Below are 40,884 nucleotides of genomic sequence, written 5' to 3' on the forward strand. Positions count from 1 at the left end.
GGGGCGCCGCCGCGGACGGCCGGGACCGCCGCGCCCGCGCCGAACACGACCTCGTCCTGGCTGTGCGCGGTGAATTCGCCCGGCGGCAGGGTTTCGGGGACGCCGTTGCGCCGCACGGTGGTCGGCTCGCGGATCTCCATGGTGACGTCGACTTCGAAGCGCACCGGTGTTTCGCGGGCGAAGTGGGTGAACTCGACGGGGTTGAGCGCGTCGGTCCGGTTGACCGCGCCCGCCTGGAGGACGAGCCAGATCGCCGGGACGAGGAACAGCAGCAGCTTGAGGACGAACTGGAACGCCTGGACGTACGTCGCCGCGCGCATCCCGCCGAGCGCGAGCGTGACGCTGACCGCGGCGCCGGCGAGGACGACCCCGACCCAGTACGGCGTCTGGCCGACGGCGGTGAGCACCAGCCCGGCGGTGCGGAACTGCGGGACGACGTAGATGGTGCCGATCACCAGGACCACGACGGCGGTGAGGCGGCGCAGCGCGGGGGAGTTGAGCCGCGCCTCGGCGAAGTCCGGCACGGTCAGCGCGCCCGAGCGCCGCATCGGGGCGGCGACGAGCACGAGCATCGCGATGTAGCCGGCGGTGAAGCCGACCGGGTACCAGAGGGCGCCGATGCCGTCCTTGACGACGAGGCCCGCGACCCCCAGGAACGACGCCGCGCTCAGGTATTCGCCGGAGACGGCGGCCGAGTTGACCAGCGGCGAGATCCGGCGGGACGCGACCAGGAAGTCGGACGTCGTGCGCATCGCGGCGACCCCACGCACGCCGATGAGGAGCGTCACGAGCACGACGGGGGCGACGGCGAGCGCGATGCCCACTAGTCGTCCTCGATGCGCTCGGCGCGGCGCAGCTGCCAGCGGGCGAGCAGCGCCATCGCCGGGTAGGGGAGGACGGCGAGCATCAGCCAGGAGACGGGGATTCCCAGCAGCCGCACGGTGTCGAGGCCCGGGAAGAGCGCGAAGACGCCGGGGAGGCCGAGCAGGAGCGCGAACATCAGGACCAGCGCGGGGATGCCGCGGCGGCGTTGCGCGGTGTAGAGGGCGGTGGCGCGCTGGGTGTCGGAGACGGGGAGGCGGGTCTGGCGCCAGCGGTGCCGCGAACGGCGGCGGGCGTGGGCGAGGCGGGTTTGCGGGCTGGTGACGGCGACCCGGCGGATCTTGCTCATCGCGGGCCCGGCCGGAGTCGGGTGATGGGGCGACCCGGGCTGAGCCTGGTGGCTGCGGGCCATGGCCGGCGCTGGGTGCTCGGGCGCGGCTGTGGCTGGAGCCGGGCGGCTGCGGGCCGCGGCTTGAGCTGGGTGCTTGGGCGGAACCGGGCGGTGGTTGCAGGCCGCGGCCGGTGCTGGGTTCCAGGGTGTGCGCCAGGGCGGAGCCGGATGGTCGCGAGCCGCGGCTTGTGCTGGGTGCTTGGGCGAACCGGGGCGGTGGCTGCGGGCCGTGGCCGGCGTTGGGTGCTTGCGCGTGGCCCGGGGCGAAGCCGGGTGGCTGGGCGGCTCATCGCGGGCCCGGCCCGAGTTGCCCTCGCTGGGCCGCCTCCAGCAGACGGTCCCGGAGATCCCGTGCGTGCCGCCGGCTCACCGGTACGTCGCCGGCCTCCGTGTGGGCCAGCAGGCCGCCCGCGCTGTCGCTTCGCAGCTCCAGCACCGCTCCCACCGCGAGCAGGAACCCGCGGTGGACCCGGCTGAACCCTGTTCCCTCCCAATACTCCTCGAGCCGCGAAATCGGCATCCGCACCAGGTGCACGCCACCGCGCGTGTGCAGCCGGACGTAGTCGCCGTGGGCCTCCACGAACAGCACGTCGTCGCGGCGGACGTAGCGGGTTCGGCCGCCGGACTCGACCGGGAGCGCGGCCATCGCGTCCGGTGTCGAGCGCGACGCCGGCGTCGCCATCCGCAGGACCTTCGCCAGCGCTGCCGAAAGGCGTTCCGCCCGGACCGGCTTCAGGAGGTAGTCCACCGCGCCGATGCCGTACGCCGTCACCGCGTGGCCGTCGTGGGCCGTGACGAACACGATCACCGGGGGCTCGTTCAGCCGGGCCAGCAGCGACGCCAGTTCGAGGCCGTCGAGGCCCGGCATCGAGATGTCGAGGAACACCGCGTCGAACCTGTCCGCCTGAAGCAGCTTCAACGCCTTCAGCGCGTCGCCCGCTCCGACGACTTCGCCGACTTCGGGGGCTTCGCCCAGCATGCGGCACAACTCGTCCAGCGCGGGCGGCAAGTCGTCGACGGCGAGTACGCGCAGCGGAGTCACGGCAGCACCCCCGGCTGGAACCGCGGCACCCGCACGATCACGCGGGTGCCGGCGCCGACCTCGGTCTCCACCGTCAAGCCGTACCAAGCGCCGTAGACGTCCCGCAGCCGGCGGTCCACATTGGCCAGGCCGAGGCCGGCCGGGTCGTCGTCGCCGGTGCGGCCGGCCAGGATGTCCGCCGCGCGCTTCGGGTCCATGCCGACGCCGTCGTCCTCGACGAAGATCACGCAGTCGTTCCCTTCCGCCTGGCCGTGCACCTGGACCAGCCCGGTGCCCGACCGCGGCTCGATGCCGTGCCGGATCGCGTTCTCCACCAACGGTTCCAGCACCAGGTACGGCACGGCGACGGCGAGGACCTCCGGGGCCACCCGCACCTGGACGCGCAGCCGTTCGCCGAGCACCGCCCGCTGCAGCGCCAGGTACGTCTCGATCGCGCGGAACTCCTCGGCCACCACCGTGTACTCGCCGTGGCGGGCCAGGCTGTAACGCGTGTAGTCGGCGAAGTCGAGCATGAGGTCGCGGGCGCGGTCGGGATCCGAGCGCACGAGCGACGCGATGACCGTCAGCGCGTTGTAGACGAAGTGCGGGGACATCTCCGCTCGCAGCGCCCGCAGTTCGGCCTGCGCCGCCTGTTCCGCCGACGCCTCCAGCCGCCCGCGTTCCAGCGCCTGGACGACCAGGTCCGCCGCCTGGGCCGCGACCGCGTCCCGGACGTCGCCGACCACCAGCAGCGCGCCGGCGAGCTCGTCGCGGACGTGCAGCGGGAGCGCCAGGACGTCCGGCGCCGAACCGGGTTCCTCGGTGTGCAGGACGCCGTCGAGCACCGTCGCGACGACCGCGTCCGGCCCGGGCCGTCCCGACCAGAGCAGCGAACCGGACAGGTCGGTGAGGCCGAGGCCGGGGAAGCCGAAGAGCCGGCGCAGGCCGTGCGCGGCGCGGCGCGCGCGGGTGCCGGCGAGGCCGTCGCGCAGGTCGCCGGTGATCCGGCGGGCGGCGGCCAGCACCGGCAGCGGGTCGGCGCGGGACGCCGGGCGCAGGTGCACGGTCATCGGGCCTCCCCTCGGCGGCGGTGTCCAGGGGAACAGATCCTACGGCTATCCGGGTTCCTCGCGATCGGCCAGCACCTGGGCGTGGCGGCGGAACCGGCGCCAGCTCCGGTAGTCGTCGAGCCCGGTGACCTTGGCGGGTTCCGGCAGCCGTACCAGCAGGCTCGCGTCGGCCGGGTAGGGCCGGTCGGGCAGCGAGATCCAGCCCGTCGTGCGGGTCTCCTTCACCGCCACCCGCACCGGCCGGAACGTCGCCGGGTCGAGCCCCTCGCTGTGCCGGACGACCTCCTCGAAGAACCACGCCGACGTGATCAGCCCGAGCACGCCGGGCGACGCCTTGAGCGCCTCCTTCAGCGGCGCCGCGTCCAGAAGCCGGAACGCGTGGTTGATCGCCGGCGCCGTGACGCCGTGGTCGTCGTAGGCCACCTCGCCCGCGTGCAGCGCCATCCGGAGCCGGATCCGGGCGCCGGCGTGGTGGGTCAGGTTGTGCCGGTGCAGCGCCACGGCGAGCGCGTTGGGCAAGAACTCGACGAAGAGTCCTTTCGGGATCTGCGGCGGGGCGAGGACGAAGACGCCGTCGCCGCAGTCCTCGCTCCGGCAGGCCGTCCACGGGACGCCCGCGTCGTCGAACGCCCGGCCGAGCGCGCGGTACAGGCCGTCGCGCAGCGCCAGGCGGTGTGGTGTGGTCCTGCTCCGGTCGCCGTAGCCCTCGACGTCCACGGCGAAGATCGTCCGGTGCACGGCCGATCGTTCGTAGTTCATCGCACCCTCCCTGCGATCATGCATGTGTAGATGCATGTGCAGATGAGTGTGACGGGGGACACCCGTCCGGGGGAACGGGTCGTGCGGTGAGCGGTTGCCTCGCGGCGGTGACCGGCAGTGACTGATCACCAGCGGTGAACCCGCTGGTCAGAGCCCTGCGATGGGCAGCACGCACCGCTCACAGGGCCCTGACGGACGGATCAGCAGGACTGCTTGTAGAAGTACTGGGAGTTGGCTTCCATGTCCGCCTTGGTGATCGAGTGCAGCTGCGCGGTGAGGTTCCGCGTCACCGGCTTGCCCTCGATCGCCGCCACGGCCTGCTGCACGCCCTGGGTGCCGATCGACGCCGGGTCCTGGGCGATCAGGGCCTGGTACTGGCCGTTCTTCAGGCCCTCGACCTCGGACGGGCTGGCGTCGAAGCCGATCAGGTTCACCGCGCCGACCTTGCCCGCGTTGCGGAGACCGGTGGCCGCGCCTTCGCCGGTGTTGAGGTTGGTCGCGAAGACGCCAATGAGGTCCGGGTTGGCGGCCAGCGCCGCGGTCACCTTCGACGCGGCCTGGTCCGGCTCGTTCTGGGTGAACTGGACACCGATGGACTTGAGGTTCGGGGTGTTCTTCAGTTCGTCCTCGAAGCCCTTGGCGCGCGCGGCGGTCGTCGACGTGCCCGCGATCGTGTCGAGGACCAGGACGGAGCCGGGCTTGCCGGCCGCCAGCTTCGCCATCGTCTGCGCGGCGAGCTTGCCGCCCGCGGCGTTGTCGGACGAGATCGACGAGGCGGCCACGGTGGTGTCCTTGAGCGCGGTGTCGACCTCGACGATCTTCGCGCCGCGCGACTTCACCTGCTGGATCGGCCCGAGCATCGCGGTGTCGTCGGTCGGTGCGATGAGCAGCGCGGCCGGCGGGTTCGCGCCGAGCGCGTTGACCAGCTGGGTCTGCAGCGGCGCGTCGAACTTCTGGGGCGCCTGCGTGGTCAGCTCGTAGCCGAGCTTCTTCGCCTCGGCCTCGGCGCCGCACTGCAGTGAGATGTAGAACGGCTCGGCCTGCACACCCGGGACCAGCGCCAGCTTCTTGGAGCCGGCCTGGCTGCCGCCGCCCGAGTCGCCGACCGTGCCGGAGCACGCGGTGAGCAGCGCGACGGCCGAAGCGAGCGCCCCGGCGGCGACGAGCGTCTTGGTCAAGTTCATCGGAAGCACCTCTTTGTACTCGGGGGAGAACTCAGCGGGAGTTGCGTTGCCGGCGCCGTCGCTGGTCGAACCAGACGGCCGCGATCAGCACCGCCCCGACGGCGATCATCTGCCAGAAGTCGGGGACCTGGACGATGTTGAAGCCCTTCTTGAGCACGGCCGGGATGAACACGCCGATCACCGTGCCCAGCACCGTGCCGACGCCGCCGAAGAGGCTCGTCCCGCCCATCACGGTGGCCGCGATGGCGTTGAGGTTGTCGCTGGTGTGCCCGGTGATGGTGGTCGAGTTGTAGTACGCCAGCGAAAGGAACCCGGCCAGCCCGGCCAGGAAACCGGTCAGCGTGTAGATCTTCATCAGGTGCGCGGTGACGCCGATGCCCGCCCGCCGCGCCGCCTCGGCGTTCGAGCCGATGGCGTAGGTGTAGCGGCCGAACTTCGTGGTGTGCAGCAGCCACGCCCCGGCCAGGGTGACCACCACGGCGATCAGCACCAGGTTCGGCACGATGCCGAGCGACGTGCCGGCGCCGAGCTGCTTGTTCAGGATCACCGGGACCGTGCGCACGTCGCTGCCGTTGTTGAGCAGCAGTGCCGCGCCGAGGGCCGCGCCCATCGTGCCGAGCGTGACGATCAGCGGCGGGATGCCCGCCACGGCGATGAGGAAGCCGTTGATCAGGCCCCACACCGTCCCGGCCAGGATGGCGACGACGAGCCCGACGGCGATGACGCCCCAGCCGGCCTGCCCCGCGTTCCCGCCGGACATCGCCTCCATCGTCCGGCCGCCGACCATGCCGGCGAAGATGAGCACCGAGCCCACGGACAGGTCGATGCCGGACGTGATGATCACGAACGTCATGCCGACCGAGAGCACCAGCAGCACGGACGTCTCGATGAACAGCAGCTGGAAGTTGTACAGCGTCGGGAACGCGTCCGGCGCGAGCACGCTGAAGACGATGATCAGCGCCAGCAGCACCAGCGCGATCCAGAACGTGTTGGCGCCGACCAGCCGCTTGCCCAGCGGACGCTTGCCGAAGCCCGCTTCCGGCGTCTCCTGGATGTCCTTCGCGGGCGCGCTCACGCGGCCTCCTCTTGGACGAGCGCGCCGGTCATGGCCGCGACGAGGTCTTCGAGCTTCGTGTCCGCGCCGGTGAACCGGGCGACGCGCTTGCCCAGCCGCAGCACCTCGACGCGGTCGGCCACCGACAGCACCTCGGGCATGTTGTGGCTGATCAGCACGACGGCGATGCCCTTGTCGCGCACCTTTTTGATGACGTCGAGCACGCGCTCGCGCTGCACGACGCCGAGCGCGGCGGTCGGCTCGTCCATGAACACGACCTTCGACGCCCACACGACCGACCGCGCGACCGCGACGCTCTGCCGCTGCCCACCCGACAGCGAGCCGATGGGGACGTCGGTGCTCTGCAGCGTCACGCCGAGGCGCTGGAACTCCTCGATCGCCTGCCGCCGCATCTCGGCCTTGTCGAGCATCCCGAGCTTGCCGAGGATGCCCTTGCGGTGGATTTCGCGGCCCAGGAACAGGTTGGCCGCCGGGTCCAGCTCGGGCGCGACCGCCAGGTCCTGGTACACGGTCTCGATGCCCATCCGCCGCGCCGTGGTCGGCGAGTCGAAGTGGACCTCGGACCCGTCGAGCAGGATCTTCCCCGACGTCGGCTGCTCCGCGCCGGAGAGGCACTTGACCAAAGTGGACTTGCCGGCGCCGTTGTCGCCGATCAGCGCGGTCACTTCGCCCGCGCGGGCCTGGAAGGACGCGCCGCGCAGGGCTTCGACGGAGCCGTAGTGCTTGGTCAGGTCGACCGCTTCCAGGAGGATTTCGCTCATCCGTTCCTCTCTTCCGGGGCCGGCGGGCGGCAGCGGATCGCCGTCACCGTGCCGGACAGCTCGGTCTGGCCGGCGTCGAACGGGACGACGTAGGTGTCGCCCTTCGCCAGCGGGTACTCGCCGCCGTGCTCGGTGCGGAGGGTCCCTTCGCCGTCGAGAACGACCAGGACCGCGAACGACGGGTCGGATGACAACGTTGTCAGCTTGTCGGTGCGCAGCTGTTCGGCTCGGAAGAACCGCTCCGATCCGGCGGCCAGCAGGTCGACCGTGGCCGAAGCGTCGCCTGCGGTGCGCTTGATGATGGTGTCGAGGCGGTCGGCGTCCCACCCCGAGGTGTCCAGCGCCTCGATGGCGGTGTCGAAGCCCAGGCCGAGGTGGCCCTTTTCGGGCGAGGCGAGGAAGTCACGCCACTCGATGGTCAGCGAGAAGTCCGTCGGCTGCTGCAGTTCGACGACGAACACGCCCTCGCCGATCGCGTGCGGCAGGCCCGCCGGGATGTACACGGTGTCGCCGGCGGTGACCGGGACGCTGTTCAGCGCGCCCAGCATCGACGGCACGTCCTGCTCGCGCGTCCACTCGGACACGGTGGCCTTCGGCAGCGTCTCCTTGAACCCGGGGTAGACGCGCGGGTCGTCGCCGTAGGTGCCGACCACGATCCACGCCTCGGTCTTGCCGAAGTGCGAATCGAAGTGCCGCTTCGCGAAGGCGTCGTCCGGGTGGAAGTGCACGGGCAGCCGCTGGCCCGCGTCGAGCAGCTTGACCAGCAGGCCGGTCGACGTCCCGAGCGCCTCGACGTGCTTGGCGCCGAGCCAGCCGTTCGGGTTCGCGAGAACGGCGTCGCGCAGCCAGGCGCCGTCCGGGAGGCGGGTGAGGCCGTTGGTGTCCTGGCCGAACATGGTGCTCACCGACGCGACCCAGTCCTCCGGGCCGAACTTCTTGCCGGACGACGCGCCGCGCAGCGCCGCGATGGCGTCGCCGCCGCGGTAGAACTGCGGCGGCTGGTTGGCCGGGAGGCGGATCGGTTCGAGGGTCACGGGGCGACCTCACCGGAACCACGGGCGACGAGATGCACGGGCAGGACTACCTTTCTGGGCGGGGACTGGTCTCCTTGGACGCGGGCGAAGAGCAGCTCGGCCGCGGCGTGGCCGAGCGCGCTCACGTCGTGCGCGATCACGGTGACCGGCGGGTCGAGCAGGTCCGCCAGCTCGAAGTCGTCGAACCCGACCATCGCCGGCCGGTGCTCGGCGTAGGCCAGCGCGCGCAGCACGTGCACGGCGACCCGGTTGTTGCCCGCGATCACCGCGGTGGCCGCGTCCGGCCCGTGCAGCAGCCGCTTCACCACGTCGCCGATGTACTCCGGCGTCGGCGTGCGCATGGAGACGAGCGACTCGTCGTAGGAGATGCCGTTGCGGACGCAGCCCTCGCGGAACCCGCGCAGGCGCTCGGCCGCGGTGAAGATGTCCGGGCTGTCGCCGAGGAACGCGATCCGCCGGTGACCGTGCTTCGCCAGGTGGGTGACGGCTTCGATGGTGCCGCCGAGGTTGTCGACCAGCACCGTGTCGGCCACGATGTCGCCCGCCGGGCGGTCGATGAACACCACCGGCGTGCCCGCGCGCATCTCCGGCACCAGGTAGCCGTGCTGCAGGCCGGCCGGGACGACGAGGATGCCGTCCACCCGCCGCGCGCAGAACTCGAGGACGAGCTCGCGCTCGCGGTCGGAGTTCTCCTCGGACGAGCCGGTGAGCACCTGGCGCCCGAACGACGTCGCGATGCGCTCGACCGCGCGGTTCAGCTCGGAGTAGAAGGGGTTGCCGACGTCCTCGACGATCAGCCCGATGGTGCCGGTCGTCGACCCGCGGCGCAGGTTGCGCGCGCCCAGGTTGCGCCGGAACCCCAGCTGCTCGATGGCCGCCATGACCCGCTCGGCGGTGTCCGGGTGCACCGCCGGTTCGTCGTTGACCACGCGCGAGACGGTCTTGATGCTGACGCCCGCCAGCCGGGCCACGTCGCTCATCGTGGCTCGCCTGCTCGCGGTGCGCGTGGCGCCGTCCCGGTCCCGGCCGGGTGGAGACAACGTTGTCATAGTGACCGGGATTGAACGCCACGACCCGGTGACTTGTCAACGCCTGCCGCGTGGATTGTGCCGATTCGGCTGGATCACGCTGTCCCGAAGTGGACAGGTCTTGACGAGACCCCTTGACGACCTGGTGAGCCGCTGCCCAAGGTGACCCGGTTCGACCGACTGCGCGACAAGGTTGTCACCACAGGCGTTTCCGGTCGCGCTGACGAGGTGAAAGGCGATGGCCATGGCGCGATTGCGCTTGAGAGCCGGTTTGACCTTTTTGACACTGGCGGTGACGGCAGCGGTGGCTCCCGCTGTCCCCGCCGCGGCGGCCACGACGACCGATTTCGCGAAGTGGGTCAACCCCTTCGTCGGCACCCGCCCCGGCGGCGCCGACCACGGCACCGGCGGCGGTGCCGGCAACACGTTCCCGGGCGCGGTCGCGCCGTTCGGCATGGTCCAGTGGAGCCCGGACACGGTGAAGTCCCAGCCGGGCGGCTACTTCTACGACGACAACGCCCTCACGGGGTTCAGCCTCACGCACCTTTCCGGCGCCGGCTGTTCGACCTATGAGGACATCCCGTTCATCCCTTATGTCGGCGAGGTGACGACTTCCCCGGCGACCGACCCGTCCCACTACACGTCGAAGTTCTCGCACACCAACGAACACGCGACGGCGGGCGCCTACGACGTCACCCTCGACAGCGGCGCGAAGGTCGAGCTGAGCGCGACGCAGCGCACCGGCTCCGCGCGGCTGACCTACCCGGCGGGCGCGTCCTCGACGCTGCTGGTCAACACCTCCGGCTCGGTCAACGGCACCGACGACGCGTCGATCAGCATCGGCAAGGACACCATCAGCGGCTGGGCCACGAGCGGCCGCTTCTGCGGCGCGCAGAACAGCTACCGCGTCTACTTCTCGGCCAAGTTCGACACGCCGTTCGCGTCCATCGGCACCTGGAAGAACGGCGCCGTGACGCCCAACAAGGCTGCGGAAACCGGTGGCGCCCAAGCGAAGGTCGCACAGCCCAACGGCGTGAACGCGTCGATCGCGCGGACCACCACCGCCAAGCAGCAGGACACCACCGTGTCCGGCCCGGGCAGCGGCGGGTACGTCACCTTCGCCAACCTCAACGGCGCCCAGGTGAACGTCCAGGTCGGACTGTCCTTTGTGTCCGTCGACGGCGCGAAGGCCAACCTGAAGGCGGAGAACACCGGCAAGTCCTTCGACACCGTCGCGGCGGGCGCGCGCAACGCGTGGAACGCGCAGCTCGGCAAGATCGCCGTCACCGGCGGCTCCGACGCCGACCTGACGACGTTCTACACCTCGCTGTACCACTCGCTGATCCAGCCGAACGTGTTCTCCGACGTCAACGGGCAGTACATCGGCTTCGACGGCCGGATCCACACGGCCGACAAGGGCCACGCGATGTACACGAACTTCTCCGGCTGGGACATCTACCGCTCGGAGATCCCGCTGCTGGCGACGATCGCGCCGCACGAGACGTCCGACATCGTCCGGTCGATGATGGCCTACGCCGAGCAGGGCGGCTCGTGGGACCGCTGGACGGTGGCCAACGACTACACCGGCGTGATGAACGGCGACCCGTACCACATCATCGTTTCCAGCGCCTATGCGTTCGGGGCGCGGGACTTCGACGCCCAGAAGGCGTTGCTGCTCATGATCAAGGGCGCCACCCAGCCGACGCAGGGCTACACCGAGCGGCCGGGCTTCGAGGACTACCAGAAGCTCGGGTACGTGCCGGGCGCCGGCGCGGACACCCTCGAATACACCAGCGCCGACTTCTCCATCGCCCAGTTCGCGAAGCGGCTCGGCGACAGCGCGACGTACACGACGTTCATGAAGCGCGCGCAGAACTGGCAGAACCTCTACAACCCCGGTACCGGGCACCTGCAGCCGCGCAACGCGGACGGCTCGTTCTCCGGCACCTACGACCCCGCCAGCTCGCAGGGCTGGGTCGAGGGCAACGGCGCGCAGTACGAGTGGATGGTGCCCTACGACCTCGGCGGCGTCGTGACGGCGTTCGGCGGCGACACCGCGACGCAGTCCCGTTTGGACACTTTCTTCACCCAGCTGAACGCGGGCACGCAGGAGCCGTACGCCTTCATGGGCAACGAGCCGAACTCCAACGCGCCGTACGTGTATTCGTACGCGGGGGCCCCGGCCAAGACCCAGGGGATCGTGCACCGCTCGATGGACGAGCTGTACAACCCGCGTCCCGAAGGCCTGATCGGCAACGACGACCTCGGCCAGATGTCGGCCTGGTACGTCTGGTCCGCGCTCGGCGTCTACCCGGAGATCCCGGGCCGCGCCGAGACGCTGCTCGTCACCCCGCGCTTCGAGCACGCGGTGCTCACCACCGGCGCGGGCAAGAAGGTCACGATCAACGCGCCGGGCGCCGGCGACTACGTGGGCAGCCTCAAGGTCAACGGCGGCGCGGCCGCGAAGGCGTGGCTGCCGGAAGCGCTGATCTCCAGCGGCGGCACGCTCGACTACACGCGGTCCGCCACCGCGACCTCGTGGGGCAGCGCGACGGCCGACGCGCCGCCGTCCTTCCGCGAGCAGGAGAAGCCGAGCCTGTCCTTTGTGGACCCGGCCCGCGCGGTGACACCCGCGGGGTCGACGTCCAAGGCGTCCGTGGGTGTCCAGGACCTTTCGGGGGTCGCCCGGACCTGGACCTACAGCGCGGGCAGCGTCGACGGGATCACGCTGACCCCGGCGACGGGCAGCATCGCGGTGCCCGCCGCGGGCAAGGCCCAGGCGGAGCTGACGGTCAGCGTCCCGGCGGCCCTGGCCGACGGTGCTCGCCGCATCCCGGTGACGTTCTCCGCGCCGGGAGTCGCTTCCTCGCAAGCGGTCCTGACGGTGCTGGTGGCCCAGCCGAACAGCTGGCTGGCCACGGTGAACAACGCCGGCATCTCCCCGGACGCCAACTCGGGCGCGGCCAACTTCGACGGCGGCGGCTGGAGCTACTCGGCCGACGCCCTCGCGGCGGCAGGTGCGGCTCCGGGCAGCACGGTCACCAGTGACGGCATCAAGTTCACCTGGCCGTCGTTCCCGGCGGGCGACCCGGACAACGTGGTCGCCGGCGGCCAGACGGTGAACGTCACCGGCTCCGGACGGCTCGCGCTGCTCGGCTCGGCGTCCAACGGCAACGCCTCCGGCACGCTGACGGTGACCTACACCGACGGCAGCAAGTCCACCGCCACCATCGGGTTCTCCGACTGGACCCTCGGCGGCGGCGGAGCGCAACCGGCGTTCGGCAACCGGATCGTGCTCTCGACGCCGTACCGCAACGCTTCGGGCGGCGACCCGCAGCAGATCCGCACGATGGTGTTCGGCACCAACCCGATCACCCTCGACGCGGGCAAGACGGTGGCGAGCGTGACGCTGCCGGACAACGTCAGCGGTGGCGCGCTGCACGTGTTCGCCATCGGCATCGGCGCGTAGCCCGCGAAAAGTGACGGCCCCCTCCCCGCGCGGGGAGGGGGCCGTTCCGCTGCCCGTGGCATGGCCGGATCCGGCCAGTGTCTTCCCCCGTTCGGCCGCTTGCGGGCGATCAGCTCTGCGTTACCTTGGTCACACCCCAAGGGGAGTGGGGAGGTGGGGGGAAATCGTGCCGATCGCCCAGGAACCACTGGTGTTCCCGGATGTCGAGCAGGCCGTCGCGGACTTCGTGCGCGCGCGGCCGGAGCTGTCCGGTGTGCCGGTGGGAACAGCGGTGCCGCCGGGTTTCGACGGGACGCAGCGCGCCGTGGTGCTCACCCGGCTCGGCGGCGTCTACCTCGACGACGACCGGCTCGACAACGCCGAAGTGCGGCTGGATTCCTACGGACCGGACAAGACCGCCGCGCACGCGGTCGCGCTGGCCGTGCGCGGTGTCCTGCCGCTGCTGAACGCGTCCGGCGGCACCGTGTTCCCCGACGTCACCGAGCTCCAGGGGCCGTGCTTCGTGCTCGACCGGAGGCATTCCGACGCGAACCGGTACGTCATGCGGTACCGGTTCGTCGCGCAAGTCGTATCCAGACCGGCCTGAACCGGGCCGGCGGCGCAGTGGGAGGGCTGCTCATGCCAGGACTGAACGCCAGTGAGATCCGGGTGGCGGGGACCGGGGCCATCTACGTGGCGCCGGCGCACACCGCCGCACCGGCCGACTTCACCAAGCCGTGGGCGGCGCCGTGGGTCGACCTCGGCTACACCAGCGCCGACGGCGTCAAGTTCGTCAAGAAGGACAAGCTGGACCCGGTGGACACGTGGCAGTCGGTGGCCGCGATCCGCTACGTCTTCAGCGACCGCGACTTCTCCGCGAAGTTCTCGCTGCTGCAGATCAACAGCGACACCCTGCAGTTCTTCTTCAGCGCGCCCGCCGGGACGAACGGCGTCTACAACATCGCCGCCGCGCCCCGGGTCGACGAACGCGCGCTCGGCATCGAGTTCAGCGACGGCCCGAACGTCAAGCACCGGTTCTACATCCCGCGCGGCGTCGTCACCGAGACCGACGAAACCGCGATCACCCGGACGTCGGCGATCAAGCTCGGCGTCACCTTCACCGCCATGACACCGATCAACAGCACGTCCGAGCCGCTCGCGCAGTGGTCGATCAACCCGGCCGCCGGCGCCGTCGCCGCCGAAGCCGAAGAACAGCCCGCGTGAGCGGGCGAGGGGGAACGCACGAAATGGCGAAGTACAACGTCAACGCCGTCCGCGCGCAGCGCCTGGAAGCGCTGGGGGAGCGCTGGGAGTTCGAGCTGGACGGCGACACCTTCAGCCTGCCGACCGAGCTGCCCCGGGAAGCGGTGGCGCAGTTGTCCGGCCTCGATCCGTCCGATTTGGACGGTCTGCTCGAGGTGCTGCTCGGCGCCGAGCAGTTCGAGCGGCTCGGCAGGCACGCGCTGAGCGTGCAGGACGTCCAGGCGCTGCTGGAGGCCTACGGCCGGGACACCGGTATGGCGCTGGGGGAATCCTCGGCCTCGACGCGCTCCTGAGCGAGCACGGCGAGGCCGTCGAAGCCGACCTGCTCCGGTTCTACCGGGTGGACCTGCTCGACTACTACCGCGGCAAGCTGACGCCGAGGCGGCTGCGGGTGCTGATCCGGCACCTGCCCCGCGAGTCGGCGCTGGTCCGCGCCCTGCACGGCGAAGCGGCCGAGTGGGGCCTGACCGAGCACCTGCTCGCGGGCGCGGTCGACGAGCTCGCGGTGGGCAACTGGCTGTTCGTCGCCGCCAACTCCGCCGAGGGCGCCGACCAGCCGGACCGCCCGCGCCCGGTCCCGCGCCCGGGGCTGGAGCAGGAACCCGACACCGCGGCGACCACCGACGAGATCGCCGCGTTCTTCGGCACCCCAGGGAGGTGAGTTCGTGACGCAGCCGACGTCGGCCATCACCAACGCGGCGCAGGCCCAGGTGACGGCGCTGATCGACGGCATCCGCGAGTCGATCACGAGCGCCGTCTCCGACGCGGCGACGAAGCTGACCGAAGGGTTCACCGAGCACGTCAACAAGGAACTCGGCGAGATGACCGCCAAGTTCAAGGAGACGCACCCGGCCGTAACCGCCGCGGTCACCGACGTGGTGGGCTTCGCCGACGCGATCAACACCGCCTCGACCGCCGTGCAGGACACCGTCGGGCAGGTCAAGGACGCCGCGGCCGCGATGAAGGAGCTGCCGGGCGCCATCAGGGACCTGCGCACCGGGCTGCGGGAAAGCGCGGCCGAGGTGCGGCGGCTCGGCTCGGACCTGAAGTCCATGGTGAAGAACGCCCCGGGCGCGATCCGCGACCTCGGGACGTCGTTGCGCGGCGCGCTCACCCAGGGGCTGAACACCGCCCGCCAGGCCGCGACGAGCGCCGGGCAGGCGATCGGCCGGTTCGCCGCACAGGCCCGGAGCACGGCACTGGCCGCCGCGGGCGCCGTGCGGAACCTGGCGCAGCTCGCCGTCGCCTACGCGAAAACCGCGGTGCAGGCGGTGATCGCGACCGCGCGGACGGTGGCGATGGCCGTCGCGCAACGCGTCGTCGCCGTCGCGACCCGGCTCTGGTCCATCGCACAGGGACTGCTCAACGTCGTGATGCGGCTGAATCCCATCGGCCTGATCATCACCGCGATCACGCTGCTCGTGGCGGCGGTCGTGCTGGCCTACAACCGCAGCACGACGTTCCGGAACATCGTCAACGCCGTGTTCACCGCGGTGAAGAACGTCGTGCTCGGGGCGGTGAACGCGATCCGCGGCGTCGTCGCGGTGGTGTGGCCGTACATCTCGAAGGTCATCCAGGTCGCGGTCACGGTGATCCGCACCTACGTCACCACCTACTTCAGCATCGTCCGGACCGTGGTGACGGCGGTGTTCAACGCGGTCAAGGCGGTGGTCACCGGCGCGATCCACACGGTCGTCGCGACGATCCGCGGCGTCGGCCAGGTGGTCGGCATCGTGCGGAACGCCTTCGACCAGGCCAAATCCGCGGTGAGCAACGCGATCTCCGGGGTCGTCTCGTTCGTGCGCGGGCTGCCCGGCCGGGTCGTCTCCGCGCTCGGCAACATCGGGAAAACGCTCTACGGTGCCGGGAAGTCGCTGATCGAAGGGTTCATCGGCGGGATCCGAGACATGGCGGGCAACATCCTCTCGGCGATCAAGAACTTCATCGTCGACAAGATCCCCGGCCCGATCAAGAGCGTGCTCAAGATCTTCTCGCCGTCGCAGGTGATGGCCGACATCGGCCGCAACATCGGGGCCGGGCTGACGGTCGGCATCGAGGCGAGCGGCGACCAGGTCTCCGGCGCGATGACCCGGCTGGTGCCGCTGCCGGGCTCGTCGACGATCCGGCCGGCGGTGGCGAACCTGACGAAGACGGTCGCGGCCTCCGCCGTGGGACCGGTGGCCCGCTCCGCGCCGGGTGGCTCGGTGACGGTCAACGTGCACCCGCGGGCGGGCCAGTCCGAATACGAGATCGGCCGCGTCGCGGCCCGGGAGGTGGCATGGGCGGCGAAACGCTGAGTGCCGTGTCGCTCGCGCTTCCGGTGTACGAACTGGACGGCTGGGCGGGCAACACGGTGGACGCCGACGGCGTCGAGTGGTGGGTGACCAAGGAGGACGGCTGGTCGACCGGGCCCGGCGTGCGGCTCGAACTGTCCGACCGGCCGCAGCGGGACGGCGCCTTCGACGCGCCGTCGTTCCGCTCGGCGCGGGTGATCACCTTGGAGGGCACCGCCGTCGCGCCCGACGAAGACGCCCACGAGCGGGCGAAGGACCGGATCGCCGCCGTGCTCGCCGACGGTTCGGCGCCGGCGGAGTTCGTCGTGCGGGAGCGCACCGTGACGCGCCGCGCGCTGGTCCGGCTCTCGGCGGGCACGAAGGTCTCCGACACGACACCGGTGAGCTTCGACTGGTCCCTGCAGTTCACCGCGCCCGATCCGCTGCGCTACGGCGAAGACGTCCACGAGCTGTCGTGCGGGCTGCCGGAACCGGGGCAGGGCATCACTTTCCCGCTCCGCTTCCCGCTGGTGTTCGGGCAGGCGCAGGGCGGCACGCTGGCGCTGGTGAACGCCGGCACGGCGACGACGCGTCCGGTGTGGACGATCACCGGGCCGTGCACGCAGCCGGTGATCCGCAACGATTCGACCGGCGAGCGGCTCGCGTTTTCGCTGAGCCTCGCCGAAGGGGACGTGCTGACCGTCGACACGGCCGCGCGGACGGTGTTCCTCGGCACGGCCTCCCGGCGTTCGGTGCTGCAACCGCGGTCGAGCTGGTTCGGGCTCCCGCCGGGCGGCACGGCGATCGGGTTCGAGGCTTTCGACGACGGCGAAGCGGGCACGCTGACCGTCCGCTGGCGCGACGCGTGGATCTGAAGAGCGAGAAGGGGAGCTGGCGATGGCGGAACGGCACGCGGGGTGGGTCGACGGCGTCGACTCGGCCGAAGCGCGGTTGATCACCGGGGCACTGGTGCAGGCGGACGCGACCGGCGACGCGCTCGACCCGCTGCGGGCGCGCCCCGGGATCCGGGACGCGCCGGGCACGCCCGGGTCGGTCGCGATCGCGTCGAACAAGCTGCGGGTCAACCCGTTCCAGGCCGTGCTCGCCGACCGGGCCCGGCCGGGCGACGGTCCCTACATCGTCACGCTGGACGCGGTGAAGGAACTGCCCTTCGGCGCGGCGCACGCGTCACTGTCCAGAGTGGACCTCGTGGTCGCCGAGATCGTCAGCGGCGCCTTCGCGGTCAACGTCTACGTGGGGGAGAACGCCGCCAACCCGGTCCGGCCGACGCCTGCCGGGTCCCCGGTGCTCGTGCTGGCCGAGGTCCAGGTGCCGCCGGCGGGCACCGCGCCCACGGTCGTCGACCGCCGCCAGTTCACCTCCGCCCTCAGCGGGATCCTGCCGGTGCGGGGCGAAACCGACCTCCCGCCCGTCGCGACCACGCACAGCAGCCAGTTCGTCTACCGCCTCGACACCGGCGTGCTGCTGTGCAAGCGCGGCGGCGCGTGGGTGCCCTACCGCCCGCCGCGCGGGGACACCTGGCGCACCCCGTCGCTGCAGAACAGCTGGGTCAACTACGGCAGCGGGTTCACCACCGCCGCCTACACGCTGATGGACGATGGCTGGGTGCGGCTGCGCGGCCTGGTCAAGAGCGGCGTCTTCGACAAGCCGATCTTCACGCTGCCGGTCGGCTACCGGCCGGTCGCGCACTGGCTGCTCGGCGTCTCCACCAACCCGGACGCGCACGGCCGCGTGGACATCCTGCCGACCGGTGAGGTGATGGCGACCACGGGCAACGCCGGCTGGCTCTCCCTCGACGGCCTCACGTTCTCCACCTACTAGGCGCCGCACGTGGCCACGTCGTACACCTACCTGATCGCGGACCTGCGCACCGGCGCGATCCTCGACGAACTCCCGCTGGCCGGCGTGCAGTTCGACAAGAAGCTCAACGACACCGGCACGCTGCGCGGGCGGCTGCGGGTCGACGACCCGGAGATCCGGATCCGCGAACCGCGGCTGCTCGCCGAACCGGGCCGCACCGCGCTCTACGTCGACCGCGACGGCGACCTGGTGTGGGGCGGCATCGTCTGGACCAGCCGGTACAGCGCGGCCGGCGGCGTGCTGGAGCTGACCGCCGCGGACTTCGCGTCCTACTTCGACCACCGGCTGGTCCTCGACCCCACCGACCTGACCCGGCCGGTGTCGTTCACCGCCACCGACCAGCTCGCGATCGTGCGGGGCCTGCTGGACCTCGCGCAGGCGGCCGACGGCGGTGACCTCGGGGTGGCGGTGACCGGCACGGCGAGCTCCGGCGTCCTGCGCACGGTGAGCTACGCGTCGGCGGACCTGAAGTCGGTCGCGGAGGTCCTGCGGGACCTGGCCAACACCGACACCGGCTTCGACTTCGCCTTCGACGTCCGCTACGACGAGAGCGGGCAGCCGGAACGCCTGCTGCGGCTGGGCTACCCGCGCCTGGGCCTGCCGGGCGGGGAACGCGCGTACGTCTGGGAGTACGGCGCGAACCTCGTCGACTTCGTCTGGCCGAGCGATGCTGCGAGCATGGCGACCCGGGTGCTCGGGATGGGTAGCGCCGGCGCCGGCGGGGTCCCGGTGGTGCGGTCGGACCCGGGCGCGACGGCGGGTGGCTGGCCGCTGCTGGAAGCCGCGGCCGCGGCGGTGGACACCACCGACGCCGCGATGCTCGCCGCGCACGTCGCCGGGGAGCTGGCCGCGCGGCGGCGGCCGGTCGTGCTGCCGGAGCTGACCGTGCGCGCCGATCTCGACCCGGTCGTCGGGACGTACTCGGTCGGCGACGACGCGCGGATCGTCGTCGACGACCCGTTCTTCGCCGGGGACCAGCTCGACGTCACCGTCCGGCTGCTCGGGCTGTCGGTCACCCCCGGCGACGACGGCGGGCAGGAAGAGGTCGTGTTGACCGTCGAGCCGTTCTTGGAGCCGTCGTGAGCCGCGTCAACCACCCGGACACCCTCGTCACGCTGCTGCGGGAGATCCAGCGGCGCCTGCGCGTGCTCGAAGGCACCCGCCACACGGCCGCGGCGTTCGCGGCGGCGGCCGCCCCGGCCCCGGTGCTGGCCTTCCAACCGGCCCGCCCCCAGGACTGGCCCGGCACGACCGCGACGGACTGGACCCCGCTCGTCCGGCTGCTCACCCGGCCCGGCGCGTTCGTGGTCGTCCTCGAAGCCGTGGCCGACAGCGGGGGCGAGGTGCGGGTGGTCGTCGACGGCGAAGTCACGGAGACCGTCGCGGTCACCGGCGACGTCGGCCGCCACGAAATCGCCGTCACCGCGAACGCCGAGCTGGTGGTGGCGGCCCGGCGGACCGGCGCGACCGGATCGGTGCGGGTGACGGCGTTCGCGCTCGCCGGCTGAACGCTGTCCGGAACGAGACAGGTATTCACCGCCCTCTTGACCGGTTCGTCGGGCGTTGCCGAAGGTGTCGGTGGGGATGACATCGTTGGCAGGAGGCTCAGTGAAGAGCAAGGTCCTGGCGGGCGCACTGGCGCTCGCCGTGGTGGCGACGGGGGTGAGTCCCGTCGTCGCTTCGGCTGCCGGGGGCGACACCCTGGACGCCGTCAACACGTTCATCGGCACACAGGACGAGGGCAACACCTTCCCGGGTGCCTCGGCGCCGTTCGGGATGACGCAGGTCAGCCCGATCACCTCGCACTACGCCGGCTACCGGTACACCGACACGGCCATCCGCGGGTTCGGGCACTTCTTCCTGTCCGGCGCGGGCTGCTGGGAGCAGGGCGGCCTGGTCTCGACGCTGCCCACGACCGGCGAAGTGGGCCCCGGCAAGGCGTTCGACACGACCCAGCCGTCCACTTTCGACCAGAAGCGGTACGCGGCGCCGTTCACCCACGACGGCGAGGTCGGCAAGCCGGGCTACTACAAGGTCCACCTCACCGGCTACGGCGGCGTCGACGTCGAGACGACCGCGGCGACCCGCGCGGGTGCCGAGCGGTACACGTTCACGAAACCGGGCGACGCCAACGTCTTCGTCAACGTCGGCCAAGCCAACGACAAGGAACCGGTGACCGGCAGCAGCATCCGCGTCGTCGACGACCGGACCGTCGAAGGAACCGTGGAGTCGCAGGCGTTCTGCGGCGGCAAGGCCTACACGACGTACTTCACGACGAAGTTCGACAAGCCGTTCAAGTCCTCGGGCACCTGGTCGCCGACCGGGGGCACGCCGGGCTCGCGTTCCTCCGAAGGGGGCGCCGGCCTGCGCGGCGCGTGGCTGACGTTCGACGGCGGCGGCCAGGTCACCGCGACCACGGCGATCTCCCAGGTGGACGCGCAGGGCGCGCGGGTCAACCTGGCGGCCGAGCGGATCCGGTCGTTCGACGCGGCCAAGGACGCGGTCCAGCGCGCCTGGCGCCAGGAGTTGTCCACAGTGGACATCAAGGGCGGCACGACCGACGACCGCACGGTGTTCTACACCTCGCTCTACCACGCGCTCCTGCAGCCGCTGACCGCGAACGACGCCGACGGCCGCTACTACGGCTTCGACAAGAAGATCCACCGCGCGGTCGGCTGGACGTACTACGACTTCTTCTCGCTGTGGGACACCTACCGCTCGCAGAACCAGCTCCTGGCGCTTCTGCGACCCAGCCGCGCGAAGGACATCGCGAAGAGCATCCTCGCCATCCACGACCAGGGCGGCTGGCTGCCGAGGTGGGCGTACGCGAGCCAGGAGACGAACACGATGACCGGCGACCCGGTCACGCCGTTCCTGGTCGACCTCTGGCGCTTCGGCGCGCTGTCGGGCGAGGAAGCGCACGCGTACCAGGCGCTCCTGCAGAACTCGCGGGAGATCCCGCCCGCGTCGTCGCCCTTCCAGGGCCGCTCGGGCAACGCCAGCTACCAGGCCGACGGGTTCGTCCAGTACGACCCGGACTTCCCGAAGAAGGGACAGGACACCGACCCGAACCACGGCGCGTCGGCCACCCTGGAGTACGCGCTCGGTGACTGTTCGCTGTCGGTCATGGCCGCCGCGCTCGGCAAGAAGGACGACGCCGCCGCGCTGAAGGCGAAGGGCCGGACCTACCGGACGCTGTGGGATTCCACCCAGGCCGATCGGGGCTTCACCGGCTTCTTCCGGCCGAAGGTCCTCGGCGGCGCGTGGTTCTCGCCCGCCGACAAGCCGTACAGCCCGCAGAGCCAGGACGGCTTCCACGAGGGCACGGCCTGGCAGTACCAGTGGCTGGTCCAGCAGGACGTCCCCGGCCTCGTGCAGCGCATGGGCGGGGCGGCGAACGCCGGCAAGCGCCTCGACGACTTCTTCGCCTACGACGAGCTGCTGAAGAACCCGGCGACGGCGGTCCGCGAGAACTGGGTCGTCGGCCCGTACGACTACTACGACCAGTTCCGCTACAACCCGAACAACGAACCCGACCTGCACTCGCCGTGGATGTACGCGCTCACCGGGCAGCCGGCGAAGACGTCGACGGTCGTGCGGGCCGCGCACACGCTGTTCACCAACGCGCCCAACGGCGTCACCGGGAACGACGACCTCGGCACCATGTCGGCCTGGTACGTCTTCAGCGCGCTCGGGCTCTATCCCGCCGTCCCAGGGACTGGGAACTTCGTGCTCAACGCGCCACGGTTCGAGAAGTCCGTGCTGCACCTGGAGAACGGGCGCGACATCACGATCAACGCGCTCGGCGCCGACGGCTCGAAGCTGCAGTACGTTTCGGGCCTGAAGGTCGGTTCGATGCCGAGTGACAAGGTGTACGTCGGCGTCGACCAGCTCAAGCGCGGAACGACGCTGGACTTCTCCCTGACTGCTGATGTTGCCAAGGCGACGTGGGGCACTTCGCCGTCCTCGGCACCGGTTTCCCCATGTTCTGACTAGATAGCGGCGCGCACGGACGTGGTCCCGACCACAGTGGACCACGTTCGTGAGCATCGTCACGGGACCCGGTGTTCCGGTGAGGGCCGTCACGCCTCACACTGGTATCAGCACGTCCGACAGCGCCGTTGACGTCCACAGGCAGTCCGCCGTGGACGGTGCGTCGGGCGTTTTCTGTGTCTAGAACCAACGTGGTGAGACCCCACAGGAGGAAGAAGTGTCCAGCAAGGCCGCTCTAGTTTTCCGCGTGGCCGCAGTAGCCGAAGCCCTTTCCTGGGCGGCTCTGCTTGTCGGGATGTTCCTCAAGTACGTCGTCCACTCCTCCGGCGAAGGCGGCGTGCCCGTCATCGGCATGGTGCACGGCGTGATCTTCGTCCTCTACGTGGTCGTCTCCCTGTCCGTGGCGAAGCCGCTCGGCTGGCGCCCGAAGACGCTGGTCCTCGCCCTGCTCGCGAGCATCCCGCCGCTGTTCACGTGGCTGTTCGAGAAGTGGGCGCTGCGCAACGGCAAGCTCGACGGCCCGCAGCGGCTGTCCCACGGCGGTGTCGGCCTGTTCCAGGTGCAGGAACCCGTCACCGTCTGATCCCACGACGTGAGAAAGGCCCGCGCCATCCGGTGCGGGCCTTTCTTGTCATTCGGTGAAGTCGCCGGCCGCCCGGCGCACCTTCGTCAGCAGGTCGGTCAGCTGCTCGGTCTGCCGCTCGGTGAGCCCGGACAGTCCGAAGTCGATGGTCGTCACGGCCTCGGTCGCGGTCTCGCGGCGCTTGCGGCCCTCGTCGGTGATCTCGACGAGCGTCGTGCGCCGGTCGGTCGGGTGCGGGACGCGCTTGACGAGCCCGTCCTTCTCCAGCCGGTCGACTATGTTGGTGACACTGGTGGGGTGCAGCTGGAGCCGCTCGCCCATCACCCGCATCGGCAGGCTGGCGCTGCGGGCGAAGGTGAGCAGCACCAGTGCTTCGTACCGGGCGAAGGTCAGGCCGTGCGGCTTGAGCGCGCCGTCCACCGCGGACTGGATGATCTGCTGGACCCGCATCACCCCGGTCACCGCGGCCATGGTTCCGGAGGGCCCGATCCGGTCCTCCCAGAGCGCGGCCGCGCGGGCGATCGGGTCGAACGGCAGCGGACGGTTCATGACACGCGAAGTTACCAGCGGGTACCGGCGCGTGTCCTGCGACCGGCGGAAAGAGCACCGAAGAAGGGACTTCCGACCATGATCGTCGCGTTCAGCGTGAGCCCGTCCGGCGGGGAGCCCGACGGCGGAGTCAGCGAAGCCGTGGCCCGCGCCGTCAAGGTGGTCCGCGACTCCGGGCTGCCCAACTCGACCAACGCGATGTTCACGAACATCGAGGGCGAGTGGGACGAGGTGATGGCCGTCGTGAAGCGCGCGGTCGAGGCCGCGGGCGAGGGCTCGGCCCGCGTCGGCCTCGTCCTGAAGGCCGACATCCGGCCGGGCTTCGAGGGCCAGCTGGAGGCCAAGGTGGAACGCGTGGAAGCCCGCCTGCGCGACTCGTGAGTGTTCAGTCGGGTTAGAACCCGACCAAACACTCACGACCGGCTACGGCAGCGGCGGGGTGAAGGCGACCGTCCAGCGGCCGTCTTCGCTCGTCACCGTCAGCGGGTAGCTGAACGGCTGCCCGTCTCCGAGCGTGCCCGTCACCGTGGCGCGCGAGGGCGCGGCGGCGTCCGGCCCGAGCGCCACCCGGACGTCGTGGACGCCGTGGTCGGTCAGCACCGCGACGTAGTCCTTCGCGAAGTCGGCGCCGCCGGAGCCGGGGTAGTCGAGGAGGCCGGCGAAGGCGTCGGCGTCGTGCCCGGAAAGCGCGGTGGCCAGGCGATCGCCCAGCTCGGCGGGCGACGCCGCGCCCGGGTCCGGCTCGTGCACGATGAGCAGCGTCACCGCGCCGATCCACGTGGCGGCGGCGGCGATGGACAGCCCCACCTTCACGTCACGCCGGATGTGCACGCGGCCGAGCCTGCCCCAGCGGCGCCGTCCTGCCAAGCGGACCGGCCGGGGCACCCGGTGAAACTCCGCCGGCGCGCGTGCCAGGATGGAGGGCGTGACACAGCCACGCGGATCTGCAGCGAAGTCAGCGGCCTTGTCCGCCGCCCTGTCCGGCGCGGTCGACCTGTCCGCGCTCAAGGCGCGCGCCGATGCGGCGCAGCGGCAGCCGGCCCCGCAGGCCGGCCCGTCCGGCGGCGACGGGCCGCCCCCGCCCGTCTCGACCGACGCCGTGATCGATGTCACCGAGGCCACCTTCCAGACCGACGTCGTCGAACGGTCGCTGCGCCAGCTGGTGGTCGTCGACCTGTGGGCCGAGTGGTGCGGCCCGTGCAAGCAGCTGTCCCCGGTGCTGGAGCGGCTGGCCGCCGAGTCCGGCGGCGCGTGGGTCGTGGCGAAGGTCGACGTCGACGCCAACCCGAGGATCGCGCAGCTGTTCGGCGCGCAGTCCATCCCGACCATCGTCGCCATCGCCGGCGGCCAGCCGGTCGACGCGTTCTCCGGCGCGCTGCCCGAGCCGGAGATCCGCAAGTGGATCAACGCGCTCCTGGACGCCCTGCGCGACAAGCTGCCGTCGATCGCCGAGGCGGAGGCCAACGGCGGCGGCCCGGCCGAGGAGCCCGAAGACCCCCGCTTCACCGAGGCGGAAGAGGCCTTCGAGCGCGGCGACTTCGCCGCGGCCCAGGCGGCCTACGAGCGCATCCTCGACGTCGAACCGGCCAACGAGCTGGCGAAGAACGCGCTGGCCCAGGTCAAGTTCACCGCCCGCGCGGAGAACGCGGACCCGTCGGCGCGCGAGCGGGCGGACGCGGACCCGTCGGACCTCGCGGCCCAGCTCGACGCGGCCGACCTGGAGATCGCGGCGAACGACGTCGAGGCGGGCTTCAAGCGCCTGATCGACGCGGTCCGCCGCACGGCGGGGGAGGACCGCAACAAGGTCCGCGAGCACCTGGTCGCGCTGTTCGACCTCTTCGACCCGGCCGACGACCGGGTGATGAAGGCCCGCCGAGACCTGGCTTCCGCCCTCTTCTGAGCCGAATGCCGTGAAGGCCTCCTTACCGGCACTTATGACCGGTAAGGAGGCCTTCACGGCATTGGTCAGGCGTACTGCTTCGAGCAGACCGACGAGCCCTCGAGGTAGCCCTTCCGCAGCGACTCGACCCGGTCGAAACCGCTGTCCGGGCGCTTCCCGTTGACGTCCGCCGACACCAGGCTCTCCGGCTGCAGCAGGTCCGCGATGGCCTCGTCGAGGTCGCCCGCGGACAGCCGCAGGTCGCCCGGGCGGTTCGTGAACGCCGCCCACGCGCCCACCAGGCACGCCGTGCGCAGGCCCGCGTTCGCGTTGTCGATCGACGCGCCGACGCCCTTCTGGATGCCGAGCGCGTACCGCGAAGCGACCTCCGAGAACGCCGCGAAGTCGCCCATGCCGCCCGGGTCCTCGCCCTTCATCTCGGCCTCGCGGTCGATCGGCTGGGCCAGCTGCGACAGCTTCGCCAGGTCGATGCTCACCGTGTTGTCGCCGGGGCAGTACGACGCCGGCGGTGTGGTCTGGCAGCTGCCGCCGTCGGTGATCTCCGGTGCGGCGACGCCGGCGCCCTTGAAGGCCTCGTCGAGGCTCTTCTTCAGCAGCTCGACGGCCTGTTCGTTGAACTTCGCGTCGCCCTTGCCCTTGTCGCCCTTGTCGAACGGGCGCTCGGTCAGCCGGGCCTTGACGTTCTCGTTGTTCATCGCCGCGCACTCCTTCGGGCCCTTCTCGAACCCGGCCTGGAACGCGTACGTGCGGTCGAACGCCGTGCCGTGGGCGCCGCGGTCGGCGGCGCTGGTGCCCGCCTGGTCGCGGATCAGGAACATCGACGCCATCACCTGGTTCAGGCCCTCGGACGTCGACACCCGGTAGAACTTGCTCTTGTCCTCGGCGACCCAGCGGAAGTAGCCGCCGGCGAAGCAGTCGGCCTGCTGCTCCTTGACCACGGTCGGGGTGCTCTTGGTGATCCCCGCCTTGTCGCCGAGCCGGTACTGGACGGCGTGGCCGAACTCGTGCGCGAGCACGACGACCACCGACATCGGCCCGAACCGCTGGCGCAGCATCGGCAGCAGCACGCCGCGGTCCCACGCCACCGAGTCGTCGACCGGGCAGTAGAACGCGTTCACGAGCTTCTTGACGCTGCCGCAGCCGGTCTCTTCGGTGTCGGACTGCGCGTCGTAGGACAGCAGCGACTTCACCGGCTCGAACTGCTGCCCGAAGTCGGCCTGCAGGTGCTCGGCCCAGTACGTCTGGACGTCGGCGATGGCGGCGGTGGCGAGCTTGTCGTCCTCGCCGCCGTCGGCGTTGCGGACGTTCAGGTCCGGCGACGGCGCGTCCGGCTTGAGGCCGCTCTCGAAGTGCGTCACCGGCAGCCCGGACACCGAACCGGCGCCGGTGTCCTTGCCGGGGTCGCCGCTCGCCGAGCCGCCCTTGTCGTTGCACCCGGTCACGGCCACGGCCGCGACGGCGAGCAACGCGACCAGCGCGCGCCGTCCTCCCCCTGGGATCATCTTCTTCACTCGCTCTCGTACCCACCCGTACCCGACGGGCAGGACCATACCCAGGGCTTACGCGGAGCGTGCACGTTATCCCCGAACTAATGAGACTTGTTCAGCCGTCGGCCGCCGCAGGACTCTCGCGCCGGCCGCCGGTGTGCGGGCGGGGCGCGGCGGCCTGACCAGAACAAGCCTCACTGCCCGCGCACGGCCGCCCCCGGCCCGATATCGTCGCTTTCCATGCGTGCAGTCCGCCGGTTCACCGTCCGCGCCAGCCTCCCGGAGTCCCTGGCCGGGCTCGGCGCGCTGGCCACCAACCTGCGCTGGACCTGGCACCCGCCGACGCGCGACCTGTTCGCGTCGATGGACGCCGAGCTGTTCAACGCCGTGCGCGACCCGCTGCGGATGCTCACCGCGCTGCCGCCGGCCCGGCTCGACGAGCTCGCCGTCGACGACGACTTCCTCGCGCGGGCCCGGGAAGCGGCCGAAGACCTGGAGAACTACCTGTCCGAGCCGCGCTGGTACCAGCAGCGCGACGACGCGGACCTGCCGCCGGCGGTCGCCTACTTCTCCATGGAGTTCGGCGTCACCGAGGCCCTCCCGAACTACTCCGGCGGCCTCGGCGTGCTGGCCGGCGACCACCTCAAGGCCGCGTCCGACCTGGGCGTGCCGATGGTCGGCGTCGGGCTGCTCTACCGCAACGGCTACTTCCGGCAGTCGCTGTCGCTGGACGGCTGGCAGGTCGAGCACTACCCGGTGATCGACCCGAACGCGTTCCCCCTGGAGCTGCTGACCGCGGGCGGGCGGCCGGTGCTGATCGGCGTCGCGATGCCGGGCGGGCGCGAGCTGTGCGCGCAGATCTGGCAGGCCCGTGTCGGGCGGGTGCCGCTGCTGCTGCTCGACACCGACACCGAGGCCAACGACGAGGACCTGCGCGGCGTCACGGACCGGCTCTACGGCGGCGACGCCGACCACCGGCTGCGGCAGGAGATCCTGGCCGGCATCGGCGGGTTCCGCGCGGTGCGGAAGTACTGCGAGCTGACCGGCCACCCGCAGCCGATGGTGTTCCACACGAACGAAGGGCACGCGGGCTTCCTGGGGCTGGAGCGGGCCCGCGAGATCGTCCAGGCCGACGGGCTCGCGTTCGACGAGGCCATGCCCGCGGTCCGCGCCGGGACGCTGTTCACCACGCACACGCCGGTCAGCGCGGGCATCGACCGGTTCCCGGTGGACCTGGTCCAGCGCTACTTCGCCGACGGCAGGCTGGTCCCGGACATCGACCCGCGCCGCGTGCTCGCGCTCGGCGCCGAGGACAACCCCGGCCTGTTCAACATGGCGCACATGGGCCTGCGGCTGGCGCAGCGCGCGAACGGCGTCTCGCAACTGCACGGGCGCGTCACGCGCCGGATGTTCTCGCGGCTGTGGCCGGGGTTCGACCACGACGAGGTGCCGATCTCGTCGGTGACCAACGGCGTCCACGGCCCGACGTGGGTGGCGCGCGAGCTGAGCACGCTGCTCGGCCGCGAGTGGGGCCTCGACGTCGGCGAGGGCCCGCTGCGCGACGGCGTCTCGGACGCGCAGCTGTGGGGGCTGCGGCGTGAGCTGCGCGAGAAGCTGGTGCACGAGGTCCGGCGCCGGGTGCGTGCGGCGTGGCTGCAGCGCGGCGCGTCCCCGCTGGAGCTGGGCTGGGTGGACTCGGTCTTCGACCCGGACGTGCTCACGGTCGGGTTCGCCCGCCGCGTCCCGACGTACAAGCGCCTGACGCTGATGCTGCGCGACCCCGAGCGCCTGCGCACGTTGCTGCTCAACGAGGACCGCCCGCTGCAGGTCGTGGTGGCGGGCAAGTCGCACCCGGCCGACGAGAACGGCAAGCAGCTGATCCAGCAGATCGTCCGCTTCGTCGACGGCGCGGACGTGCGGCACCGGATCGTCTTCCTCCCGGACTACGACATGTCGATGGCGCGGTACCTCTACCGCGGCTGCGACGTCTGGCTGAACAACCCGGTGCGCCCCCTGGAGGCGTGCGGGACGTCGGGCATGAAGTCGGCGCTCAACGGCGGCTTGAACCTCTCCATCCGCGACGGCTGGTGGGACGAGTGCTACGACGGCAGCAACGGCTGGGCGATCCCGACCGCGGACGGCGTCACCGACCCGCTGCGCCGCGACGACCTCGAAGCGGCGGCGCTGTACGAGCTGCTCGGCCAGCAGATCGCCCCGCTGTTCTACGACCGGTCCGCCGACGGCGTCCCGACCGGCTGGCTGTCGATGGTCTGGCACACGCTGGAGACCCTCGGCCCGCGCGTCCAGGCGTCCCGCATGGTCCGCGAGTACGTCGACAACGGCTACCTCCCGGCGTCCCGCATGGTCGCGGCGGCCACCGGCGACGGCTACCGCGGCGCGCTGTCCCTGGCGGACTACCGCACGAAGCTCGAGGTCTCCTGGCCCCGGCTGCGCATCTTCGACTCGGAGCTCCTGGTGGAGCAGACCGAGCCACTGGTGGTCGGCACCGAGGTGACGATCCGCGCCCGCATCGACCTGGCCGGCCTCGACCCGTCCGAAGTGGACATCCAGGCGGTGGTCGGCCAGGTCGCCGACGACGACGAACTCCGCGACGCGGTCACGGTCCCCATGACGGCGGACGGCATCGGCGCCTTCGCGGCCCGCTTGAAGCTGCCGCGGCCGGGGTCGATCGGGTACACGGTGCGGGTGCTGCCGAAGCACGGGTTGCTGGCGACGCCGGCCGAGCTGGCGCGCGTCGTACTGGCCTGACTTCACCAGTACGGTGGCCTTTCGGCGGCCTGACCTGGAGCAACTCCAGCCGGAAATCGCTGCGCAGGCGGGCTTCTGCGGCGTTAGGTTGGACGCATGCGCTTCGGAATCTTCGTCCCGCAGGGCTGGCGGCTCGACCTCGCCGGCATCGATCCCGCGGACCACTGGAAGACCATGCTCGGCCTCGCGAAGCACGCGGAGGCCGGGCCCTTCGAATCGATCTGGGTCTACGACCACTTCCACACCGTGCCGGTCCCGACCGAGGAGGCCACGCACGAGGCCTGGTCGCTGATCTCGGCCTTCGCCGCCGCGACGGAGACCGTGCGGCTCGGGCAGATGTGCACCTGCATGGGGTACCGCAACCCCGCCTACCTGGCGAAGGTCGCCGCCACCGCCGACACCATCGCCGGCGGGCGGGTCGAGATGGGGATCGGGGCCGGCTGGTACGAGCACGAGTGGCGGGCCTACGGCTACGGCTTCCCCGGCGCCGGTGAGCGGCTCGGGCAGCTCGACGAGGGTGTGCAGATCATGCGCGACCTCTGGACCACCGGAACGTCCACACTGGACGGCAAGCACTACCAGACCGATGGCGCGATCCTGCGCCCGCTGCCGCCGCAGGAGGGCGGGATCCCGCTGTGGATCGCCGGTGGCGGGGAGAAGAAGACGCTCAAGATCGCCGCGAAGTACGCGAAGTACACGAACTTCGCCGCCGACCCGGAGACCTTCACCCGCAAGTCGGAGATCCTCGCGCAGCACTGCAAGGACGTCGGCACCGACTACGACGCCATCGTGCGCTCGGCCAACCACAACGTCGTCCTCGGCGAGACCGAGAAGGACGTCCAGGACAAGCTGGCCTGGCTGAAGTCCCACCTCGACAAGTACGCCCCGGCCGAGGCCGCCGAGCGCTGGCACGGCAACTTCGTGAAAAGCCCGACGACCGGCACGCCCGAGCAGGTCACCGAGAAGCTCGCCGCGATGGGCGAGCTGGGCATGTCGTACGCGATCTTCAACTTCCCCGAAGCCGCCTACGACCGCTCCGGCATCGACCTGTTCACCGAGAAGGTCGCGCCCGCGCTCGCCTAAGGAACCGCGGGGCTGCCGCCGGTCTGCACGGGCAGGCCGGCGGCGGCCCAGGCGCGGAAGCCGCCGTCGAGGTCCGTCGCGTTGGCGAGCCCCAGCCGTTGCAGGTCGGCCGCCGCGAGGCTCGACGCGTAGCCCTCGTTGCACAGCACGATCACCGTCGAGTCCGCCGTCACCGACGGCAGCCGCCACTCGCTGTCCGGCGCCAGGCGCCACTCCAGGTGGATCCGCTCGACGATCACCGCGCCCGGGATCTCGCCCTCGGCCTGCCGGTTGTCGAACGGCCGGATGTCGACCAGCAGCGCGCCGGCCTCCTGCAGCTCGCGGGCGCGCGGGGGAGCCACCCGGTCCAGTCCGGACCGGGCCTCGGCCAGGAAAGCATCCACAGCGCTCATGGCCGGACGATAGCGGGCAGGGGCGGGATTTCCGCCGGGACGTCGGCGAGCGTGGCGTACTCCCGCGTCGCCACCAGGGGCGGCGAGTACGCGTGGACGCTGGCCGCGGGCTGGTCGCCGATGCCGGTGACCTGGTGGGCGCGGCCGGCGCCGAAGCCGAGGCCCTGGCCGGCGAGGTGCGTGCGGCGGCGGATCGGCCCGCCGGGATAGCGGTACTCCTCGCCGATCTCGCCCTGCAGCACGGTGAACGAGCCGGACGCGCCGCCGTGGTCGTGCGGCTTCGTGTGCTGGCCGGGCAGCCACGACAGCAGCCACAGCTCGACGCCGTCGGTCAGGGCCAGCCGGGCCCACCACCGCCGGTCTTCGTCGAAGCGCAGGATGCCCCGCAGGTTCGCGGTCAGCTCGGTGGTGACGGTGGCGGTCAGGTCGGCCAGCTCACGCGGGGTCCAGAGCAGCCGCGACGGGTGCAGCAGCTCGGGCAGCAGCGGGTCGGTCAGCTGCGGGTGGATCTCGACGGGCGGGCGGACGATCGAAGTGGTCAACGCGGGTGCTCCTCGGACGCGAAAGTGATTCGGGACACGGGGGCAGCGCGGCACGCGCACGCGGCGGAGAGGACGCGTGGGGTCAGCGGAGCCGCGCCCGCGTACACCCGGCCGAGGCGACGAGGAGCAGGTCGATCGTGCGACGGCGCCAGAACGAACCCCGGGTCACCGGGGTGGCGGGCGCGTCGGCTGACATGCCAGTGATCGTGCCACAACTCCGGCGTGAGCTGCTCTCCCGCGATGCGGTGTTCCACGAAGTGGGCACGTTCCGACCTGCCGGATCGCCCACTCACCCGGGCGGGTGCGCACGCGCGCGCGACGGCAGACAGAATGGGGCTCGTGAGCGAGCCGATCCAGCCCAGCGAACTTGACGACCTCGTGGTCCGGATGGCCGGTGTCGGCGTCCGCCGGGGGACCAACGACCTCCTCAAGGGCCTCGACTGGTCCGTGGAACTCGACGAGCGCTGGGTGGTGCTCGGGCCCAACGGCGCGGGCAAGACCACCCTGCTGCGCCTCGCCGCGGCCGAGCTGCACCCGACGACCGGCGAGATCGACCTGCTCGGCGAGCGGATCGGCCGGGTCAACATCTTCGACCTGCGCCCGCGCATCGGCTTCACGTCGGCGGCCATCGCCCAGCGCGTGCCGGGCGACGAGCTGGTCAAGGACGTCGTGGTCAGCGCCGGGTACGCGGTGCTCGGCCGCTGGCGTGAGGAATACGACACCCTCGACACCGCGCGCGCGACCGAGCTGCTCGACGCGATGGGCATCGGCAACCTGGCCGAGCGCACCTTCGGGACGCTGTCCGAGGGCGAGCGCAAGCGGGCCCTGATCGCGCGCTCGTTGATGACGGACCCGGAGATGCTGCTGCTCGACGAGCCGGCCGCGGGCCTGGACCTGGGCGGCCGGGAAGACCTGGTCGCGCGGCTGTCGGCGCTGGCCCTCGACCCGGACGCGCCGGCGCTCGTGCTGGTCACCCACCACGTCGAGGAGATCCCGCCGGGGTTCACCCACGCGCTTCTTCTCCGCGACGGCGGCGCGGTCGTCTCCGGGCTGGTCGACGACGTCATCACCAGCGAAAACCTGTCGAAGACGTTCGACCAGGACCTCGTGCTGGAGCGCTCCGGCGATCGCTTCTTCGCTCGCCGTCGCTAAGCTGTCGCTTACCGGCCGGTAGCCTGCTGGCAATCCGTCAACGAGGAGGAGTGACGTGGGAGAGTTCGTAGCCCTCGAGGTCAAGGACGGCGTCGGCACGATCCGGCTCGACCGGCCGCCGGTCAACGCCCTGAACGCCCAGGTCACCGCCGAACTGGCCGAGCTGGCCAAGGAGGCCACCGAGCGCGACGACGTCCGCGCCGTGATCCTCTACGGCGGCGAGAAGACCTTCGCGGGCGGCGCGGACATCAAGGAGATGGCCACCCGCAGCTACCCGGAGATCGCCAAGTTCGGCGCGAACCTCACCGGCACGCTGGCCGCCATCGCGAACATCCCGAAGCCGGTCGTCGCGGCCATCACCGGGTACGCCCTCGGCGGCGGCCTCGAGCTGGCGCTGACCGCGGACTGGCGCGTCGCCGGCGACAACGTCAAGGTCGGCCAGCCCGAGATCCAGCTCGGCGTCATCCCCGGCGCCGGCGGCACCCAGCGCCTGGCCCGCCTGATCGGCCCGAGCAAGACCAAGGACATCGTCTACACCGGACGGTTCGTCAAGGCCGAAGAGGCGCTGCAGCTGGGGATCGTGGACCAGGTCGTCGCGCCGGACGACGTCTACGCGGCGTCCCACAAGTGGGCGGCGCAGTTCGCGAACGGCCCGGCCGTGGCGCTGCGCGCGGCGAAGGCGGCCATCGACGGCGGCCTCGACGTGGACCTCCCGAACGCGCTCCGGCTCGAGTCGCACCTGTTCGCCGCGCTGTGGGCGACCGAAGACCAGAAGAACGGCATGAAGTCGTTCATCGAAAACGGGCCCGGCAAGGCCACTTTCGAAGGGAAATGACGCCTTGACCGACGTGAACGACCCGGCCCCGAACCCGCACGCCACCGCCGAAGAGGTCCAGGCGGCCTACGCCGACCCCAAGCTGGCGAACGTGCTCTACCACGACTGGGAAGCCGGCACCTACGACGAGAAGTGGTCGATCTCGTACGACGAGCGCTGCATCTCCTACGCCACCGACGTGTTCAACGCCGTCGCGGGCGAGGACGGCCAGCCCTACCAGCACGCGATGGAACTGGGCAGCGGCACCGGCTTCTTCCTGCTGAACCTGATGCAGGGCGGCGTCGCCAAGAAGGGGTCGGTCACCGACCTCTCGCCCGGCATGGTCCAGGTCGCGCTGCGCAACGCCGAGAAGCTCGGCCTCGACGTCGACGGCCGGGTCGCCGACGCCGAGCGCATCCCGTACGACGACAACACGTTCGACCTCGTCGTCGGGCACGCGGTGCTGCACCACATCCCGGACGTCCAGGCGGCGTTCCGCGAGGTGCTGCGCGTGCTCAAGCCGGGCGGCCGGTTCGTCTTCGCGGGCGAGCCGACCAAGGTGGGCGACTTCTACGCCCGCAAGCTCGGCCAGTTCACCTGGTTCCTGACGACCCGCGTGACGAAGCTGCCCGTGCTGAGCGGCTGGCGCCGTCCGCAGTCCGAACTGGACGAGTCCTCCCGCGCGGCCGCGCTGGAAGCCGTGGTCGACATCCACACGTTCGACCCGTCGGAGCTGGAGTCGTGGGCCCGCGGCGCGGGCGCCCAGGACGTCCACGCGGTCACCGAGGAGTTCGCCGCGGCGCTGGCCGGCTGGCCGATCCGGACGTTCGAGGCCGCCGTGCCGCAGGAGAAGCTCACCGTGCGCTGGCGCCTGTTCGCCTACCACCTGTGGCTGCGGCTGTCCGCCGTGGACAAGAAGGTGCTGTCGAAGATCCTGCCGCGCGAGCTGTTCTACAACGTGATGATCACCGGGACCAAGCGGCCGTCCTGAGTTGGGTTATTCGTTCAGCCTCGGCGACGTCGCCTACCTGCGTTCCGGCGCGGGTGTGGCGGCGCTCGCCGAGGTTTCGTCGTTGCCGCTGAGCGACCGGATCGCCTCCGTCGCGGCCGTCCGCCGTCTCGTCGGCGAGGAGCACGCGGCCGCCGTCCTGGAAACCGTGCTGCTGCGCCGGAAAGCCGTCGGCAAACTGTCCGGTGTGGACTGGCTGTTCACCTCCGACGCGCTCCAGCAGGCTAGCGCGTCGATCGTGGCGCGGCACCGGGCTGGGCGGTTGGCGGGGCTCGACGTCCACGACGTCACGTGCTCGGTCGGCGCCGACCTCGTCGAAATCGCCCGGGTGGCGCGGCGCGCGCTCGGGTCCGATCTGGACCCGGTGCGCCTCGAAATGGCGCGGCACAACGGAACCACCGCGGGTGTCGCGTTCGGACTCGCCCGCGCCGACGCGCTGCGCCCGGTGAGCCGTTCGGGCGTCGTCGTCGCGGACCCGGCCCGGCGCGACTCCGCGGGCCGTCGGGCGTGGAAGCCCGCCGACTTCGCCCCGCCGCTGGACGAGCTGATCGACGCCTACCCGGGCCGGGCGCTGTCGGTGAAATGCGCGCCGGGACTGGACTTCGCGCTGACGCCGTGGGCGGACGAGGTCGAACTGGTGTCCCTGGACGGCCAGGTGCGCGAATCCTGCCTCTGGCGCGGCTTCGGTGAAGGCGTCACCCGCCGGGCGACCGTGCTGCGCTCGGACGGGACACAGTGGACGGTCACCGACTCCGAGCCGGACGAACTGCCGACGCGGGCGCCGGGGGAGTGGATCGTCGACCCCGACGGCGCCGTCGTCCGGGCCGGGCTGGTCCGCCACTACGCGGCGCGGCACGGGTTGTGGCAGCTGGACGAACGCATCGCGTACCTGACCGGCGACACCCCGCCACCGGGCGTGCGGGCGTTCCGGGTGCTGGAGCAGGGGCCCTACAGCGAGAAGGCGCTGAAATCCGTCCTCAAGCGACACGACGTCGGGCGGCTGGAAATCCTGGTGCGCGGCCTGGACGTCGACCCGGACGCCCTGCGCCGGCGGCTGAAACCCCGTGGTGGCGGGGAAGCTTCCGTGGTGCTGACCCGGATCGGCCGGTCGCCGGTGGCGTTCCTCTGCCGCGCCGAGCGGTGAACGGAAACTTTCGAGGGGTGGAACTCCGGGTGAACGTGACGTAAGTTCCCCGGGTCGTCAAGTTCTGCTGGAGGGTTCGCCGTGTCCGGAAAATGGTCAAGTCTCGTCAAGCTCGCCGCCGCCGCGGCCATCGGCGCCACCGTCGCCTCGGGCGCCACCGCGCTCGCCGGATCGGACGACGCGACCGCCGCCCGCGCCAAGGAGCCGGCCAACATCGGCCAGGTCAAGAACGACGTCAAGGCCTACTACGGCGACTACCTCGACGCCGCGGGCAAGCACCACTACTCCGAGACCAGCCAGTTCGCGAAGGACAGCAACCGCGTCGTCTCCGACGCGAAGCGCTACCTGCAGCAGCAGCTCGGCAAGGTCAAGGACCCCGCGATCGTGCTCGACGTCGACGACACCTCCGAGATCACCTTCGGCTGGGAGGCCGACAACGACTTCGGCTTCGACCCGGTCAAGCAGCAGCAGGCGATCGACAACGGCACGTTCGTCGCCAACAAGCCGGTGCTGGAGCTGGCCAACTGGGCCGCGCAGCACGGCGTCAAGGTGTACTTCCTGACCGGCCGCAACGAGTTCCAGGGGCCGCAGTCGCTGAAGAACCTGGCCAACGAGGGCTACCCGGCGCCCGCGGGCGCGTTCTTCAAGCCGAAGACGACCGCGCCGGACTACCTGCCGTGCGGCCTGACCTGCAACACCGTCCAGTACAAGTCGGGCACGCGCGCGCACATCGAGGCGACTGGCGCGAAGATCGTGCTGAACGTCGGCGACCAGTTCAGCGATCTCGAGGGCGGTTACGCGCTGCGCCCGATCAAGCTGCCGAACCCGATGTACTACCTGCCCTGAGCCGGAATAACGGCCGGGCCCGGGGTGCTGCTCCTGGTACACGATTCTCGAGGAGCTGACATGCCGGAGAAGAAGGTGCTGGTCCCGGGCCCGGACCACCCGATCACCGTCGAGCCGACCAAGGCCCGCGTGGTGGTCAAGGCGGGCGGGCGCGTCATCGCGGACAGCCGCAACGCGTACACCCTGCAGGAGTCCACGTACCCGGCGGTCCAGTACATCCCGCTGGCGGACGTCGACGCGAGCGTGCTGGAGCGGACCGACCACGAGACGTATTGCCCGTACAAGGGCGAGGCGAGCTACTACTCGCTCAACGCGGGCGAAGTGAAGGGCGAGAACGCGGTCTGGACGTACGAGAAGCCGTACGAGCCGGTCGCGCCGATCAAGGACCACGTCGCGTTCTACCCGAACGTCGTGGACTCCATCGAGCTGGTCGAGGACTGAGCTGGACCTCGACCTGCTGCGGACGTTCCTGGCCGTCCACCGGGCGGGTTCGCTGACCGGCGCGGCACCGTCGCTGGGCCTGTCCCAGCCGACGGTGACCGCGCAGGTCAGAGCCCTGGAGGAGGAGCTGGGGCAGCAGCTGTTCGTCCGCCGCGCCCGGGGCGTGACCCCGACGTCGGCGGCCGACGAACTGGCGGCCCGGATCGCCCCGCACGTGGACGCGCTGGCCGCGGTGACCGTCGGCGACGACCCGTTCGCGGCGCCGGTGCACCTGGCCGGTCCCGCCGAGCTGACCACGATCCGGGTCCTCCCCGCGCTGGCCGGCCTGGTCGCGTCCGGCCTTCGCCTGCGCGTGACGTTCGGCCTGGCCGACGACCTCCTGGCCGGCCTCGCCGAGCGCCGCTACGACCTGGTCGTCTCGACGATCCGCCCCCGCCGCCGCGGCCTGGCGGCGACGCCGTTGACCGACGAGGAGTTCGTCCTGGTCGGCCCCCGAGGCTTCGACGGCGATCCGCGCACCGCGCCGCTGGTGGCCTACGCCGAGGACCTGCCGATCATCCGGCGGTACTGGCGTTCAGTGCTCGGCGTCCGCCCGCCGGCCGGTCCCGCGGTGGTCGTCCCGGACCTGCGGGGTGTGTTGACGTGCGTGCTCGCCGGGTTCGGCGTGAGCGTGCTGCCGCGGTACCTGTGCGCGGCGGAGCTGGCCTCGGGCGCGCTGATCGCGTTGCTGGAACCGCAGGAACCACCGATCAACACGCTCTTCGCGGTCACTCGCGCGGAGCCCTGCCGGGCGGGGCCCGCGGCGGTGCGCGACGCACTGCTCGCGGACGCCGCCCGCTGGTGACTCAGCCCGTGTAGCCCGCGAAGATCTTGCCGAACTCGTACTTCGACTGCGGCACGTTCGTGCACCTGTACAGCGCCCCCGTGCACGCGTTCGCATCACGACCGGCTTCCCAGAACGACAGCATGCCCAAGTGGACGGTCTTCGCGAACGCCACCAGCGCCTTCGCGTCCTTCTGGTAGAAGATCTCATTTTGCGAGTCGTTGACGCCGATCATCGGGGTCACGCCGACCTTCTTCCACGCCGCCGCGTCGCTCAGGCCGTACAGCGACTTGAGCTGCGCCTGCGTCGCCTTGGCCGCGGAAATCGCTTTCGCGCCCTGGTCGCCCGCGCCCTGGTAGTAGTCCATCGCCATGATGTTCACCAGGTCGAGGTTCACCCCGGCGTCCTTGGCGGACTTGACGACGTTGAGCCCGTCGGCGGTGAGGCCGCTCGGGAGCACCGGCAGCGTAAGGGAAATCTTCAAGCCCGGGTTGTTGTTCTGCAGCGTCTTCAACGCCTGGGACCGCCGGGCGATCGTCGTCGGGTCCGCGATCGCCGCGCCTTCGATGTCGAAGTCGGCGTACTTCAGGCCGTACGCCTTGACGACGGCGTCGTACTCGGCCGCGACCTGGGCGGACGTGCTGCACGCCTGCGCCAGTTCGATGCCGGACGCGCCGCCGAAGGAGATCTTGACGTCGCCGCCGGCGCCGCGGATCTTGGCGATCTCCTCCTGCTGCCAGGCCGTGCGCGGGTCGTAGGCGCCGAACCAGCTGGCCTTGCAGCCGTAGGAGTTGACGAACGCGAGCGTGAAACCCTTGACGCCGCTGGCGGCCGACATCGCCGACAGGCTGGGCGTCGGCCACGCGCCCATGTCGACGTAGGGCCCGACCGGGATCGGGGAGCCGGCCGCGGCGTTCGCGGGTGCGGAAAAGCCGGTGGCGAGCAGGGCCAGACCGCCCACGGCGGCCAGCAGGGAACGGAGACGCACGGTGGACCTCCACGACGACGAGCGCGGCGGCGGGAATCTGTCCCCATTGGTATAGACCAGTGACCTTGGTGTAGACCATAGACCGAACGGGGTACCCCGATCACCCGGGGTGACGGACGGAACCGGAGATCGTTCCCGCGAGTCCCAGTCCGGCAAGGCAGAGCCGACTGAGGGAGCTCGATGAACACCTGGAAGAGGAAGGCCGCCACGCTCACGGCGAGCGTCGCGGTCGCACTGGGGACGACCGCCGTCGCCGCCGGACCCGCGTCCGCCGCGATCAGCTGCTCGGAGACGTCGAGCGGGAAGCTCGCTTCGTTCTATTCCGGCCTTTCGGCGTCCTACGCCTACGACAGCCGCTTCGCCAAGGGGCCCGCGGTCCCAGAGCTGGACACGTACACGCCGCAGGGCATCGCGACCTGGTACAGCTGGGACGGCGGCAACGACCTGCTCGTCGTCGGCGCCTACCGCGCCGGCCACGACGCGCACCTGATCGGCATCGACGCGAAGACCGGCAAGCACGTCGGCACGGTCGCGATCGCCGCCACGCACGCCGGCGGCGTCGCGATCACCCAGGGTTGGGCGTTCGTGGCGGGCGAGGGCAACACGATCCGCAAGTACAAGCTGTCCGAGCTCAAGGCCGCGATGAAGAAGTCCGGCACGCCGTACCTCAAGCAGGTCGGCGAGGCACGCAAGGTCTACGCCGCGTCGTTCCTGACCAGCTACGGCGACAACCTGTACTCGGGCAAGTTCAACGAGACCGGCCGCGACAAGATGTACCGGTACAAGGTGGGCACCGACGGCTCGCTGACCACGCAGTCCGGCGCGTACGAGGTGCCGACGAAGACGCAGGGCCTGATGGTCACCAAGTCCCGCTTCGTGTTCAGCACCTCGTACGGCAACGACAACCGCGGCAACCTCTACGTCGTCGACGCGGGCTCGCGGGACATCGACAAGGCCTCGACCCGGTGCTTCCGCTCGCCCAGCATGAACGAGGGCATCACCGAGTCGGGCGGGTACGCCTACCTCGTCTTCGAATCGGGTGCCGCGCAGTACGTCGCGAAGAACCCGCGCAACATCATCCGGAACCTCCACAAGGGCAAGGTTTCCGGGCTGTAGGGCTCAGGCCGGGGACGGCGCGCGGCGGCGTCCCCGGCTCCGGGTCAGCCACCACTCGGCGGCCAGCAGCGGGAGCACCCAGCCGGTCCACGTCGTCAGGCCGGCGATCGCCTGCCCCATCGCGAGTTCGCTGCCGCCGAACGTCGTGTCCAGCTGCCCGGGCAGCACGGTGGCCCAGACGATCGCCCACACGCGGTTGCTGATGATCGACATGCACAGCGCGAAGCTGCGGACCATCCAGCGGCGGTGCTCGCCGAACCGGCGCGCCCGCGCCGTCCGGTAACCCTGCACGGTGCAGGTGAACCAGAGCGTCGCCAGCAGGACGTTCGAGACGGCGCCGACCGGGCCGAACGGCGCGGCGAGCGCGATCGCGAACCCCGCGACCGACGCCGGGATCGCGCCGGCGAAGACGTACACGCGGCCGGTGCGGCGGTGCACCACCGGGTGCTTCTGCCGCAGCCACGGCCAGATCTGCAGCGCGCACGTCACCATCGCGATCGTCGCGAACCCGATGTGCGTCACCAGCACCGGGTAGTACCACGCGGTGGGGGCCGGGATCCGGGACTCCGCGGGGTTCAGCCCGAGGTACGGCGGCAGCGAGTACACCAGGAACACCGTGACGAGCAGCCCCAGCGGGAAAACCCAGGGGCGGCGCCACCACGGCGTCGCCCGCCGGACTTCGCCGATGCTCGCCGCGGTTTCGGTCGTTGTCATGGGATCCCCCAGTTCTCTTACGCTGTATCCGCACCGTATGAAGCGGCCGGTGACCGCGGCAATCCTTCGTGCGGACATTGGGGGAGTACCCTGAAACCGTTCTAGGTCGAGGGGTCAAGTGTTCTAGTACGGATCGAGGGGGGTTCGTGGCCGAAGCGCCGTACCTGCGGATCGCGGCGGACCTGCGCCGCCGGATCTCCGCCGGCGAACTGCGGCCCGGCGACCGCGTCCCGTCGACGCGCGCGCTGGTCCGTGAATGGGGTGTCGCGATGGCGACCGCCGCGAAAGCGCTGTCCGCGCTGGGGGAGCAGGGATGGGTGCGCGCGGTTCCGGGCAGCGGCACCGTCGTCGCCGAGCGGACGCCGGTCAAGCCGCCGCTGGGCCGGGAAGTCCTGGTGCGCGCGGCCATCGCGCTCGCCGACGCCGAGGGCCTCTCCGCGCTGTCCATGCGGCGGCTCGCCGCCGAGCTGGGCGTCGGGCCGATGGCGCTCTACCGGCACGTGCCGGACAAGGACGAGCTGCTCCGGCT

The 40,884-nt window shown here is 71.1% G+C and carries 41 protein-coding genes and 1 pseudogene; 25 read left to right on the forward strand and 17 right to left on the reverse strand.

Annotated elements, in window-relative coordinates:
- From G3I65_RS31060 to G3I65_RS31105, 10 genes and pseudogenes are all read right to left on the reverse strand, one after another.
- Nucleotides 1–824: pseudogene (locus G3I65_RS31060) on the reverse strand (cation acetate symporter); the annotation flags it as partial.
- Nucleotides 824–1,171 carry a hypothetical protein gene (locus G3I65_RS31065; protein WP_160699251.1) on the reverse strand — a complete coding sequence of 116 codons (348 nt, stop codon included), beginning with the start codon at nucleotides 1,169–1,171 and terminating at the stop codon, nucleotides 824–826. The gene G3I65_RS31065 and the pseudogene G3I65_RS31060, both read right to left, overlap by 1 nt.
- Nucleotides 1,172–1,499: 328 nt before the next feature.
- Nucleotides 1,500–2,255 (reverse strand): LytTR family DNA-binding domain-containing protein, encoded by a 756-nt coding sequence (locus G3I65_RS31070; protein WP_160699252.1) that lies wholly within the window; start codon nucleotides 2,253–2,255, stop codon nucleotides 1,500–1,502.
- On the reverse strand, nucleotides 2,252–3,304 hold the full coding sequence (locus tag G3I65_RS31075; RefSeq protein WP_166640794.1) for a sensor histidine kinase: 1,053 nt from the start codon (nucleotides 3,302–3,304) through the stop codon (nucleotides 2,252–2,254). The genes G3I65_RS31070 and G3I65_RS31075 overlap by 4 nt, the downstream gene beginning before the upstream one ends.
- 45 nt (nucleotides 3,305–3,349) lie before the next feature.
- Entirely contained in the window at nucleotides 3,350–4,063 is a 714-nt protein-coding gene (locus G3I65_RS31080) for a hypothetical protein (protein WP_160699253.1), read from the reverse strand.
- Between the two features lie 200 nt (nucleotides 4,064–4,263).
- Complete coding sequence (locus tag G3I65_RS31085; protein WP_160699254.1) at nucleotides 4,264–5,247, reverse strand: ABC transporter substrate-binding protein; 984 nt, start codon at nucleotides 5,245–5,247, stop codon at nucleotides 4,264–4,266.
- A 31-nt stretch (nucleotides 5,248–5,278) separates the two neighbouring features.
- On the reverse strand, nucleotides 5,279–6,322 hold the full coding sequence (locus G3I65_RS31090; RefSeq protein ID WP_160699255.1) for an ABC transporter permease: 1,044 nt from the start codon (nucleotides 6,320–6,322) through the stop codon (nucleotides 5,279–5,281).
- The gene (locus G3I65_RS31095) at nucleotides 6,319–7,083 is read right to left on the reverse strand and encodes an ATP-binding cassette domain-containing protein (RefSeq protein ID WP_160699256.1); all 765 of its coding nucleotides are present in this window, start codon (nucleotides 7,081–7,083) and stop codon (nucleotides 6,319–6,321) included. Before G3I65_RS31095 ends, G3I65_RS31090 begins: the two co-directional genes overlap by 4 nt.
- On the reverse strand, nucleotides 7,080–8,117 hold the full coding sequence (locus G3I65_RS31100) for a class I mannose-6-phosphate isomerase (RefSeq protein ID WP_160699257.1): 1,038 nt from the start codon (nucleotides 8,115–8,117) through the stop codon (nucleotides 7,080–7,082). Before G3I65_RS31100 ends, G3I65_RS31095 begins: the two co-directional genes overlap by 4 nt.
- Nucleotides 8,114–9,097 (reverse strand): LacI family DNA-binding transcriptional regulator, encoded by a 984-nt coding sequence (locus G3I65_RS31105; protein ID WP_160699258.1) that lies wholly within the window; start codon nucleotides 9,095–9,097, stop codon nucleotides 8,114–8,116. The genes G3I65_RS31100 and G3I65_RS31105 overlap by 4 nt, the downstream gene beginning before the upstream one ends.
- 292 nt (nucleotides 9,098–9,389) lie before the next feature.
- Between G3I65_RS31105 and G3I65_RS31110 the strand changes: the two genes are divergently transcribed.
- The 12 genes from G3I65_RS31110 to G3I65_RS31165 all read left to right on the forward strand — a co-directional run bounded on the left by G3I65_RS31110 (nucleotide 9,390) and on the right by G3I65_RS31165 (nucleotide 22,586).
- Complete coding sequence (locus tag G3I65_RS31110) at nucleotides 9,390–12,614, forward strand: GH92 family glycosyl hydrolase (RefSeq protein ID WP_160699259.1); 3,225 nt, start codon at nucleotides 9,390–9,392, stop codon at nucleotides 12,612–12,614.
- Nucleotides 12,615–12,780: 166 nt separating this feature from the next.
- Nucleotides 12,781–13,200 carry a hypothetical protein gene (locus G3I65_RS31115; protein WP_203612561.1) on the forward strand — a complete coding sequence of 140 codons (420 nt, stop codon included), beginning with the start codon at nucleotides 12,781–12,783 and terminating at the stop codon, nucleotides 13,198–13,200.
- 32 nt (nucleotides 13,201–13,232) lie between these two features.
- Nucleotides 13,233–13,817: a phage tail protein gene (locus G3I65_RS31120; protein WP_160699260.1), complete on the forward strand. Its 585-nt coding sequence runs from the start codon at nucleotides 13,233–13,235 to the stop codon at nucleotides 13,815–13,817.
- Between the two features lie 23 nt (nucleotides 13,818–13,840).
- On the forward strand, nucleotides 13,841–14,149 hold the full coding sequence (locus G3I65_RS31125) for a hypothetical protein (RefSeq protein WP_125306258.1): 309 nt from the start codon (nucleotides 13,841–13,843) through the stop codon (nucleotides 14,147–14,149).
- A 47-nt stretch (nucleotides 14,150–14,196) separates the two neighbouring features.
- Nucleotides 14,197–14,517, forward strand: a complete 321-nt coding sequence (locus G3I65_RS31130) for a hypothetical protein (RefSeq protein ID WP_309235824.1) — start codon at nucleotides 14,197–14,199, stop codon at nucleotides 14,515–14,517.
- 4 nt (nucleotides 14,518–14,521) lie between these two features.
- On the forward strand, nucleotides 14,522–16,153 hold the full coding sequence (locus G3I65_RS31135) for a hypothetical protein (RefSeq protein ID WP_160699261.1): 1,632 nt from the start codon (nucleotides 14,522–14,524) through the stop codon (nucleotides 16,151–16,153).
- Nucleotides 16,135–17,004, forward strand: a complete 870-nt coding sequence (locus G3I65_RS31140; RefSeq protein WP_160699262.1) for a phage tail domain-containing protein — start codon at nucleotides 16,135–16,137, stop codon at nucleotides 17,002–17,004. Before G3I65_RS31135 ends, G3I65_RS31140 begins: the two co-directional genes overlap by 19 nt.
- A 22-nt stretch (nucleotides 17,005–17,026) precedes the next feature.
- Nucleotides 17,027–17,971 (forward strand): hypothetical protein, encoded by a 945-nt coding sequence (locus tag G3I65_RS31145; RefSeq protein ID WP_160699263.1) that lies wholly within the window; start codon nucleotides 17,027–17,029, stop codon nucleotides 17,969–17,971.
- Between the two features lie 9 nt (nucleotides 17,972–17,980).
- A complete protein-coding gene (locus tag G3I65_RS31150) occupies nucleotides 17,981–19,093 on the forward strand; it encodes a hypothetical protein (protein ID WP_160699264.1) in 1,113 nt (370 codons plus the stop codon).
- On the forward strand, nucleotides 19,090–19,518 hold the full coding sequence (locus G3I65_RS31155) for a hypothetical protein (RefSeq protein WP_160699265.1): 429 nt from the start codon (nucleotides 19,090–19,092) through the stop codon (nucleotides 19,516–19,518). Before G3I65_RS31150 ends, G3I65_RS31155 begins: the two co-directional genes overlap by 4 nt.
- 76 nt (nucleotides 19,519–19,594) lie before the next feature.
- Nucleotides 19,595–22,006 (forward strand): GH92 family glycosyl hydrolase, encoded by a 2,412-nt coding sequence (locus tag G3I65_RS31160; protein WP_160699266.1) that lies wholly within the window; start codon nucleotides 19,595–19,597, stop codon nucleotides 22,004–22,006.
- A gap of 214 nt (nucleotides 22,007–22,220) precedes the next feature.
- Complete coding sequence (locus G3I65_RS31165) at nucleotides 22,221–22,586, forward strand: DUF3817 domain-containing protein (RefSeq protein WP_160699267.1); 366 nt, start codon at nucleotides 22,221–22,223, stop codon at nucleotides 22,584–22,586.
- Nucleotides 22,587–22,634: 48 nt separating this feature from the next.
- Here G3I65_RS31165 and G3I65_RS31170 read toward each other — a convergent pair whose 3' ends face one another.
- Complete coding sequence (locus tag G3I65_RS31170; protein ID WP_125306267.1) at nucleotides 22,635–23,135, reverse strand: MarR family winged helix-turn-helix transcriptional regulator; 501 nt, start codon at nucleotides 23,133–23,135, stop codon at nucleotides 22,635–22,637.
- Between the two features lie 78 nt (nucleotides 23,136–23,213).
- Between G3I65_RS31170 and G3I65_RS31175 the strand changes: the two genes are divergently transcribed.
- The gene (locus G3I65_RS31175; RefSeq protein WP_160699268.1) at nucleotides 23,214–23,516 is read left to right on the forward strand and encodes a thiamine-binding protein; all 303 of its coding nucleotides are present in this window, start codon (nucleotides 23,214–23,216) and stop codon (nucleotides 23,514–23,516) included.
- A gap of 42 nt (nucleotides 23,517–23,558) precedes the next feature.
- Here the strand turns inward: G3I65_RS31175 and G3I65_RS31180 are convergent, their stop codons facing one another.
- A complete protein-coding gene (locus G3I65_RS31180) occupies nucleotides 23,559–24,020 on the reverse strand; it encodes a hypothetical protein (protein ID WP_309235825.1) in 462 nt (153 codons plus the stop codon).
- 40 nt (nucleotides 24,021–24,060) lie between these two features.
- On the opposite strand from G3I65_RS31180, the gene G3I65_RS31185 reads away from it, so the two are divergent.
- Nucleotides 24,061–25,035: a tetratricopeptide repeat protein gene (locus G3I65_RS31185; RefSeq protein ID WP_160699269.1), complete on the forward strand. Its 975-nt coding sequence runs from the start codon at nucleotides 24,061–24,063 to the stop codon at nucleotides 25,033–25,035.
- A gap of 65 nt (nucleotides 25,036–25,100) precedes the next feature.
- Here the strand turns inward: G3I65_RS31185 and G3I65_RS31190 are convergent, their stop codons facing one another.
- The gene (locus G3I65_RS31190; protein ID WP_166640802.1) at nucleotides 25,101–26,537 is read right to left on the reverse strand and encodes a neutral zinc metallopeptidase; all 1,437 of its coding nucleotides are present in this window, start codon (nucleotides 26,535–26,537) and stop codon (nucleotides 25,101–25,103) included.
- A 225-nt stretch (nucleotides 26,538–26,762) separates the two neighbouring features.
- Here G3I65_RS31190 and glgP point away from each other — a divergent pair, with 225 nt between their 5' ends.
- Together glgP and G3I65_RS31200 are read left to right on the forward strand one after the other, a co-directional pair.
- The gene (gene glgP / locus G3I65_RS31195; protein WP_160699271.1) at nucleotides 26,763–29,291 is read left to right on the forward strand and encodes an alpha-glucan family phosphorylase; all 2,529 of its coding nucleotides are present in this window, start codon (nucleotides 26,763–26,765) and stop codon (nucleotides 29,289–29,291) included.
- A gap of 96 nt (nucleotides 29,292–29,387) precedes the next feature.
- Nucleotides 29,388–30,374, forward strand: a complete 987-nt coding sequence (locus G3I65_RS31200; protein WP_160699272.1) for an LLM class F420-dependent oxidoreductase — start codon at nucleotides 29,388–29,390, stop codon at nucleotides 30,372–30,374.
- On the opposite strand, the gene G3I65_RS31205 is transcribed toward G3I65_RS31200, so the two are convergent.
- On the reverse strand, nucleotides 30,371–30,766 hold the full coding sequence (locus G3I65_RS31205) for a rhodanese-like domain-containing protein (RefSeq protein WP_125306273.1): 396 nt from the start codon (nucleotides 30,764–30,766) through the stop codon (nucleotides 30,371–30,373). The genes G3I65_RS31200 and G3I65_RS31205 overlap by 4 nt on opposite strands.
- Entirely contained in the window at nucleotides 30,763–31,308 is a 546-nt protein-coding gene (locus G3I65_RS31210) for a cysteine dioxygenase family protein (RefSeq protein ID WP_160699273.1), read from the reverse strand. The genes G3I65_RS31205 and G3I65_RS31210 overlap by 4 nt, the downstream gene beginning before the upstream one ends.
- A 330-nt stretch (nucleotides 31,309–31,638) precedes the next feature.
- Between G3I65_RS31210 and G3I65_RS31215 the strand changes: the two genes are divergently transcribed.
- From G3I65_RS31215 to G3I65_RS31245, 7 genes are all read left to right on the forward strand, one after another.
- On the forward strand, nucleotides 31,639–32,460 hold the full coding sequence (locus G3I65_RS31215; RefSeq protein WP_163046786.1) for an ABC transporter ATP-binding protein: 822 nt from the start codon (nucleotides 31,639–31,641) through the stop codon (nucleotides 32,458–32,460).
- A 55-nt stretch (nucleotides 32,461–32,515) separates the two neighbouring features.
- Entirely contained in the window at nucleotides 32,516–33,295 is a 780-nt protein-coding gene (locus G3I65_RS31220) for an enoyl-CoA hydratase/isomerase family protein (RefSeq protein WP_160699275.1), read from the forward strand.
- 4 nt (nucleotides 33,296–33,299) lie between these two features.
- Nucleotides 33,300–34,265 carry a class I SAM-dependent methyltransferase gene (locus G3I65_RS31225; protein ID WP_160699276.1) on the forward strand — a complete coding sequence of 322 codons (966 nt, stop codon included), beginning with the start codon at nucleotides 33,300–33,302 and terminating at the stop codon, nucleotides 34,263–34,265.
- 1 nt (nucleotide 34,266) lies between these two features.
- Nucleotides 34,267–35,427 carry a class I SAM-dependent methyltransferase gene (locus G3I65_RS31230; protein ID WP_160699277.1) on the forward strand — a complete coding sequence of 387 codons (1,161 nt, stop codon included), beginning with the start codon at nucleotides 34,267–34,269 and terminating at the stop codon, nucleotides 35,425–35,427.
- Nucleotides 35,428–35,508: 81 nt separating this feature from the next.
- Nucleotides 35,509–36,273, forward strand: a complete 765-nt coding sequence (locus tag G3I65_RS31235) for an HAD family acid phosphatase (protein ID WP_160699278.1) — start codon at nucleotides 35,509–35,511, stop codon at nucleotides 36,271–36,273.
- Nucleotides 36,274–36,333: 60 nt separating this feature from the next.
- Nucleotides 36,334–36,714 carry a DUF427 domain-containing protein gene (locus G3I65_RS31240; protein WP_160699279.1) on the forward strand — a complete coding sequence of 127 codons (381 nt, stop codon included), beginning with the start codon at nucleotides 36,334–36,336 and terminating at the stop codon, nucleotides 36,712–36,714.
- A gap of 16 nt (nucleotides 36,715–36,730) precedes the next feature.
- Nucleotides 36,731–37,558 carry a LysR family transcriptional regulator gene (locus tag G3I65_RS31245; RefSeq protein WP_255481970.1) on the forward strand — a complete coding sequence of 276 codons (828 nt, stop codon included), beginning with the start codon at nucleotides 36,731–36,733 and terminating at the stop codon, nucleotides 37,556–37,558.
- Between the two features lies 1 nt (nucleotide 37,559).
- Here the strand turns inward: G3I65_RS31245 and G3I65_RS31250 are convergent, their stop codons facing one another.
- Nucleotides 37,560–38,525, reverse strand: coding sequence for a chitinase (locus tag G3I65_RS31250; RefSeq protein ID WP_160699280.1), 966 nt, complete (start codon nucleotides 38,523–38,525; stop codon nucleotides 37,560–37,562).
- A 180-nt stretch (nucleotides 38,526–38,705) separates the two neighbouring features.
- Here G3I65_RS31250 and G3I65_RS31255 point away from each other — a divergent pair, with 180 nt between their 5' ends.
- Nucleotides 38,706–39,641, forward strand: a complete 936-nt coding sequence (locus G3I65_RS31255) for a hypothetical protein (RefSeq protein WP_160699281.1) — start codon at nucleotides 38,706–38,708, stop codon at nucleotides 39,639–39,641.
- 3 nt (nucleotides 39,642–39,644) lie between these two features.
- On the opposite strand, the gene G3I65_RS31260 is transcribed toward G3I65_RS31255, so the two are convergent.
- Entirely contained in the window at nucleotides 39,645–40,355 is a 711-nt protein-coding gene (locus G3I65_RS31260) for a DUF2306 domain-containing protein (RefSeq protein WP_160699282.1), read from the reverse strand.
- A gap of 146 nt (nucleotides 40,356–40,501) precedes the next feature.
- Between G3I65_RS31260 and G3I65_RS31265 the strand changes: the two genes are divergently transcribed.
- Nucleotides 40,502–40,884 (forward strand): GntR family transcriptional regulator (locus G3I65_RS31265; RefSeq protein ID WP_160699283.1); only part of this gene is annotated, 383 nt, incomplete at its 3' end.

It is taken from the genome of Amycolatopsis sp. SID8362, assembly GCF_010550475.1.
Classification (GTDB): domain Bacteria; phylum Actinomycetota; class Actinomycetes; order Mycobacteriales; family Pseudonocardiaceae; genus Amycolatopsis; species Amycolatopsis eburnea.

Coding starts and splice junctions, on each gene's coding strand:
- G3I65_RS31065 (WP_160699251.1), bottom strand. CDS start 1,171: ATGAGCAAGATCCGCCGGGTCGCCGTCACCAGCCCGCAAACCCGCCTC.
- G3I65_RS31075 (WP_166640794.1), bottom strand. CDS start 3,304: ATGACCGTGCACCTGCGCCCGGCGTCCCGCGCCGACCCGCTGCCGGTG.
- G3I65_RS31080 (WP_160699253.1), bottom strand. CDS start 4,063: ATGAACTACGAACGATCGGCCGTGCACCGGACGATCTTCGCCGTGGAC.
- G3I65_RS31085 (WP_160699254.1), bottom strand. CDS start 5,247: ATGAACTTGACCAAGACGCTCGTCGCCGCCGGGGCGCTCGCTTCGGCC.
- G3I65_RS31095 (WP_160699256.1), bottom strand. CDS start 7,083: ATGAGCGAAATCCTCCTGGAAGCGGTCGACCTGACCAAGCACTACGGC.
- G3I65_RS31105 (WP_160699258.1), bottom strand. CDS start 9,097: ATGAGCGACGTGGCCCGGCTGGCGGGCGTCAGCATCAAGACCGTCTCG.
- G3I65_RS31110 (WP_160699259.1), top strand. CDS start 9,390: ATGGCGCGATTGCGCTTGAGAGCCGGTTTGACCTTTTTGACACTGGCG.
- G3I65_RS31120 (WP_160699260.1), top strand. CDS start 13,233: ATGCCAGGACTGAACGCCAGTGAGATCCGGGTGGCGGGGACCGGGGCC.
- G3I65_RS31125 (WP_125306258.1), top strand. CDS start 13,841: ATGGCGAAGTACAACGTCAACGCCGTCCGCGCGCAGCGCCTGGAAGCG.
- G3I65_RS31140 (WP_160699262.1), top strand. CDS start 16,135: ATGGGCGGCGAAACGCTGAGTGCCGTGTCGCTCGCGCTTCCGGTGTAC.
- G3I65_RS31145 (WP_160699263.1), top strand. CDS start 17,027: ATGGCGGAACGGCACGCGGGGTGGGTCGACGGCGTCGACTCGGCCGAA.
- G3I65_RS31160 (WP_160699266.1), top strand. CDS start 19,595: ATGACATCGTTGGCAGGAGGCTCAGTGAAGAGCAAGGTCCTGGCGGGC.
- G3I65_RS31170 (WP_125306267.1), bottom strand. CDS start 23,135: ATGAACCGTCCGCTGCCGTTCGACCCGATCGCCCGCGCGGCCGCGCTC.
- G3I65_RS31175 (WP_160699268.1), top strand. CDS start 23,214: ATGATCGTCGCGTTCAGCGTGAGCCCGTCCGGCGGGGAGCCCGACGGC.
- G3I65_RS31190 (WP_166640802.1), bottom strand. CDS start 26,537: ATGATCCCAGGGGGAGGACGGCGCGCGCTGGTCGCGTTGCTCGCCGTC.
- glgP (WP_160699271.1), top strand. CDS start 26,763: ATGCGTGCAGTCCGCCGGTTCACCGTCCGCGCCAGCCTCCCGGAGTCC.
- G3I65_RS31200 (WP_160699272.1), top strand. CDS start 29,388: ATGCGCTTCGGAATCTTCGTCCCGCAGGGCTGGCGGCTCGACCTCGCC.
- G3I65_RS31205 (WP_125306273.1), bottom strand. CDS start 30,766: ATGAGCGCTGTGGATGCTTTCCTGGCCGAGGCCCGGTCCGGACTGGAC.
- G3I65_RS31215 (WP_163046786.1), top strand. CDS start 31,639: ATGGGGCTCGTGAGCGAGCCGATCCAGCCCAGCGAACTTGACGACCTC.
- G3I65_RS31240 (WP_160699279.1), top strand. CDS start 36,334: ATGCCGGAGAAGAAGGTGCTGGTCCCGGGCCCGGACCACCCGATCACC.
- G3I65_RS31255 (WP_160699281.1), top strand. CDS start 38,706: ATGAACACCTGGAAGAGGAAGGCCGCCACGCTCACGGCGAGCGTCGCG.
- G3I65_RS31260 (WP_160699282.1), bottom strand. CDS start 40,355: ATGACAACGACCGAAACCGCGGCGAGCATCGGCGAAGTCCGGCGGGCG.